Here is a 56121-nt window from a genome sequence, read left to right on the forward strand (position 1 = left end):
GGGGGGAGTCCGCCCTGCGGACGGGGGGCTGGCCCCCCTTGCGAGGGTCCGACACTTTCTATCTTGGAAAAAGGGTAAAATGGCGCGGTTGACGGGGCTCGAACCCGCGACCCCCGGCGTGACAGGCCGGTACTCTAACCAACTGAGCTACAACCGCGCATTTCAACGGCGGGCAGACGGACGAAGGGTCAATGGCGCGGTTGACGGGGCTCGAACCCGCGACCCCCGGCGTGACAGGCCGGTACTCTAACCAACTGAGCTACAACCGCCCTTGACCCGTCCGGCGTCTGCACCGAACGTGGCGCACTCCTATGCAAGCCCGCCCCCCCCGTCAAGCGGTCCGCGCAAGTTTCCAGCGCAAAATGTCACGGGCGGCATCCCGCGTCGGACGGGCGTGCGGATGGCCTTGGACCGCCCCGGGCAGGCCCGTCGGTGCGGGGCCCGCCACGCCGGCCTCAGGGCAGCGGAATATGCTCCGCGTCGTCGCCGGGGGGCAGCTGGAACCGGCCATGCGCCCAGTCGCCGCGCCGCCACGCTTCCTTGGCATCCTCGATCCGTTCCTTGCTGGAGGCGACGAAGTTCCACCAGATGTGGCGCGGCCCTTCCAGTGTGGCACCGCCCAGCAGCATGACGCGCGCGCCCTGCGCGCCTGCGGCCATGCTGATCCGGTCGCCGGGGCGGAACACCATCATGCGGCCTGCATCGAATGCCTGCCCCGCCACCGTCACCGATCCTTCCAGCACATAGGCGCCGCGATCCTCGGTGTCGTCCGGCAGCGGGATCGCCGCACCGGGGGCGAGGATAGCGTCCGCATAGAACATCTCGGATGTCGTCTCGACCGGCGCGCGGGCACCCCAGGCGTCGCCCAGAATCACGCGCACGGTCTTGCCCTCCCCCTCCAGCACCGGCAGGGCGTCTGCCCCGGCGTGTCGGAACGCCGCCGCGCCATCCTCTGCCCCCGCAGGCAGCGCGACCCAGGTCTGGATGCCATGCAGACGGTGGGGCGCGTCGCGCACCGGGCCGTCGGTGCGTTCGGAATGCGTGATGCCGTGGCCCGCGACCATCAGGTTCACGGCGCCCGGCGAAATCCACTGGTCGGTCCCCAGCGAATCGCGGTGATGCATCGTACCCTCGTGAAGGTAGGTCACGGTGGCCAGCCCGATGTGCGGATGCGGACGCACGTCGATGCCGGCCCCGGTCAGGAACTCCGCCGGGCCCATCTGGTCGAAGAAGATGAACGGCCCCACCATCTGCCGCTTGGGCGCGGGCAGCGCGCGGCGCACCTCGAACCCGCCCAGATCGCGGGCGCGGGGGACGATGACGGTCTCGATCGCGTCGATGCCGTCGCCGGTCGGGCAATGGGGGTCGAGGGCGGGGTTCCAGCTCATGGTCGCGTCTCCTGTTGGATATGCCTACAGATTAGGTCCGCGCCAGGCGACCGCCTAGCCCCGCGACCGCACCGGGGCTGTGCACCTCAGACAGCCAGTGGGTCGAAACGGTAGCCGGACCGCGCGATGTCGGCAGCGCAGAGCCGCGCGATCAGCGCTGCATCGGCATCGGCATAGAACCCGCGCCAGTCGCGGGGGCGCTCACTTGCGTTCGCACGCGGCAGATCGAACCGGAACCCGAGGTGCGCGAACACGCCGGCAAGGTCCGCCTCCGCCGCCTCCAGCCGGATGAAGTCGGTGGCCCGCACCACACCCGCCGCATCGGTGACATAGGCCGCATAGGGATGCGCCTGCAGCCCCGCCACCGTCTGCGGATGGTTCAGGAAGGCGCCGAACGGCAGCGCCTGCGCCAGCCGCACAGCCGGATGCGCGAACCGCTGGACCTGCAGCCAGTGGTAATAGCTGACCATCCGGTCCCACGGGTTGCGCACGAGGGTGAAGATCCGCCAGCCCGTCATGTCCACGACACCTGCCACATCGGTAAGGCGGCTGTGTTTCCACAACCGGCCGGGCGCCTCCAGCCGCTTCAGCCGCCCGCGCCGGGCGCGGGCTTTGGGCGTGTCGCCGATCAGGATGTCGTCGCGCATCGCCCGCGCCTCCAGCGCCAGCGCCATGGCGGTGCCGCCGGTCTTGGGAATGTGGACAAAGGCATAGCGCCGCCCCGGCGACAGGATCATGACACCCCCGCGTCAGACCGCAGCCAACCGCCTCGCACCACCCTGCACCCCATTGAACTGTCCCGCCCTCGCGCCCAGTGTGACGCGCACGGGCACGCAACGATAGGGGGCACGGACATGGGCTGGATGCAGGACGAAACCGGGCTGGACCGCGGCCCTGCCAACTACACGCCGCTGACGCCGCTGTCGCACCTGATCCGTGCGGCGGACGTCTTCGCCGACCGCCCGGCCCTCGCCTATGGTCCCGACGTGCTGACCTATGCGCAGTATCACGCCCGCGTCACCCGGTTGGCGGGGGCGCTGGCAGGCATCGGCGTGGCCCCCGGTGACGTGGTCGCCACCCTGCTGCCCAACGTGCCTGCGCAATCGGAGGCGTCCTTTGCCGTGCCCGCCTGCGGGGCCGTGATCAACACGATCAACACCCGGCTCGATGAGGACACCGTGGCCTACATCCTGTCCCACGGCGGGGCGCGCGTGCTGCTGGCCGACAGCCAGTTCGTGGCCCTGGCAGAGGCCGCCGTCGCCCTGATGGAGACGCCCCCGCCCCTGCTGATCGAGGTGGCGGATGCGGTGGCGGGGATCGCGACCAGCGGGCGGCATCGCACCTACGACGACCTCATGGCCGCTGGTCACACGGATTTCGCGTGGATCATGCCAACGGACGAGTGGGAGAGCCTCGCGCTCAACTACACCTCCGGCACGACGGGGCGGCCCAAGGGCGTGGTCTATCACCACCGGGGGGCGTATCTGGCGACCTTCGGCAACCAGATCGCGTGGCGCATGGTGCTGCATCCGGTGATGCTGCAGATCGTGCCGCTGTTCCATTGCAACAACTGGACGCACACGTGGATGATGCCGCTCCTGGGTGGCACCGCCGTATGCTGCCGCGACGTGACGGCGGCGGCGATCTATGCCGCCATCGCGGATCACGGCGTGACCCACTTCGGCGGGGCCCCCATCGTGTTAAACATGCTGGTGAACGCCCGTGACGCCGACCGCCGCCCCTTTGCCCACGTGGTCGAGGTCTTCACCGCAGGCGCACCACCTGCCGCCGCGACATTGGCCGCCATCGCCAAGCTGGGGTTCAACGTGACGCAAGTTTACGGTCTGACCGAAACCTTTGGCCCTGCGACGGAATGCATCTGGAACGCGGCGTGGGACACGCTGGAGGAGGATGCCCGCGCCGCGATCAAGGCGCGTCAGGGCGTGCTGATGCCGATGATGGACGACATCGTCGTGCTGGATGAGGCGATGCGCCCCGTCCCCCGCGACGGGGCCACGCAGGGCGAGATCGCGATGCGCGGCAACGCAGTGATGAAGGGCTACTACCGCAACCCGGAGGCCACGCAAAAAGCCTTTGCCGGTGGCTATTTCCATACCGAGGACCTCGCGGTGCAGCACCCCGACGGCTACATCCAGATCACCGACCGGGCCAAGGACATCATCATCTCGGGTGGCGAGAACATCTCGTCCGTCGAGGTGGAGGGCGCGCTGATGCACCACCCCGCGGTCAGCCTGTGTGCGGTGGTGGCGCAGCCCGACGCCAGATGGGGCGAGGTGCCCTGCGCCTTTGTCGAGCTGAAGGCGGGACAGAGCGTCACGGAAGCCGACCTGATCGCCTTCGTGCGCGCGCGGCTGGCGGGGTTCAAGTCGCCCAAGCGCGTCGTGTTCGGCGAGCTGCCCAAGACCTCGACCGGCAAGATCCAGAAGTTCGAATTGCGCAAGACGGCAGCGCTGCCCTCGTAACCGCGACCACTCTGCTCTAGGGTGCCAGAAAAGGACGCGTTGCAGGCCCCATGACCGCACTTCCGCAATATGACCGGCTGGAAAGCCTCGGGCTGTGGCGTCCCAGCCGTGGCGACCAGCGGCGCGAGGTCATCGTGTCCTTCGGCGATGCGACGCTGGTGGTGGCCGACGGCGCCGGGCGGCCCCTGTCGCACTGGTCGCTTCCGGCGGTCAAGCGGCTGAACCCGGACGAGCATCCGGCGATCTTCGCCCCCGATGTCGACGCCACCGAGACGCTGGAAATCGACGACACCGCGATGATCGAGGCGATCGGTCTGGTCCGCGACACGCTGATCCGCGCCGCCCCCCGGCGCGGTCGCCTGCGGCAGGCTCTGACGGCGCTGGTCCTGCTTGGTGTGCTGGGGCTGGGCGCCGCCGTCGGGCCTGACCTGCTGCGCAACCAGACGGTGGCCAGCATCGACGACCAGCGCAGGGCCGAGATCGGCGCGACCGTGCTCGGCTATCTGCAGGCCCGCACCGGTCCGGTGTGCCGCAGTGCCCCGGGCCGCAGCGCCCTGCAGCGGCTGCAGACGCGCCTGTTCGGGGTCGATGGTCTGGCGGGTCAGGTCGTCGTGCTGCCAGCCGCCCTGCCCGGCCCGCTGACCCTGCCCGGCGGGCTGATCGTCGTGGACCGCGCTGTGATGGCCCGCTACGACGATCCGTCGGTGATTGCGGGCGACATCGTGGCGGCGACCGCGCGCGGCACCGATCCGCTGGACGACCTGCTGCACCACGCGGGCCTCGCGGCGACAGTCACGCTCTTGTCGACGGGCGCGCTGCCGGACGGGGTCTTGCCGGATTATGCGGCCTTTCTGCTGACCACCGACCCTGCCCCGCCGACCGAGGATGCGCTGCTGGCGGCCTTTGCCGCCGCCCGCCTACCAAGCGCGCCCTATGCGGTGCTGCGCAGTGCGCGTGACCAGAACGGGGCCACGCTGATCACCAACGACCCGATGCAGGACCGCACGATCGAGCCGGTCCTGACCGATGCGGAGTGGTTGCAGTTGCAGGCGATCTGCGACGGCTGACTACGGTCAGCTGCGCAGATAGGCGTCCGAGAACCCCATCCCGCGCACGACGCCAAGCGCCGCGTTCAGATCACCCGGCGACCGGAACGGCCCGGCGGCAATGACCTTGACGCCGCCCGACTGCGCCGACGCCACCGGCAGACCGGCGGCTTGCAGGCGCGCGATCAGCCGCGCCGCATTCGCCGGATCGCCAAAGCTGCCGACCTGGACGTAACGGGGCCCGCTGGCCGCCGCAGGCGCCTGCACGGCGGCGGGCGCTGCGCTGCGGCTGCTGACGGTGGCCTGCACATGCGCCGGGGCTGCGACCACGACCTGCGCACGCGGCAGGCCGCGCTGCGGATTGATGCGGCCGTCGTCCCAGACGCGGGCATAACCGCGCGGCGGATGGGGGATGGCCGCATTGGGTGCGTTCGATGCGGGTACGGGGCCCGCGCCGAACAGCGGCTTGGCGGGGCGCGGTGCTGCGACGACGACGGGCGGCGGCACCACGGCCGTGACGCCCTGACCGCCCGCCCGGGCAAGGGGCGCATACAGGGTCGTGCCGGTGCCGGACGGCGATTCGATCTGCGGACCGCAACGCACGGCGACACCGGCAGGTGCCGCGGCACAGCCCGTCGCTGACGCGATGCGCGCCGGATACGCGACCTGCGCCACGGCAGAAACGCTGGCAGGGGCGCAGGCGATGGGACGACCGCTGGCCGCGTCGATCAGGCGCTGACCGGTCTGCGCCTGCCGCGCGCAGGCATCCGCCAGCGTCAGGCGCAGCGGCGCGGGGCCTGCGGTGCGCGCCATCGGACCGGCGGCGACCCGCTGTGCCGGGGCGGCGGCGGGGCCGCAGTCGATGGGCTGGCGGGTGCTGGCACTGACGAAACCGGGCTGCACGCCGAAACGGCCAAGGCAGGCTTCGGCGAGGGTCACGCGGCGTTGCGGCGCGGGTGCGGAAGTCGGGACCTGGGCCACGACGGGAACCAATATGGGCGCGGGCTGGCGCACGGCGGGCGAGCGGGCAGCCTGCATCGCAGGCTGGGCGCGTGGCACCGGCGGCAGCACCACGCGGGGGGCCGCGGCAACGCGGGCGGCGGCGGGTGCGTCAGGTGGCACAATCACGGTCACGTCGGGACGCGGTGCTGGCGCAGCCGCCTGCGCCGCGGCGATGCCGGTCGGCTGGAAGTTGCACAACTGTTCGCGCTGGCGGCTGACCCGCGGCACCCATGTCGTCCGTCCGGCCATGCCCGCCCGCACGAAGGCGCAGCCCTGACTGTCCACGTATTGCGTACCGGTGTAACTCGCGGGCGGGAACTCTGCCGGGATGCCCGCGCCCTGGGCCGCAGCCGGCTCTGTTCCGATCGACATGACGGCCACAAGGGCCGCGACGCTGACGAGGCCGGTGGCACGCGGCATGACGGTCATATATGCATCCCCACAATATGTTGTGGAACAGTCGCAAACAATGCCCAGCAAGTAAAGGCACCAACGCCGCAATGCCGCCTTATTTGGTGCCGAACATCCGGTCGCCCGCATCGCCCAGACCGGGGATGATATAACCCTGATCGTTCAGCCCGTCGTCGATGGCCGCCGTCACGATGGGTACATCCGGGTGGGCCGCCTTCATGCGCGCGATCCCCTCGGGGGCGGCCAGCAGGCACAGGAACCGGATGTTGGTGGCCCCCGCCTGTTTCAACAGGTCGATGGCCGCGACGGACGAATTGCCGGTGGCCAGCATCGGATCGACGGCGATGACCATGCGATCCTCCAGCGCCTGCGGCACCTTGAAGTAGTATTGCACCGGCTGCAGCGTGTCCTCGTCACGATACAGGCCGACAAACCCGACCCGCGCCGACGGCACCAGTTCGAGGATGCCGTCGAGAAGCCCGTTGCCTGCCCGCAGGATCGACACCAGCACCAGTTTCTTGCCGTCCAGAACCGGGGCGTCCATCTCCTGCATCGGGGTCTTGATGCGTTCGGTCGTCATGGCGAGGTTGCGCGTCACCTCGTAGGCCAGCAGCTGGCTGATCTCGCGCAGCAGTTGGCGGAAGGCCGCGGTGGACGTCTCCTCGCGGCGCATCAGGGTCAGCTTGTGCTGCACCAGCGGGTGGGTGACGTGCGTCAGATAGGGGGTCAGGTCGTCGTCGGTCATGCGGCAGGCTCCAGTCGTTTCAGGATCGCGTCGCGGGTGGCATCGTCGCAGAACGCCGCCTTGGCCGCCGCGATGTTGGTGTCACGGAAATCGGCCTCCTGCCAGCCGAAGGTGCGCTGCAGCCCTTCGTATTCGGCGGTCATGGTGGTGTGAAAGAACGGCGGATCGTCCGTGGACACGGTCACGGGCACGCCCGCGTCGCGCAGTTTCTGGATCGGGTGATCGTCCCAGCCCGTGACCGCCTTCAGCACCACGTTGGAGCCGGGGCACACCTCCAGCGTGATGTTGCGGTCGGCCAGTTCCTGCACCAACGCCGCATCCTCGATCGCGCGGATGCCGTGGCCGAGGCGTTCGACGCCCAGCGCCAGCGTCTCTCGGATGCGCTGGGCGTCGCCCCATTCGCCGGCATGCGCCGTCAGCCGCAGGCCCGCCTCGCGCGCAAGGTCGAAGCTGTATGCGAAATCGCCGGGCCGCCCTTCGAGCTCGGCCCCCGCCATGCCGAAGCCCGTCAGGAACCCGCCGCTGGTTTCCGCCGCCACGCGGGCGGCCTTGCGGCAAGCCTCTGCCCCGTGGTGGCGCACCGCGGTGGCGATGCCACGCAGCACGATGCCGTCGTCGCGTTCCGCGTCCTGTGCCGCCTGTGCGATGGCCGCGAGGTAGTCGCGCCACGCATGCAAATCGCCGCCGCCGCAAAAGTCAGGCGACAGAAAGGTCTCCGAATAGATCACGCCGTGAAACGCGCTTTCCGCCAGCACGGCGCGGGTCAGGCGATAGAACTCCTCGGGCCCTGTCAGCACGGTGCAAGCGGCATCGTATTGCGACAGGAAATGCGCGAAGTCGCGGAATTCGTAACCGCCGTCAGCGTCGAAGATGCCGTCGAGCTTGATCTTCTTTTCAGCCGCAAGCCCGCGGATGAATTCGGGCGGGGCCGCCCCTTCGAGGTGAAGGTGAAGTTCGACTTTGGGGATGTCGCGCAGGCTCATGAAGAGGTCTTTCTCAGAGGAAGCTTCGGCCGGGGCCGGTGTGGGGAATGTCCAGATGTGCCGCCACGCTGGCGGCGACATCGACGAAGTCGATCAGGCCCAGTTCGCGCGCACCGATGCCGTGCACCAGCACGGGGACCCGTTCGCGGGTGTGGTCGGTGCCGGACCAGCTGGGGTCGTTGCCGTGATCGGCGGTGACGATCAGCAGATCCCCCTCGCCCAGTCGCGGCAGCAGGTCGGTCAGCGCCGCGTCGAACCAGTTCAGGTGCCCGGCATACCCCGCCACGTCGCGGCGATGGCCGTAGAGGCTGTCGAACTCCACGAAGTTGGCGAAGGTGAGCGAGCCGTCCTCTGCCGAGGCGATCAGGTCCGACAGGTGGTCCATCAGGACGCGATCCTCGCCCTTGCGGACCTCGTCGATGCCGGTGCCCGAAAAGATGTCGCCGATCTTGCCCACCGCATAGACGCGGCGGCCTGCGGCCTGCGCATCCTCCATCACGGTGGGGGCCGGGGCCGCGATGGCGTAATCCTTGCGGTTGGCGGTGCGTTTGTAATGGCCTGCCTCGCCCAGGAAGGGGCGCGCGATGACTCGGCCCACCTTCATCGCGTGCAGATGCGGCGCGAGCCGCTGGCACAGGTCCAGCAGACGGTCCAGACCGTAATGCTCCTCGTGCGCCGCGATCTGCAGGACCGAGTCGGCGGATGTATAGACGATGGGCCAGCCGGTGCGGATGTGTTCGGCGGCGTGCTGGTCGATGATCGCGGTGCCGCTGGCGTGGCAGTTGCCGAGGATGCCGTCACTGCCCGCGAGGTCGCAGATCACAGCCGTCAGGTCGTCGGGAAACGCGGGGTGCGCGTCCGGGAAGTAGGTCCAGTCCCACGGCACCGGCACGCCCGCCAGTTCCCAATGGCCCGACGGCGTGTCCTTGCCACGGCTGACCTCGGTCGCCGCGCCCCATGCGCCGATGGGCGACAGGTCCAGACCGGATGCGTCCTCACCGCTCGCCAGACGGACGGCGGACCCGAGGCCGAGGCGGTCGAGTGTCGGCACCACCAGATCGCCCGCAGCGGCGATATGGGCGACCGTGTTGGCGCCGGTGTCGGGGCGGTCGCCATTGAAATACTCGGCGGCATCGGGTGCGCCGCCGATGCCGACCGAGTCGATGACGATCAGGAATGCGCGTGTCATGTCAGGTGATCCTGTCGATTATCAATGCGGGAACGGGCACCGGCCCGCCGAGTGTGATGGCGGCCAGCACCGCGGTGCGCGCCGCCTCTGCCGCCTGCGGCGTGCGGGCATGGACGATGGCCAGCGGGTCGCCCACGGCCACGGGCGTGCCCAGTTCGGGGATCGCGGTCAGGCCCACGGCCGGGTCGATGCGGTCGCCCTCGCGCGCGCGACCGCCGCCAAGGCCGACGACCGCCAATCCCAGCGCCTCACCGTCGATGGCGGCGATGTGGCCCGCGGTGCTGGCAACCACAGGCAGCATGACGGGCGCCTGCGGCAGATGGGTGCGCCAGTCCAGATGCATGTCGGGCGGCCCGCCCAGCGCCGCGATCATGCGCGCGAAGCGGTTCAGCGCCGACCCGTCTGCCAACGTGCGCACCAAGGCGGCGCGGGCCTTGGCCTCCGGCCAGCCGGCCAACCCAAGTGCGATGCACCCCAGTTCCACCGCCAGCGCCACCAGTCGCGGTGCGGCGTCGGACTGGCCGGACAGGACCTCCATGCAGACCGCGACCTCGACCGCGTTGCCCAGCGCCGGGGCCAGCGGCTGGTTCATGTCCGACAGCACCGCGACCGTGGGGCAGCCCGCCCCCTTGGCCGTGTCTACCAGCGCGCGGGCGAGCGCGGTCGCCGCCTCTCGCGATTTCATGAATGCGCCGCTGCCGACCTTCACGTCCAGCACAAGGGCGTCCAGCCCCGCCGCCAGCTTCTTCGACAGGATCGACGCGGTGATTAGATCGACGGAGTCGACCGTCGCCGTCACGTCGCGCACCGCGTAGAGCCTGCGGTCGGCGGGCGCGATGCGGCCCGTGGCCCCCACGATGGCGCAGCCCACGTCCGCCACGATGGCGCGCAGACGCGCCTCGCTCACGTCCGTGGCGACGCCGGGGATCGCCTCCAGCTTGTCGAGCGTGCCGCCCGTGTGGCCCAGACCGCGGCCCGAGATCATCGGGACCGCCACGCCGCAGGCGGCCAGCATGGGCGCGAGGATCAGCGATACGCAGTCGCCGACACCCCCCGTGGAATGCTTGTCCAGCACGGGCGTGCCCACGTCCCAGCGCAGCACGTCACCGCTGTCGCGCATGGCGGTGGTCAGGGCGACGCGGTGCGCCTCGTCCAGCCCCTGCAGGCAGACGGCCATGGCGAACGCACCCGCCTGCGCGTCGCTGACCGACCCGTCGGCAAGGCCGTTGGCAAAGGCGGTGATCCGGTCTGTCCCGGGGGCGCGGCCCTGACGGATCGCGGCGATGGTAGCGCGGGCATCCATGGCTCAGACCCGGCTCATGTAGTCCTGATCGAAGGCACCGGGCAAAAGGTCCGCCACCGTCGTCGTCAGGCTGCGCCCGTCCAGCGTCGTCAGCGTGACGACCACGTCGCCCGCACTGAACTCTGCCAGTTTCTGGCGGCAGCCGCCGCAGGGGCTGACGGGTTTCGGGCTGTCGGCGATGACGGCGACGGCGGCCACATCCCGCACGCCTGCGGCGCACATGGCGGCGATGGCGCCCGCTTCGGCACAGGTGCCTTCGGGATAGGCCACGTTCTCCACGTTGCAGCCGACGAAGGTCTGTCCATCCGCCGTGCGGATCGCGGCCCCCACCTTGAAGCCCGAATAGGGCGCATGCGCATTCTCGCGCACGGCGCGGGCGGCGGCGATCAGGGCCTCGGTCTGGGGGGTGTGGGGTGTCATGGCGGGCTCTCCGGTGAATTGCAGGACTTTGGAGCCATGGGGCAGCGGTTGCAACCCCGTGAGGCGGAACCGGGCCGCATGACTTGGCGTTGGTCCACATAGAAAAGGAGTTCGTCCATGATCCCTCCCCTCGCCGTGCCGACCGCCCTGCCCGATGATACCGGACCGCAGGACGACCCGATGACCGGCGATCAGGCCGATCTGCTGCGCGCCCTTTGCGAGGATGCGGGCGAGCCGTTCAATGCTGGACTGTCGCAGGCCGAGGCGCTGGCCCGGATCGAAGATCTGACGCGTCATCTGAACACCGACCTCAACCTCTAGCGTCCGCGCCTGACAGCTGCATGCATACGTCCCGTATCGCCACATCCACAGGGGGAACCGATCATGACGACCGGACCGACGATGCTTGAAGACCACCACATGATGAACGGCGAACAGGCCGCGATCCTGCAGGAGTTGTGTTCGGCGACTGGCCACCCGTTCGAAGATCAGATGACCGCAGACAGTGCCGACGCGCTGATCGCCGAGCTTTCGGCGCTGACCGCCGACCGGGACGCCGACCCAACCACATAGGCCTACGAGCCACGATGTTCGGGTGAAACCGCCAGGTTTTCGCGCACCATGTGCAACGTGGGCCAGCGGTCACTGATTGATCAGATATGCAAAGCCGAGGCTTTGCGCAGCGGCATATGCATTAAGTCGTGTGGATCCTATCGTCGCCAAGACGCCACCGCCCACCTCGCTTTGAAACCTGGCAATCGCGACGTGCGCCATGCGAGGCCGCTATAACGTGAAGTGGTCGATCTGCCGCGCTGTCAGTCCGACGGCATCGGCCTACCGCCGAGCTGGTGCCCCCGTCATCCCGGAAAGATGGTCCGCATTTCTGCATCGTAACGCGCCCATGTCATCGTCGCGTGATTGCCAGCATAGCCATGATAGTAGCTGCGCCCGTTGGACGTCGGCAGTCCGGCCCAGATCTTGGCCAGATTGTTCATGAACGCGACCCGGTCGATCCGCCCTGCGGTCAGGTCTGCGAACCCCGCCTCGGCCAGCAGCACATCGGCCAGCGCATCCTGCACTTGCGGCGTGAATTGCGCACGCGGATCGATCCCGGTGATGTCGACCAGACGCCGCAGGGTCGGCGGGATGAACTGATAACGTCCGATCGCATGCGGCTGGCCCGGCGTGGCGTCGATCCATGCATAGATCTCTGCGATGGTCAACGCGGTCGGCGGGCGGCCCGGTTTGACCCGTGCGCCGTACTGGACGGCGTCGTAACCGGCGGGTCCCGCCTCTGCCGCAGCGATCAGATGGCGCACGCGGTCGGCCGTGTCGCCACCCCCGGGCAGCACCGGCATGGACCGCCCGGAATTGCCGTCGGTGCCGACCGTCCTGTCCCGTGGCGGCAGGGGTGCAAAGAAACTGCGTCCCGTCGCGCCGGCGAACAGGCTGGCCGACCGGACCGTCGCCCCGTCCGTCTGCACGCCGGTTTGCATTACGGCCGGTATGCCGACGCCGACAGCCGATTCATCTGGCGTCGTCAGGGCCGGCAGGATCGGCATCCGCCCCGCCAGCGACAAGGCATCAGCGGGCGCATCTTCCGGCACGGCGATGATCAGGCCCAGCAGAAAGGTGGCAAGCGAGAAGCGTCGGAACGGTGTCATGCGGCCCCTTTCATCCGGTCATGCCGCAGGATTGATGCAAATGGATAAAGATTTGGTTCCTTCTCCACCGCCGCAGCGGGTCCGAGGGGAACAATCCCGCCTGTCGGAACATTGGGTGAACACAATCAAAAGGACATCCCATGACCGACGACCGCAAGCAGCAACCCGAAGACCTCAGCCACCCCAAGACCGACGCCCCCGGCAATGCGGACAAGCCTGTCGACGACTGGGTAACCGGAGACGAGGCGATGACCGGCGCGCAGGCCAGCTACTTGCAGACCCTGTCCGAGGAGGCCAAGGAGCCCTTCGACGCCAACCTGACCAAGGCCGAGGCGTCCAAGCGGATCGACGCCCTGCAGGCCAAGACTGGACGCGGCGCCTGATTGTGGTCTAGCCGCATTGTGCCGGATCGTTTAGGGGTGAACCAGTTTCACCACAGGACGGTCCGGCCCATGAGCGACGACACCCCTTCCGACAGCCTGCGCAAGGCCGCGCTGGAATATCATCAGTTTCCGCGCCCCGGCAAACTGGAGATCCGCGCGACCAAGCCGCTGGCCAACGGTCGCGATCTGGCGCGCGCCTATTCGCCCGGGGTTGCCGAAGCCTGTCTGGAGATCAAACGCGACCCTGGTACCGCCCGCGACTACACCACGCGCGGCAACCTCGTCGGTGTCGTCACCAACGGCACGGCGGTGCTGGGGCTTGGCAACATCGGGGCGCTTGCGTCCAAGCCGGTGATGGAAGGCAAGGCGGTCCTGTTCAAGAAGTTCGCCAACATCGACTGCTTCGACATCGAACTGAACGAGCCGGACCCGGTGAAGCTGGCCGAGATCGTCTGCGCGCTGGAACCAACCTTCGGCGCGATCAACCTCGAGGACATCAAGGCCCCCGACTGTTTCGTGGTCGAGGAGATCTGCCGTCAACGCATGAACATCCCCGTGTTCCACGACGACCAGCACGGCACCGCCATCGTCGTGGGCGCCGGCATCACCAACGCGCTGAAGATTGCGCGCAAGAATTTCGCCGACGTGAAGGTCGTGTCCACGGGCGGCGGTGCGGCCGGCATCGCCTGTCTGAACATGCTGCTGAAACTCGGCGTGCGGCGCGAGAACGTGTTCCTCTGCGACCTCGCAGGCCTCGTCTACAACGGCCGCACCGCAGACATGACCGATCAGAAAGCGGCGTATGCGCAAGGCGACGCGCCCCGCACGCTGGATGACGTGATCGCGGGGGCGGACGTGTTCCTTGGCCTGTCGGGCCCCGGCGTGCTGACGCCCGCCATGGTAGGCAGGATGGCCGACGTGCCGATCATCTTCGCGCTGGCCAACCCCAGCCCGGAGATCGACCCGGCCGCCGCCCGCGCCGTCAACCCGCGGGCGATCATCGCTACGGGGCGGTCGGACTTTCCCAATCAGGTCAACAACGTGCTGTGCTTTCCGTTCATCTTTCGCGGTGCGCTGGATGCGGGGGCGACCACCATCAACGACGAGATGAAGATCGCCTGCATCGAAGGCATCGCGGCCATGGCCCGCGCGACCACAAGCGCCGAGGCGGCGGCGGCCTATCAGGGCGAGCAACTGACCTTTGGTCCCGAGTACCTGATCCCGAAACCATTCGATCCGCGCCTGATGGGCGTCGTGGCCTCCGCCGTGGCCCGCGCCGCGGGCGAAACCGGCGTCGCCACCCGCCCCATCGCCGACATGGACGCCTACAAGCGGCAGCTGGACGCGAGCGTGTTTAAATCAGCGCTGATCATGCGCCCGGTGTTCGCCGCCGCCCGTGCCGTGTCGCGCCGCATCGTGTTCGCCGAAGGCGAGGACGAGCGTGTGCTGCGCACCGCACAGGCGATCATGGAAGACACGACAGAAGTGCCGATCCTGATCGGTCGCCCCGACGTGATCGTCGCGCGCTGCGAACGCGCGGGCCTCGACATCCGGCCAGACACGCATTTCGAGGTGGTGAACCCCGAGAGCGACTCCCGCTACCGCGACTACTGGGGCACGTATCACGAGATCATGGCCCGCAAGGGCGTGACCCCGGACCTCGCCCGTGCCGTCATGCGCACCAATACCACCGCGATCGGTGCGGTCATGGTGCAGCGCAACGAGGCGGATTCGCTGATCTGCGGCACCTTCGGGCAGTATCTGTGGCACCTGAACTACATCCAGCAGATCCTCGGCACGGCGGCCATGCAGCCTGTCGCCGCCCTGTCATTGATGATCCTGGAAAGCGACACGCTGTTCATCGCCGACACGCAGGTGCACGAGGAACCGACGCCGCAGCAGATCGCCGACACGGTGATCGGGGCCGCGCGTCACATCCGCCGCTTCGGCGTGGAGCCGCGCATCGCGCTATGCTCGCACAGCCAGTTCGGCAACTTGGACAGCAACTCGGGCCGCCGGATGCGCGCCGCCATGGACATCCTGCACGGCACGCCAAGGGATTTCGCGTTCGAGGGCGAAATGCACATCGACAGCGCCCTCGACGTGGACCTGCGGGCGCGGATCTTTCCGGGGGCGCATCTGGACGGGCCTGCGAACTGCCTCGTGTTCGCCAACGCCGACGCGGCGTCCGGCGTGCGCAACATCCTCAAGATGAAGGGCAACGCGCTGGAGGTCGGTCCGATCTTGATGGGGATGGGCAACCGCGCGCATATCGTGACGCCGTCGATCACGGCGCGCGGATTGCTGAACATGTCCGCCATCGCGGGCACGCCGGTGGCGCATTACGGATGACCGGGCCGAGGCCCGACATCGGGATGACCGGGCCGAGGCCCGACATCGGGATGACCGGGCCGGGGCCCGACATCGGGATGACCGGACCGTCGCCCGACATCGGGATGACCGGACCGTCGCCCGACATCGGGATGACCGGGCCGGGGTCCGACATCGGGATGAAGCCGGCGAGCCCTGCCCCCGTGCCCGTCATCGCCTGCTTCAAATGGGGCGCGGGCTATCCGGCGGCTGACACCAACGTCCTGTTCCGGGCGCTGCGCGACCTGATGGGCGTGCCGCACCGCTTCGTCTGCGTGACCGACGACGGCACCGGGCTGGACGACGGCATCGAGGTTCTGCCCCTGCCCGCCTTCGCCCTGCCCCACGGCCATTGGACCCCCGGCATGTGGCCGAAGCTTGCGATCTTCGCCCCCGGCCTGTTCGCGGACGGCACCCCTGTGTTGTTGATGGACGTGGACGTGATGGTGCTGCGCGACCTCGCCCCCCTCGTCGACCGGGTGCGGGCGCAGCCGGGACTGCACATCATCCGCGACTGGCCCAACCTGACAGAGCGTGTCACGCCGTGGCGCGCCAAGGGGCCGCGTCTGTCGAACAGCTCCGTCGTAGGGTTCACGGCGGGGACGCAGGGCCAGATCTGGGACGCGTTCCACACCGCCGGATGGGACACGCTTGCCCCGCAGGTCAATGATCAGGACTTCATCCACCACCACGCGCAAGACCGGCTGCATTGGCCCGACGGCTGGGTGCTCAGCTTCAAGAAATCCGTGGTCTGGCATGTGCCGCTGAACTATCTGGCCGCCCCCGCCCGTCCGCGCGAGGCCTTCGTCGTGGCCTTTCACGGCAAACCAGACATGGCCGACCTGCTGCAGGCACCGGGCGTGCGCTGGGGCACGAAGGAACGCTTCGGCCGTGCCCCGGTGCCGTGGGTCATGGACTACCAGCGGCGCTACGGGGATGCGCCCCCCGCTTAACACCTGCAGTGCACTCTGCTAGGAGCGCACCGAACTCTGGTCCAAAGGCCGCGCCACATGTCCCCCATCCCCGCCATCGTCTGCCTGAAATGGGGCAAGGGCTATCCGGTCCGCGACACCAACATCCTCTTCCGCGCACTGACGGACCTGATGACGCAGCCGTTCCGCTTCGTCTGCCTGACCGACGACCCCGCAGGTCTCGACGCAGGGATCGACGCGGTGGCGCTGCCCGCGTTCGCGCTGTCGCGCGACCACTGGACACCGGGCATGTGGCCAAAGCTGAGCGTCTTTGCCCCGGGCCTGTTCGCGCCCGGCACGCCGGTGCTGCTGATGGACGTGGACGTGGTGGTGGCCCGCGACCTGTCCCCCCTGATCGACCGCATCCGTCAGGTGCCGGGTCTGCACATCATCCACGACTGGCACGACACGCACGAACGCTGGTTCCCCCGCCTGTTCCCCCGCGTGCGCGGATCGAACAGTTCCGTCGTGGGGTTCGTCGCGGGCACCCAGGCCCAGATCTGGGACCGCTTCCATACGCAGGACTTCGACACCCTGCGCAGCCACGGCAACGACCAGACCTTCATCCACCACAATGCCACCGACCGCCACTTCTGGCCGACAGGCTGGGTCCTCAGCTTCAAGAAATCGCTGGCGTGGCACATGCCGGTGAACTTCGTCCGCGCCGTGCCCGGTCCGGGCGACGCCTTCGTCGTGGCCTTCCACGGCGTACCCAACCCCCATGACCTCGCGCAACCCAAGGGCACCCGCTGGGGCACGCCGGAAAAGTTCGGCTACAGCCCCGTGCCCTGGGTCGCCGCCTATCTGGCGCGCTACGGCCGCGACTGAAGCGGGGCCGGTCCTCCCTTCTTCTGGTTGGAAATATCCCGGAGGTCTGGAGGCAGCGCCTCCAGCCGGCCCCCGGGGGCCGGTCGCGTCCTGTCACCCCCCTGATTTGTCAACGAATTGACAATCCGTCCGGTCCAGCGCCACCGCCACTTGCCGCCCCCCCGCGCCCTGCCTATCCATATCTCACACGTTTGGGAGGACGAGGGATGAGCTACGCTGAGGTCTATGCACGCTGGCAGGCCGACCCGGAGGCATTCTGGATGGCGCAGGCCGACCGGATCGATTGGATCAAACCGCCCACCCGCGCCCTCGACGACAGCAACGCCCCCTTCTACCGCTGGTTCGCCGACGGCGTGCTGAACGCCTGCCACAACGCGGTGGACCGGCATGTGGCGGGGGGTCGGGCCGATCAGGTGGCGATCATCACCGACAGCGCGATCACCGGCACCGTCATCCGCATGACCTTTGCAGAGCTTCAAGCTGCGACCGCCAGCCTTGCCGGTGCGCTGCGGGACAAGGGCATCGGGATGGGCGACCGGGTCATCATCTACATGCCCATGGTGGCCGAGGCGATCGTGGCGATGCTGGCCTGTGCGCGCATCGGTGCGGTGCATTCGGTGGTGTTCGGCGGCTTCGCCGCGCACGAACTGGCGGTGCGCATCGACGATGCCACGCCAAAGGCGATCATCGGCGCCTCCTGCGGGCTGGAGCCGGGGCGCACCGTCGCCTACAAACCGCTGATCGACGCCGCCGTCGCACAGGCGCGGCACAAGATCGACTTCACCATCATCCTGCAGCGCGATCAGTTGACCTGCGACCTGACCCCGGGGTTCGACCACGACTGGCACGCGGTGCAGCAGGGTGTCGTCCCCGCCGACTGCGTCCCCGTCGCGGGCGATCATCCGGCCTATGTCCTCTATACCTCCGGCACCACGGGTGCGCCGAAAGGCGTGGTGCGGCACACCGGCGGGCATCTGGTCGCGCTCTACTGGACGATGAAGAACATCTACAACGTCGACCCCGGCGACGTGTTCTGGGCCGCGTCCGACGTGGGCTGGGTCGTGGGGCACAGCTACATCTGCTATGGCCCGCTGATCCACGGCAACACCACCATCGTGTTCGAAGGCAAGCCGGTTGGCACCCCTGACGCCAGCACCTACTGGCGCGTCATTCAGGACCACAAGGTGCGCAGCCTGTTCACCGCGCCCACGGCATTCCGCGCGATCAAGCGCGACGATCCCACGGGTGCGCTGATCGCGGGCTACGACATCAGCAGCCTGCGCGCGCTCTACCTTGCGGGGGAACGCGCCGACCCGGACACGGTGATCTGGGCGCAGACCGTGATGAAGGTGCCGGTCTACGACCACTGGTGGCAGACCGAATCGGGCTTTCCGATGGTCGCCAACCCGGCGGGTCTGCAGGCGCTGCCCGTCAAGATCGGCAGCCCCAGCGTGCCGATGCCGGGCTACGACATCCGCATCCTCGACGAGGCGGGGGTCGAGATGCCGCGCGGCGAGTTGGGGGCCATCGCGATCAAGCTGCCCTTGCCGCCGGGCACCCTGCCGACCCTGTGGAACGCCGAGGACCGCTTCCAGACGGCCTACCTCACCACCTTCCCAGGCTATTACGAGACGGGCGATGCGGGTCTGATGGACACGGACGGCTACCTCTATGTCATGGCGCGCACCGACGACGTGATCAACGTGGCGGGCCATCGTCTGTCCACCGGTGCTATGGAGGAGATCCTCGCCAATCACCCGGACGTGGCCGAATGCGCCGTGATCGGCGTGGCGGACGACCTGAAGGGTCAGTTGCCGATGGGCTTCGTATGCACCAACAAGGGCACCACCCGCCCGGAGGCGGAGATCGTGGCGGACTGCATCCGCATGGTGCGCGACGCCATCGGCCCCGTCGCGGCGTTCAAGTTGGTCGCCGTGGTGGACCGCCTGCCCAAGACCCGGTCCGGCAAGATCCTGCGTCGCACCATGGTCAGCGTGTGCGACGGGGCTGAGGTCAAGGTGCCAGCCACCATCGACGATCCCGCGATCCTCGACGAGATCCGTGTCGCCGTCAGGTCGCTGGGGTATGGCGGGGTCGCGTGACCCGCGTCTTCGACCACGTCACCCTCGGCATCCATGACAAGGTCTGTGCGCAGCGGCTCTACGATGCGGTGATGTCCGCACTGGATATATCGCTGCTCTGGCGGCCCGAGACGATGCTGACCTACGGCCCGCCGGACGGGGATGTGTTCGGCCCGCAATGCGACGGGGACGGTCCACGTCACGGCAGACATGACGCGTTTCTGGCAGCCGACTGCGCTGCGGTCGACCGTTTCCACGCGGCGGCTGTGGCAAACGGTGGCCGGGACGATGTCCCGCCGGGGCTGAGGACCGGGTACCATCCGCACTATTAAGCCGCCTTCGTCCGCGATCCCGATGGCAACCTGATCGAGGCGGTGTGTCATGCATTGCAAGCCTAGCACACTCCCACGAAAAACCCCGCCTGCTGTCGCAGACGGGGCATTCGCGTCGTCATGTCGTGATGATCAGATCTTGTCGCCCAGCGCGCCCTTGACGGTGCCGGTCGCGTTCTGAACGTCGCCCTTGGTCTTCTGCGCTTGACCTTCTGCTTCCAGACGGTCGTTGTCCGTGGCCTTGCCGACGGCCTCCTTGGCGGACCCTGCCACTTTGTTGGCGGCTGCTTTGGCCTTGTCTGCGAATTCACCCATGATGATCTCCATTGATAAGCAGGCATGTCGGCGTCGGTCATCGTCGCCAGTGCCTATGGATTTCAAACACCGACGCGCAAGAATAGTTCCCGACGCGCACCGCGCATCGGTCAGGCGAACTGTTCCTGAAACAGGCGCTCTTCCAGCCCATGCCCCGGATCGAACAGGATCCGGTGCCGCACGGTCGGGTCGGACCGGATCTCCACGCTGACCACGTCGCGCACGGCCTTGCCATCCGCGTCGGCCATCACGGGCCGCTTTTCGGGGTTCAGCACGTCGATGCGCACCACCGCCTTCTTGGGCAGCAGCGCGCCGCGCCAGCGCCGTGGCCGGAACGCCGCCATCGCGGTCAGCGCCAGCACGTCGGACCCGATCGGCAGGATCGGCCCGTGCGCGGAATAGTTGTAGGCCGTCGATCCCGCCGGCGTCGCCACCAGCGCCCCGTCGCAGACCAGTTCCGGCATCCGCAGCACGCCGTCCACGGTGATGCGCAGCTTGGCCGCCTGCGGACCCGCACGCAGCAGGGATACCTCGTTGATCGCCAGCGCCGTGTGCATGGACCCATCGGCGGACAGCGCGGTCATGCTGAGCGGGTTGATGATCTCTTCCTCGGCCGCCTGCAGGCGGTGGATCAGCCGGTCGGCGGCGTATTCGTTCATCATGAAGCCGACGGTGCCGCGGTTCATGCCATAGACCGGCACGTCCAGCGTCTCGGTCGCGTGCAGGGTCTGCAGCATGAACCCGTCGCCCCCCAGCGCCACGACGAACTGCGCCGCCTCCGGCGCCACCTGACCGTGCAGCGCCACGAGCTCGGCCAGGGCCGCCTGTGCCATGGGCACGGGGCTGGCCAGAAAGGCGATCCTCAGACGGGGCATGGCGGTGTACTGCGCAACATGCCCCGATCAGTCCACGATGTAGGACAGGAAGGCAAGCGCACCGCACCGCCCTGCATTTGCCCCAGGGTCATTTTGCCGCTTTTGACACGGCCCCGTTTCGCGTAGAAGGCGCGCAGAATGCGCAACCCTGCCCCGGAAGGACACGCCATGAACGCCCCCACCCGCGACGACGGCTTCTTCACCGAAACGCTCGCCACCCGCGACCCAGAGCTGGCCGCCGCGATGACCGCCGAACTCGGTCGCCAGCGCAAGGAGATCGAGCTGATCGCCTCCGAGAACATCGTGAGCGCCGCGGTGATGGAGGCGCAGGGCGGCGTCATGACGAACAAGTACGCCGAAGGCTATCCGGGCAAACGCTATTACGGCGGCTGCCAGCACGTGGACGTGGCCGAAAACCTCGCCATCGACCGTGCGAAACAGCTGTTCGGCTGCGGCTTTGCCAATGTGCAGCCGAACTCCGGCTCTCAGGCCAACCAGGGCGTGTTCCAGGCGCTGCTCGCTCCCGGCGACACCATCCTCGGCATGAGCCTTGATGCAGGCGGCCACCTGACCCACGGGGCCAAGCCGAACCAGTCGGGCAAGTGGTTCAACGCCATCCAGTACGGCGTGCGCCAGCAGGATCTGGAACTGGACTACGATCAGGTCGCGGCCCTCGCGACCGAACATAGCCCCAAGATGATCATCGCCGGTGGCTCCGCCATTCCCCGCATCATCGACTTCGCCCGCATGCGCGAAATCGCGGACAGCGTCGGTGCCTACCTGCTGGTGGACATGGCCCACTTCGCGGGCCTCGTGGCGGCGGGTCACTACCCCTCGCCCTTCCCGCACGCCCATGTCGCCACCACGACGACGCACAAGACCCTGCGCGGCCCGCGCGGCGGCATGATCCTGACCAACGACGATGCGATCGCCAAGAAGGTCAACTCGGCCATCTTCCCGGGCATCCAGGGCGGCCCGCTGATGCATGTCATCGCAGCCAAGGCGGTCGCCTTCGGTGAAGCACTCCGCCCCGAGTTCAAGGATTACCAGCGTCAGGTCATCAAGAACGCGCAGGCGCTGGCGGACGAGTTGATGAAGGGTGGCCTCGACATCGTGACGGGCGGCACCGACACGCACCTGATGTTGGTCGACCTGCGCCCCAAGAGCGTCAAGGGCAACGCCACCGAAGAGGCGCTCGGCCGCGCCCACATCACCTGCAACAAGAACGGCATCCCCTTCGATCCGGAGAAGCCGACGATCACCTCCGGCGTGCGCCTCGGCACACCTGCGGGCACGACACGCGGCTTCACGGAAACCGAGTTCCGCCAGATCGGGCGCTGGATCGTTCAGGTCGTCGATGGCCTCGCAGCCAACGGCAGCGACGGCAATGCCGAGGTCGAGGCCGAAGTCCGCGCACAGGTCGAAGCGCTCTGCGACGCCTTTCCGATATATCCCGGACTGTGATCCCGCAGCCGTGCCCGGCAGCCGCTGCGCTGCCGGGCACGCTTCGAAAAATAACCCGCCGCCGCTCAGCGTGGCACGTGTGACGCGCATCACAGCATCACCCCGATACCTTCACCTGCCACCGACGACATCGCCAAAGGTACGCCGCCGCCCCGCTGCTGCACGACGATCCGACGCCGCATAGCCGCGCCGTCCTCTTCTTCTGGTCAAAAATATCCCGGGGGTGTGGGGGCTGGCCCCCACGACCACCTCAGCCCAGGCGCAACGCTCAGATCCGGCCCTGTGCCCGCAGCGCCCAGACGACGCCACCGAACGCGACGATCGCCACAGCCGCGACACCGGCCAGCCAGCGCAACACATGCGTCTTGCGCACCTCCCATGGGTCGACCGTCGTCAGATGCGCCACGATCCGGTCCCCAGCCAATCCCACCGCCCGGCCATCCACCTGCCGCATCAGCCGAGGGTGCCCGCGCGCCACGTCCGCCGCCACGACCAGCGCCAAATCACGCATCAGACTGCGCGACAGCCGCCGCCCCACGCGGCCTGCCTGCGCCTCCAGCGTCGCACCCTTCAGCCCCAGCCGCGCGGTCAGCAGCGCGTGGATCCGTTCGGTCTTGCGGGTCAGGGGATCTGCGGCCATGACTGTGCCTAGCGCCAAGGGTGGTCCGGCAGCAAGGCCCCGCCCCAGCGCACCACATGGCGGCGAGGGGGTTGCGACATGCTGAATACGGTCCTGCACGGCACCCCCACCGCCGCCCCGCCGCTGCTGATCGCGCATGGGCTGTTCGGCTCAGCCCGCAACTGGGGCGTAATCGCGAAGCGTCTGTCGGACACGCGGCAGGTCATCGCCGTCGATATGCGCAACCATGGGGCCAGTCCCTGGACCGACAGCCACACCTATGCCGACATGGCCGCCGATCTGGCGGAGGTCATCGCGGCCCACGGCGGGCAAGCGGATGTGCTCGGCCATTCCATGGGTGGCAAGGCGGCGATGATGCTGGCCCTCATGCAGCCTGCGCTGGTACACCGCCTGATCGTCGCCGACATCGCGCCGGTGGCCTACAGCCACACCCAGAACGGTCCGCTGAACGCCATGCGTGACCCCGACCTGTCCCGCGTCACCACCCGGCGAGAGGCCCAGGCGATGATGGACCTCGACGACGCCACAGCCACGTTTCTGCTGCAAAGCCTCGATCTGGCGGCCCGTCGCTTCACGCTGAACCTCGACACGCTGTCGCGCGACATGGACGCCATCGTCGGCTGGCCCGCGGTGACGGGCCGCTTCGATGGTCCCACCCTGTTTCTGCGCGGCGACCAGTCCGACTACGTGCCCGACAGCGCAATCCAGACGATCGAGGCCCTGTTTCCCGCCGCCCGGATCTGCACCATCCCCGACGCGGGCCACTGGCTGCACGCGGCGCAACCCCGCCTGACAGAGGCTGCCGTGCGCGCCTTCCTCAGCGCAGCCTAAGAGGTCACCGTATGAAGAAAACAGGCCTCCTCCATGCCGACCTGTCAGGCGTCATCGCGCGCATGGGGCACGGCGACATGCTGGTGATCGGCGATGCGGGCCTGCCGGTGCCGCCCGGTATCCCCTGCATCGACCTTGCCCTGACGCACGGCATCCCGTCCTTTGCACAGGTGCTGGCCGCCGTCCTGACCGAGTTGCAGGTCGAACGCTGCACCATGGCGCAGGAGGCGTCTGCGGGTCTCCACGCCCTTGCGCCGCTGCCGCCTGCCCTCATGTCGCACGACGCGTTCAAGGTGCTGACCCGCGACGCCCGGGCCGTGGTCCGCACCGGCGAGGTGACGCCCTACGCCAACATCGTCCTGCACGCGGGCGTCACGTTCTAGCACCTTGCCTCAGGTCCGGGCACCGCGCCATCGCGCATGACCGGACCCGACGGGTGACAGGTCCGCTTCTCAGCCCGCCCATCGCCTCGCGCGGACCCGTCACTAACCTCCGTGCTAGGCGACCACCATCCGCCACCGGGTCACATGGCCTTCCCAGCGCTGCAACAGACCATATTCGATGGTCAGCATCACGATGATGAACGATAGCGCATAGGCCATGACGCTGGCCACGTCGAACAGCTGGAAATAAAGATGGATCTGATAGCCGATCCCGTCGGGACGGCCCAGAAACTCGACCACCAGCACCAGCTTCCAGATGATCGCCAGCCCGTTGCGCGCGGCCCCCGCCAGATAGGGGGCGAGCTGCGGCAGCACCACATGCCGCACCCGCGCGCCCCACGACAACCGATAGACACGCGCCATGTCGGCCAGTGGCCGGTCCAGCGTCCGCGCACCCTCGCGCAGGGCGACAGCGACGGTCGCCATCTTGTTGAAGGCCACCGCCGTGATCGCGGCGGTCTCGTTCAGCCCGATCCACAGATAGCAGAGCACGATCACGATCAGGGCAGGCAGGTTCAGCGCCACAACCAGCCAGGGATCGATCCATCGGTTCACCCTCGGCATCGTGCCCAGCAGCACACCCAGCACCGCGCCCAGGCCCATCGCCAAACCGAAGGCCGCTACCACCCGCGTCAGCGTGGCCCCTAGATGCGCCAGCAACGGCCCTGCCGTCACCTCTGACCACAGGATTGCGGCGACCGCCGCGGGCCCCGGAAACGTGCGGGGTGTGGCAACCCACGCGGCCACACCCCACCACACCACCACCAGCGCCATCAGGGACATCACCGTCACGGCCCTGTCGCGCACCACCGTCGTGATCATCGCGACGATGGGTCAGGGGCTTGTCCGCTGCCCCTCACGCCGCGTGCATGACCGCGCGCTTCGCCATCACGCCACACAGATGCGCGCGATAGGCCTTGTCGCCATGCAGATCCGCGATCATGTGATCCGGGTCCATCGCCAACCCGTCGAGGGCGGATGCCTCGAACCGCGCCGACAGTGCCGCCTCCGCCTCGGCCCAGCGGAACACGCCGGTCTCGGACGCGCCGGTGATCGCCACCCGCACGCCGTCCGCGAACTTCGCCACAAAGACCGCCACCAGCGGAAAGCGCGACGCGGGCTGGATGAACTTCTCGTAAGCCGCGACCTGCGGCACCGGGAATTTCACCTCCGTCACGATCTCGCCGTCCTCCAGCGCGGTCGCGAACATTCCCTGGAAATAGTCGTCGGCCGCGATCTCGCGCCGGTCGGTGCAGATCGTGGCCCCGGACCCGAGCGCCGCTGCCGGATAGCAGGCGGACGGGTCGTTGTTCGCAAGGCTTCCACCGATGGTGCCACGGGTCCGCACCGCCGGATCGCCGATGCGCGCCGCCAGATGCGCCAGCGCCGGATAGGCAACCGCCTCTGCCGCGACGGTGCCATGGGTCGTCGCCCCCTTGATGCAGATGCGCCCCTCGGCGTCGGTGCTGACGCCCTTCAGCTCCGGTATGCTGTGCAGGCTGATCAGCTTGCCGGGATCAGCCAGCCGCGCCTTCAGCGTCGGGATCAGCGTCTGGCCGCCGGACAGCGGTTGCCCGCCCGCGGCCATGGCCTTGACCGCCGCGTCCAGTGTCGTGGGTCGTTCGAGGTCGAATGCATACATGACGTGTCGTCCTTGTCCTGTGACCAGCCCGGCAGTCCCCTGCTTCTTCTGGTCAAAAATATCCCGGGGTCCGGGGCAGCGCCCCGGAACACCCTCACCCCATTTTACTGCATCGCCGCCCAGACGCGGGACGGCGTCAGCGGCATGTCGATATGCGCGACCGCCTTGCCGGACCCCGACGCGATCGCGTCGATCACCGCATTCACGACGCTGGGCGGCGATCCGATGGCACCGGCCTCGCCGCAGCCCTTCACGCCGAGGGGGTTGTGCGTGCACGGCGTCTGGCAGGAATGGTCGACCGTGTAAAACGGCACGTCCAGTGCGCGCGGCATCGCGTAGTCCATATAGGACGCGCTCAGCAGCTGGCCGTCCGCGTCATAGACGCAGCCTTCCAGCATGGCCTGACCGATGCCCTGCGCGATCCCGCCATGCACCTGACCCGTGACGATCATCGGGTTGATGATGTTGCCGAAATCGTCCGCCGCGCTGAACCGGTCGATCTTCACATGACCCGTCTCCGGGTCCAGCTCGACCTCGCAGGCATAGGCACCGCTGGGATAGGTGAAGTTGGCCGGATCGTAGAAGGCCGTCTCCTCCAGCCCCGGTTCGATGTCGGTCAGCGGATAGTTGTGCGGCACGTAGGCTGCGAGCGTCACGTCGCCCCAGGCCACGGACTTGTCGGTGCCCGCCACGCTGAACCGGCCGTCCTTCAGCTCGATGTCGCCGTCGGAGGCTTCCAGCAGGTGGGCCGCGATCTTCTTGGCCTTGTTGATGACCTTCTCGGCGGCGCGGACCATGGCCGATCCGCAGACCGCAAGGCTGCGCGAGCCGTAGGTGCCCATGCCGAACGGGATCTTCGAGGTGTCGCCATGCACGATCGTGATCTGATCCTCGGGTATGCCGATCATCTCGGAGATCACCTGTGGAAAGGACGTCTCGTGGCCCTGCCCGTGGCTGTGCGCGCCGACCATGACGCTGATGCTGCCGGTGGCGTTCACCCGCACCGTCGCCGCGTCATAGAGACCCGCCCGCGCCCCAAGCTGCCCTACCAGGTTCGATGGCGCGATGCCGCAGGCTTCGATGTAGCAGTTGATGCCCAGACCGCGCAGCTTGCCGTTCCGCTCGCTCTCGGCGCGACGCGCCTTGAAGCCCGCGAAATCGGCGATCTCCTCCAGCTTGTCCATCGTCGCATGGTAGTCTCCGGTGTCGTATTCCACCGCCACGGGCGTGGCATAGGGGAACTCGGTGATGAAGTTCTGCCGCCGCAGCGCGATCGGATCGACGCCAAGCTCGCGCGCGGCCATGTCGATGACCCGCTCCAGCTGATAGGTGGCCTCGGGCCGGCCCGCGCCGCGATAGGCATCGACGGGCACGGTGTTGGTGAACACCGCCTTCACGTTCACATAGACATGCGGCGTCTTGTAGTTGCCGGCCATCAGCGTGCCGTGCAGCCACGTCGGGACCGAGGATGCGAAGGTGCTGAGGTAGGCACCCATGTTGGCGTAGGTCTCGGTGCGCACGGCGACGAAGTTGTTGTCCGCATCCAGCGCCAGTTCGATCTTGGTCACATGATCACGGCCATGCGCGTCGGACATGAACGCTTCCGACCGGGTGCTGGTCCACTTGACGGGGCGGTTCAGCGCCTTGGCCGCGAAGGTGCAGAACGCCTCTTCCGCATAGTGGAAGATCTTGGTGCCGAAGCCGCCGCCCACGTCGGGGGCCACGACCCGCAGCTTGTGCTCCGGGATGCCCAGCACGAAAGCGCCCATCAGCAGACGGATCACATGCGGGTTCTGCGACGTGGTGTGCAGCGTGTGCATGTCGTCGGAGCGGTTGTATTCGCCCACCGCCACGCGTGGCTCCATCGGGTTGGCGACCAGACGGTTGTTCACCAGCTCCAGCGTCGTGACATGCGCCGCACCCTTGATCGCCGCATCGACGGCATCGCGGTTGTCCTCGACGAAACCCCAGTCATAGCAAAGGTTTGAGGTCAGTTCCTCATGCACCTTGACCGAGCTGTCCGATACCGCCGCCTTCATGTCGATCACGGCGGGCAGCGTCTCGTAGTCCAGCACGATCGCTTCGGCGGCGTCGCGGGCCTGCGCCAGCGTGTCGGCCACGACGGCGCAGATCGGCTCGCCCACGTGGCGGATCTTGCCGTGCGCCAGCACCGGGTGGCGCGGTTCCTGCATCGGCTGGCCGAAGCGGTCGGTGATCAGCCAGCCGCAGGGAATGCCGCCCACCGCCTCGAAATCCGCGCCGGTGAACACGCGGTGCACGCCGGGCATCGCTTCGGCAGCCGCCGTGTCGACGCCGTTCAGTTTCGCATGGGCCATGTCGGCGCGCAGGAAGTGCACGTGAAGCTGACCGAAGATGTTGATGTCATCCGTGTAGTTCCCTGAGCCTGTCAGAAACCGCACGTCCTCGCGCCGTTTGCTGCTGGCACCGATTCCACTGTCCTTGGGCATGTATCGCTCCTCCCAGAGTATGCAGGTCCGGCGCGTGTCGCAGCCCCCTGCTTCTTCTCGTTAAAAATATCCTGTGGGGCGGTGCAGCCGGGGGGCTGGCCCCCCCTGTGCCCTCACCCCCGCAGCACCTACTCTGCGGCCAGCGCAGGCATTTCCTGCCCGGACGCTGCCATGATCGCCTTGACGATGTTGTGGTAGCCCGTGCAACGGCAGATGTTGCCTTCCAGATGCTCGCGCACCTCGTGCTCGGTGGGCTTGGGGTTGGCCTTCAGCAGGCTGGCGGCCGCCATCACCATACCAGGGGTGCAGAACCCGCACTGCAGACCGTGGTGGTCCTGGAACGCCTGCTGGATCGCGCTCAGCGTGCCGTCGTTGGCGGCGACGCCTTCGATGGTGGCGACCTGCGCGCCGTCCGCCTCGGCGGCGAACATGCTGCAGGCCTTCACCTGCATCCCGTCCACATGCACCGTGCAGGCGCCGCACTGGGACGTGTCGCAGCCCACATGGGTGCCCGTCAGGTGCAGCCCTTCGCGCAGGAACTCGACCAGAAGGGTCCGCCCCTCGACCTCGCCGGATACATTACGACCATTTACCGTCATCGATACGCGCACGTGAAAGTCCTCCCGAAACCTCATGCTTGCCATCAGTCTAAGCATGCGATCCACAACCTGGGAAGCACGCAATTTCGCTGCACCTGCACGGTCGACGATGCTGCAGCGCATCAAAGCAGATCAGTCTGATGCGGCGGCGTCGATCCGGCGTGGACGCGGACGGCTCGGGATTTCCTTCAGCAGGCCACCCACACCCATTGCCGCGATGTCGCGCGGCGTGACGCCCATACCGCAGATCAGCCGTTCCAGCACCCAATCGGCGCCGTTCAGCGCGGGCGAACGCGCGCAACCCGGCAGGCCGATCACGGGCCGCCCGGCGTGCCGACCCAGGAACAGCAGGTTCCCCGGATCGACCGGCATCCCGAAATGATCGACCGTGCCGCCTGCCAGCCGCACCGCCATCGGGGCCGTATCGGCAATGTCAGACGTGGCCGTGGCGGTCAGGATGCAGACCAGCGGCGCATCGGTCGATTCCAGCGCCTGCGCAATGGCTTGCGCGTCGTGGTTCACGCAGCTGCGACCGGCAAAGGCCACACCCAGCCGGTCCAGACGCGCGATCAGCGACCGCATCCCCTTGTCGCCCAGATCGCGGCCCGCCTGCGTCTCGATCAGGGCCACGCGGTCGATGACCGGCATCGTCAGGCCAAGGGCGCCCGCACCCGCGCGACACGCGGCGTCCAGATCCGTGCGCGCCACCGCATAGGCGATGATCTTGACCGTCGCCACCAGCCCGCCCGCCTCCATCCGCTGCAGCGGCGGCACGGTCGCCAGCGTGATCATCGGATGCACCGCGTTCACCGCATGAACCGCGCTTACGTCGAGCGTGACGAGGCCGGGTCCGTCCGCAATCACGTTGACGCGACCCGTCGCCGCGACGCTGCGCCGCAGGCCGGTGGCGGGGCCGGTCAGGGCCGCCGCAATGGTCGCGGCGGCGGTATCCTCGTCCACGTCGCCCGCCTCCAGCCGCGCGATGGTGACGTGGGCCACGCCCGCCGCCGCCAGACGGTGCAGGTCGTCGGCCGTCAGCACATGCCCCTTGGGCAGCGCCAGCGTGTCGGCACCGAGCTGGTGCGCCAGCACGCCGCCCAGCGCCTCGGCCAGCGGCACGGGGCCGAATTTCATGCGGGACGCCGCAAGGTAGCGATCACCTGCGCCATGATGCTGACCGCGATCTCCGCCGGGGCCCGGCCCCCCAGATCGAGGCCCACGGGCGCGTGGATGCGCGCGATGTCGTCCGCACCGAAGCCGTCGGCGGTCAGCCTGTCCACCCGTTTCGCATGGGTGCGTTTCGAGCCGAGGCAGCCAAGGTAGAAGGCCCCGCTGCGCAACGTGGCCGCAATCGCCGGATCGTCGAGTTTCGGATCGTGGGTCAGCGTGACCACGGCGGTGCGGCTGTCCGGGGCGAGGGCGGCCATCGCCGCGTCCGGCCAATCCTCCAGGATCGTCTCGCCCGGGAACCGGTCGGCAGAGCCGAAGGCGCCGCGCGGATCGATGAGCACCGGATCGAACCCGCAGGCCCGCGCCATCGGCAGCAGCGCCTGCGCGATATGCACGGCACCGACGACGATCATCCGCAGCGGCGGGTTGTGGATGGCGACGAAAGTGCGCGCATCGTCCTCGACCCCGCTGCGGTCCAGCCGGAACCGTTCGGGGTAGGCTGCGGGGTCCGCCAGCGTGGGCGGGCCGCCGTCCAGATCGGTGACATAGGCGATGGGTTGACGGGCGGTGATGGCGTCCACCAACGCCGTCAGCAGCGGGATGGGCATAGCCCCGCCCACGGGTTCGACCAGCACCCGGATGCGCCCGCCACAGGCCAGACCGACCGCAAATGCCGCGTCGTCGCTGACGCCGTAGTCCAGCAGCCGCGCCGTGCCCTGGGGGATCGCGTCCAGCGCCTCGAGGATCACCGCGCCTTCGACGCAGCCACCGGACACCGACCCCTCCATCCGCCCGGTGTCGTCGATGATCAGCAGCGATCCCACGCCGCGCGGGGCAGAGCCCCATGTCTCGACCACGGTGGCAATGGCGACACCGCGTCCCGCCCGGTGCCAGTCGCGTGCGGTCTGCAGCAGATGATCGGTCATCGCATGTGTCCTTTGTCGTGATTGGCGCGGGTGAACCCGAACGGATGCGCGCCCGCATCGCCGTCATCCGCCATGGCGGCCAGCATCCGCGCCTTCTCGCCGGTATCCTCGGGCCGCGACAGCGCATCCGCAAGCCCCGCGAGCGAGGCGATGGAATGGCCCGCGCGAAAGCTGGTCACATGCGGCAGCATGGCGGCGATGCCGCGCGCCTTGGGCGCGAACCCGTCCCAGCGCAGCAGCGGGTTCAGCCAGACCAGCTGCCGCGCGCTCAGCCGCAGGCGCTGCATCTCTGCCCCCAGATCGGCGGCGGGATCGCGGTCGAGGCCGTCGGTGATCAGCAGCACCACCGCGCCCTGCCCCATGACCCGCCGCGACCAGTCGCGGTTGAAGGCATGCAGACAAGCCCCGATCCGCGTGCCGCCTTCCCAGTCCTGCGCCTGCGCCCCCGCACTGGCCAGCGCCGCATCCACGTCGCGGGTCGCCAGATGCCGGGTGATGTTGGTCAGCCGCGTGCCGAAGGTGAACGCATGGACCTGCGCCCAGCCCTGTCCGCGCCGGTTCGACACGCCATGCACGAAATGCAGCACCGCCCGCGAATACTGCGCCATCGAGCCCGAGATGTCGCACAGCACCACGAGGTTGGGATAGCGCAGGCGACGACGCTTGGTCGCCATGCCCACGATCTCGCCACCCGTGCGCAGGGCGGCGCGCTGCGTGCCGCGCCAGTCGGGGATGCGGCCCGGCAGGGCCTGCGTGCGGCGCGACGACAGCGGTTTCACCGGCAGCGTCATGGTCGCCAGGATGCGCCGCGCCGCCTGCATCTCGGCCAGGCTCATCTGCTCGAAGTCGAGGCTGCGCAGCCGCTCTTCGGTGCTGATCGTGCGGCTGGCATCGATGTCGAGGATCATCTCCTCCTCGGGCTGCTCCGGCGCGCCGGGTGTCTCGCGCTCCTGTCCGTCCAGCAACGCTTCGGCGGCACGCTTCTCGGCGGGTTGGGCCACGCGTTCCTCGGCCACGCCGCGCACCATCGGCTGCATGAACGACATCATCTGTTCGAGAAAGCGCGGGTCGCGCCAGTAGAGGCGGAAGAGTTGCGCAAAGACCGTCTGCTCCTCGCGCTTGGACACGAAGCAGGCGTGCAGCGTCCAATAGAAGTCCTGCCGGTCGGTAAAGCCCGCGACGCCCACGGCGCGGATCGCATCGACGACGCGGCCCGGTCCCACGGGCAGACCCGCCCGCCGCAGGGCGCGGGCGAAATGCGCGATGTTGCTGGCAAGGCGCGGATTGTCCGGCAGTTCGAGATCGGCAAGCTCTACCATGTCGGCTGCCATCCCGCCACGCGCTGCCGACGTGGGTCCCGCAAGGCCCGAAGCGATCGCGGCCCGCGGCGGATCATGCGGGGATCGCGGCGCGCGCCTCGTCGAGGATCTGTTTCGCCTTCGACCCTTCGATCTTGCGGATGTCGTCCTGATATTTCAGCAGCGCGCCCAGCGTGTCGGCGATCACCGCCGGCGACAGGTCGATGACGTCCAGCGCCAGCAGGCATTTCGCCCAGTCGATGGTTTCGGCGACACCCGGCGTCTTGAACAGATCCTCGGTGCGCAGGCGCTGGACAAAGGCCACCACCTCGCGGCTGAGGGTTTCGGCGGCTTCGGGCGCGCGGGCGTGCAGGATGTCGAGTTCGCGGTCGAAGTCCGGGTAATCGACCCAGTGATACAGGCACCGCCGCTTCAGCGCGTCATGCACCTCGCGCGTGCGGTTCGAGGTCAGGATCACGATGGGCGGCGTCGGCGCCTTGATGGTGCCGCGCTCGGGGATCGTGACCTGAAAGTCGGACAGCGCCTCCAGCAGGAACGCCTCGAACGGGGCGTCGGTGCGGTCGATCTCGTCGATCAGCAGGACAGGTGCGCCGCCCGGCTGCGGGCGCAGGGCCTGCAGCAGCGGGCGTTCGATCAGGAAATCGTCGGCGAACAGATCGGCGCGCAGGCTGGCGGCATCGGTGCCACCAGCCGCCTCGGCGCTGCGGATGGCGATCATCTGGGCGGCGAAGTTCCATTCGTAGACCGCCGAGGACGCATCCAGCCCTTCATAACACTGCAGGCGGATCAGGCGGCGGCCCAGGGCTGCGGACAGCGCCTTGGCGATCTCGGTCTTACCGGTGCCTGCCTCACCTTCGAGGAACAGGGGCCGCCCCAGGCGCAGGGCCAGGAACACCACCGTCGCCAGGGGACGCGGGCAGACATAGCCTTCGGCGGCCAATGCCGTCTGCACGTCGTCGATGCTGTCGAATGCCATGGTGCCGTTCCCCCGCCGCCCCGTGATCCCCACCCGCCAACCTGCACCGTGTCGCGGTGCAGTCAAGTCATGCGCGCACGTCCCTGCGGTCTGCGGGATCGGTTGCCGCACGCGGCCGCACGCCCTACCTTGCGACCCACAGGATGCGGCACGGGACAGCGCACCGCAAATCCGGCGCACGCCTTGCCCATTTTCGCCGCAATGACGGGGCAAGACTTGTCGCGACGCCGCCATCGTCAGACCAGGAGAGCCTTATGACCGACCATGCCCTGCCGATCGCCGCCAACCTGCGGGGGCTGGATCACGACGCCTGGCTGGCCGCCCTCGAGGATGTGGTCGAAGCGCACGGCACCTTCACGCCGCTGGGTCGCGACCACGCGGCCACATTTCTGGACGCAGGCCCCAAGCTGCTGGTGACGTTCGAGAATGCGGCAGAGGTGCGCGCGCTGCCGGACGCGCTGCCGCGGGGGTTCGCCTATGCCCGTCAGGACGGCTGGTCGCATCTGGGGATCATCAGCCACACCGAAAGCTGGTTTCGCGACGTGGCGATCTATCGCCACATCGACCGGCTGATCGACGACGGATTCTTCGAAGACTTCGAGGATGTACTGTTCTACGGCGCGCAGGCGGGTGGTTACGGCGCCGCCGCCTACAGCGTGGCGGCACCCGGTGCCCGCGTGCTGGCGCTGGCCCCGCAGGCGACGCTGGAGGCGCGGATCGCTGCCTGGGACCAGCGATTCGTCACCCACCGCCGCGTCAGCTTCGCCGACCGCTACGGCTATGCCCCCGACATGATCGACGCGGCCCGTCAGGTCTGGATCGCCTACAACCCGCAACAGCGCCTCGACGCGATGCATGCGGCGCTGTTCACCCGCGCCAATGTCCAGATGCTGCGCGCGCGCGGCTTGAACGGACGTTTGGATACCGTGCTGGACACGCTGGGCGCACTTGAACCGACGATCCGCGCCGCGATGGCAGGGACATTGACGCCAGAGCTTTTCACGGAACTGACGTCGGGTCGCAAGACCTTTGCGGGCTACCGCCGTCTGCTGGTCCGCCGGGCCCGCGAAACCGGCCATGTGGCGCTGGCCGCCGGCCTGTGCCGCCGGTTTCTGTCAGAGGGGCGCGACCCCTATTGGGCGCGGCAACTGGACGAGATGGGGATGCCCGCCGATCCCGATCCGGCGACGCCACACTGACACGGGACAGGCAAGCGCAGCGCGGCTTTCACGGCGGAACTGACGCCGCGGCATCTGGTCAGCACCACGGTTTCCGGTATAGACGCGGATCATGGCCGAACACACATCCCTGACCCTGCGCCGTCCCGACGACTGGCACCTGCACCTGCGCGACGGGGCGATGTTGCGGGCCGTGCTGCCGGAAACAGCACGACACTTTGCCCGTGCCATCGTGATGCCGAACCTCGTGCCGCCCGTCGTCACCGGGGCCGACGCGGCAGCGTACCGCGACCGCATCATGGCCGCGCTGCCGGCGGGGGCCGATTTCACGCCGCTGATGACGCTCTATCTGACCGAGGACACCGATCCCGACGACGTGGCCGCGGCCCATGCCGCAGGCATCGTCACGGCGGTAAAGCTCTATCCCGCCGGGGCCACGACCAATTCCGCCAGCGGTGTGCGGGATTTCGACCGGGTGCGCCCGGTGCTGGACCGCATGGCCGAGATCGGTCTGCCCCTGTGCATCCACGGCGAGGTGACGGATCACGCCGTCGACATCTTCGACCGCGAAGCGGTGTTCATCGACCGCATCCTGACCCCGCTGCGCCGCCGCAATCCCGACCTGAGGGTCGTGATGGAGCATGTGACGACAGAGGATGCCGTCGATTACGTTCGCGACGCTGGCCGCAACCTCGCCGCCACCATCACGACGCATCACCTGATCATCAACCGCAACCACATCCTTGCCGGTGGCATACGGCCGCATTTCTATTGCCTGCCCGTGGCCAAGCGCGAAACCCACCGCGTGGCCCTCGTGCAGGCGGCGATTTCCGGCGACAAGCGATTCTTCCTCGGCACCGACTCGGCCCCCCACACGGATGCGGCCAAGCTGCAGCCCTGCGGCTGTGCGGGCGTGTTCAGCGCGACCAACACCCTGTCGTGCCTGGCAGAGGTGTTCGAGGCCGCCGACGCCCTGCCCCGGCTGGAGGCGTTCACATCACTGAACGGACCGGCGTTCTACGGCCTGCCCGCGAACACTGCGACGATCACCCTGACCAAGGGCGCGCCCCTCGTCACGCCCGCCACGATCGCCACCGACGACGGCCCCGTCACCGTGTTCGACCCCGGCTTCCCGCTGCACTGGCATGTCGCCTGACCCCACCCTGATCGAAAGACCCGCGCCATGATCCCCACCAGCTATCCCACCAAGGACGAGATCGCCCGCCTGACCGCAGGCATGCTGCTGGAGATCGGCGCGGTGGATTTCAACACCGCGACGCCGTTCACCCATGCCAGCGGCAAGCAGGCACCGACTTACGTCGATTGCCGCAAGCTGATCTCCTATCCCCGCATCCGGGCGACGCTGATGGATTTCCTGACCGTCACGGTGATGCGCGAGGCGGGGTTCGAGGCATTCGACAACGTCGCCGGCGGCGAGACGGCGGGCATCCCCTTTGCCGCACTCGTGGCCGAACGGATGGCGCTGCCGATGACCTATGTGCGCAAGAAGCCCAAGGGCTACGGCCGCAACGCCTGCATCGAAGGTGTCATGACCCCCGGCCAGCGCGTCCTGCTGGTCGAGGATCTGACGACCGACGGCGGATCGAAACTGTCCTTCGTCGATGCGATCCGCGACACCGGGGCGACCTGTGCGGCGACCGCCGTGATCTTCTACTACGGCATCTTCGAACGCGTCGAGCAGCGCCTGTCGGACCACGGCGTGCAACTGCTGCACCTATGCACGTGGTGGGACGTGATCGCGGTCGCCCGCACCCGCGGCAGCTTCGACGCGGCGACGCTGGAAGGGGTCGAGGCCTACTTGCGCAATCCGGCCGGCTGGACCCCCAGCATCACGGTCTGACTGCCCGCCCGGCGTCCAATCCCCGGCGGGCGGTTTCCTGCCGATGCAGGTGCCTGCCGTTGGCGCGCCGCACGGGGCCGCGCCCCCGATCTTGTGTCAACCGACCTGTCGCAGTTATCCACAGATCAATGCCATTGGGTCGCCCGCCCCGCTGGTCTAGAACCACGGGACGCGCGCCCACCGGGGCGCTGCCGGGCACTGCAGCGGGAATGAACGTCAGATGAACGAGATCAGCCTTTTCAACGCCACGGGGACCGACGCGGCGCTGGCCGACACGATGCCCCACTCGATCGAGGCGGAACAGCAGCTGCTGGGCGCGATCCTGACCAACAACGACATCTTCGACCGCATCGCCAGCATCCTCGGCCCGCAGCATTTCTATGACCCCGTGCACGCCCGTATCTTCGACTGCGCGGCGGCACGGCTGTCCAAGAACGCACTGGCCAGCCCCGTCACGCTGAAATCCTATATGGAGGACGACGAGGGGTTGGCCGAACTCGGCGGCGGCGCCTACCTCGTGCGGCTGGCGGCCAGCGCCACGTCGGCCTTCGCCGCGCGCGACTATGCGCAGATGATCTACGATCTGGCGATCCGGCGGCAGCTGATCCAGGTCGGCCAGACCATCGCCGCAAAGGCGAGCAAGGTCGATGTGGCGTCGGAACCCAAGGACCAGATCGTGGAGGCGGAACAGGCGCTCTATGCGCTGGCCGAAAGCGGGACCGCCGATAGTGGCTTCCAGTCGTTCCTGCGCGCCGTCACGGATGCGGTGAACATGGCAAACGCCGCCTATCAGCGCGACGGCGGGCTGGCTGGCGTGTCCACCGGGCTGATCGACCTCGACAAGAAACTGGGCGGGCTGCACAAGTCCGACCTGCTGATCCTTGCCGGGCGCCCGTCGATGGGTAAGACGTCGCTGGCCACCAACATCGCCTACAACATCGCCAAGGCCTACAAGAAGGGCATCCTGCACGACGGCACCGAGGGCGCGGTGAACGGCGGCGTCGTGGGCTTCTACAGCCTTGAGATGTCGGCCGAACAACTCGCCGCCCGCATCCTGTCAGAGGCGGCCGAGGTGCCGTCCGAACAGATCCGCCGCGGCGACATGACCGAGGTGGAGTTCCGACGCTTCGTCGATGCGGCCAAGCAGCTGGAATCCTGCCCGCTGTTCATCGACGACACGCCCGCCCTGCCGATCTCGCAGCTCGCCGCCCGTGCGCGGCGGCTGAAGCGGACCCACGGCCTCGACGTGCTGGTGGTGGACTATCTGCAGCTGGTGCGCGGCACCGGGCGGAGCGAGAACCGCGTGAACGAGATCTCCGAGATCACGATGGGGCTCAAGGCCATCGCCAAGGAGTTGCAGATCCCCGTGATCGCCCTGTCGCAGCTGTCGCGTCAGGTCGAAAACCGCGAGGACAAGCGCCCGCAGCTGTCGGACCTGCGCGAATCCGGCTCGATCGAGCAGGATGCCGACGTGGTGATGTTCGTGTTCCGCGAGGAATACTACAAGGAACGCGAGAAGCCGGGCGATCACGAGATGGACAAGATCGCGATCTGGCAGGAAGAGATGGAGCGCCTGCGCGGCAAGGCCGAGGTCGTGATCGGCAAGCAGCGCCACGGCCCCATCGGCACCGTGGAACTCAGCTTCGAGGGCCGCTTCACCCGCTTCGGCAATCTGGTGAAGCCCTGGCAGCAGGACGGCAACGGTGGGGGCGATGTCGGATTTTGACATCCGGGTGGTCACCCCCGCCGACATCCCCGATCTGGTCACAATGTCCGGCGCGTTGGGCGCGTTTCACGGCGAGGACACCCGCGCCGACGCCGCGGCCCTGACCCGCGACCTGTTCGCCACACCGCCATGGCGTCACGGTCTGATCGCGCGTCACGGCCTGGCCCCCATCCGCTATGCCCGGAACCTTGGCACCCCACAGGTGCAGCATGCGCGGCGGGGCCTTGATCTGCACCACACGTTCGTCGCGGCGGATTGGCGTGGCCGGGGGGTGGGACGCGCCCTCCTCTCGGCGGTCGAGGCTACGGCCCGCCGCCTCTCCTGCCAGTATGTCAGTATCGGCACAGACCCTGACAATACGGGCGCGCGATCGGCCTCTGAGGCCATGGGCTACATCCGCCGCGCCCCCGGCCCGCGGTTCACAAAACGCCTCGACTGATCGCCCCTCCTTCTTCTGGTCGAAAATATCCTGCGGAGGTGTGGAGGTGCAAAACCTCCACGCGGCCCGGCACGGGCCGCCCCTGCCAAGCCCCCCACGCCCCTGTCATTTGCAACCGCCCCGCAAGCGCCTATCTTCACCCGAGTTGCCGAAAGGGCCCCGATGACCGACGCCACCCGCCAGGACCAGACCGCCTCCCGCACCGAAACCCGCAACATCCGCAACGCGCGCGATCTGGAGGATCACCTCGCCTGGCTCGACACCGTGACGGGCACGGCGCTGGGGGTGCTGTCTGTCGCCTCCGGCATCTACACCTATCTCGGCGTCTCGTCGCTGCTGGACGGCGAAGGGGCGCTGCCGGTGATCGCGGCTCTGGCCTATTCGGTGGCCGTGTCGGTCGCGATCTTCGTGTTCTGGTCCTACATGCTGCGCCTCGTGCCTGCGGTGCAGACCGCAGTGGCGCGGGTCGGGCTGACGCTCGCGATGGCGGTGGGCAGCCTTGCCATCGTCGCCATGTCATCTTGGCTGAACGCCGCCGCGCTGGCGGGCGGGGCGGCGGTGGAACAGCATCTGGCGGTGACCGTGCAACAGTATCAGGACGCGCTGGAACGCGCAGACGAGATCACGCAGTCCGCCCAGGGCCTGTCGCGCGACGTGGCCCGCGTGCGCCAGTCGTTTCAGGACCTCGGCGCCCAAGAGGCGACGGGGCAGCTGTCGGGCTTTGCGGGGCAAGGCGCGGTGTTCCGCCTGCTGCAGCAAAAGGCGGACGAGCTGGCAGCGCTGGAGACGCAGATCACCGCACAGGCGCCGCTGGTCGAACAGGCCTTTACCGACGGCAACGCGTCGCTGTCACGGATGCGCGCCCTGACGGTCGAGGCGGGCGCGGTCGAGGACCGTTCCGTCCTGTTCAGCGAAGAGGCGGTGCGTCTTGCCAACGTCATCACGCAGCTGCGCCAGCTGTCGGTCGCCCCGCTGGTGGACCGGGCGGCGGCGGATCTGGCCGATGCGGTGGTGCTGCCCAGCCTGGACGGCACCGACGACACCACGCGGGCGGGCCAGCAGGCCACAATCGATTCGGTGCTGACGGTGCTGGCGCAGCGGGCGACCAGCCTGCAAGCGGCGGCACAGGACGTGCTGGCGATGACGCCGCCCGCCGACATCAGCTATACCCCGATCTCGTCCGCCGACGCGGTGATCCGCTACGCGGGCAACTTCATCCCCAGCTGGGCCGGAGCCATCGCCATCGATCTGCTGCCCGCCGTGCTGGTGCTGATCCTTGCGGTGACCAAGGCCGCGATCCGCGCCAGCCGCGACGGCACCGCGACCGAGGATACGATGACGCTGGCCGAACTGCGCGGCGCGCTCCGCGCCATGCGCGAGATGGAGGCGGCGATGGACCGCACGGACGCCACGCTGGCGGCGGCGGCGGCGACGGCGGACCGCAGGGACCCGTCGGCCGATAAGCCGTTCACGTCGTGACGGCGCAAGACGCGGACACCGACGGAGCGTCGCCGACGCTGGTCGGCGTGGACCCTACGCGCCCGGCGGCACCCGCCCCGTCACGCTGGCCCGCGCCGCGGATGCTGCGCTGGACCTTCGGCCTGCAACTGGGCTTCGCCGCCGTGCTGATCGGCCTCGACGGGTTGCGGGTGCTGCCGCAACTGGCGTTCCCGTCGACGGCCCCCGCCCTGACCGAACCGCTGGCCCCCGGCGACCAGACGCGCCGCTATGACCCGGACCGCATCGCGCCACGCCCCGCCGCCCCCGGCACGCGCCCCATTCCCGACACCACCGACATGCCGACGCGGCTCGACTTCGTCGATACGGTCTGGAACGGTGAACCCACCATCACCCTGACGGGTCAGATCGCCACCGGCGACGCCGACCGCTTTACCGAATTCCTGGGCACCGTCGATCCAGCGCCTGTGCAGGCCTTCCTGAACTCTCCCGGCGGGTCGGTGCAGGACGCGCTGGCGATGGGCACAGCGATCCGCGCCGCAGGGATCACCACCGCGCTGTCGGACACCGACGTCTGCCTGTCCGCCTGCCCCTATCTGCTGGCGGCGGGCACCACCCGCACCGTCGCCGACGGCGGTCTCGTTGGCGTGCATCAGCACTATTTCGGCGAGAATACCGCCCTGCCCACCTTTCTGGCCGTCGAAGACATCCAGCGCGGGCAGGGCGAGGTCATGACCTATCTCTCGGACATGGACATCGACCCGCTGGTAATGCGCCACGCGTTGACGACACCCCCCGACGAGATCTATCTGCTGACCGCGTCCGAGATGGAGACCTACCGTCTCACGACGCCCGACACCGACACGGCCACTGGGCCCGATGCCGACCCGGAGATCGACCAAACCGAGCCTGCGGCGGACTGACCCGCCCATCATCTTGCGACAAATAGGCCCCCGCGGCGCGCTGGACTTGGCTTGCCAAGGTCAATCGCACCGCACGGCGTCTTGCCGCCCTGCCCGCCGCCTGTCAGAACAAGGCGCATGAGCACCGGACACCTGACCATCGACCTTGCGGCCCTGGCCCACAACTGGCGCAGCCTGAACGCCCTGACCGCCTGCGACACCGCGGCGGTGATCAAGGCCGATGCCTATGGCCTTGGCGCCGGGCGCGTGGCCAAGACGCTGGCGAAGCAGGGTGTGCGCACCTTCTACATCGCGATGGTCGAAGAGGCCGCCGCGATCCGCGAGGCCATCGGCGACACGGCCCAGATCCGCGTGCTGTCGGGCCACATGCGGGGCGATACCGACACCATCGCCGCCCTGCATCTGACGCCGATCCTGAACAGCGTGGACCAGATCCAGCGCCATTTCGAGGCGCTGCCGGACGCCCCCTTCGGCCTGCAACTGGACACCGGCATGAACCGGCTGGGGCTGGAATGGGACGACTGGGCGGCGGTGGCCGAGGCGGCCCTGCGCCGCAAGCCCGTCGTGGTCATGTCGCATCTGGCCTGCGCGGACGAGCCGGACCACCCGATGAACCCCTACCAGCTCGACATCTTTCACCAGATGACGGACGGCATCACCACGCCGCGCAGTCTGGCGGCGACCGGTGGCATCCTGCTGGGGCCCGCGTATCATTTCGACGAATGCCGCGCGGGGATCGGCCTCTATGGCGGGCACCCGTTCGTTGACGCACGGCCTGTCGTGCGCCTCGACCTGCCGGTGATCCAGATCCGCGACCTGACCGCCGGAGAGGTCGTGGGCTATGGCAACGCGTGGCAGGCGGACCGACCGACGCGGTTGGCAACAGTCGCGGCTGGCTATGCGGACGGGTTGCACCGCGCGTTGGCGCGGGGGCTGCACCTGTGGCACGGCCACACGCCCTGCCCGGTGGTGGGCCGCATCTCGATGGACGCGATCACCGTGGACGTGACCGATCTGCCGGAGGATCCGGCGTCGCTGGCGATCATCTGCGAGGATCAGCCCGTGGACCGTCTGGCGCAGGTCGCGGGCACCATCGGGTACGAAATGCTGACCAGCCTCGGCACCCGATACTCTCGGCGCTACGCGGGCTGAGGCCACGCCGGAGGTCGGGCGATTCGCCCCCTGTGATCCGATGTGCGGCGCAGTGACCCAACGGGTCGCCATATTTTTGCCACAGCCGTGAAAATTGCATGAAGGGGCGGTCTGCAGGATTGTCCCGCGGCCGCAGACAATCAAACGACCAAATGCGACCCAATCGTTGATACGTGGCGGCATACCGGCTTCGTCACCAGATCATGCACAATCGATCGTCGTATCGACAGGATCACTGCCCCTAAATACGAAACAACGGCAAGAGTGGTCCCGCAGCAGGGTGGTAGACGGGTGCCGTACGTCGGCTAAGGTCCGCTCATGACTGCACCCCTCTGCCAAGGGACTTCGACATGACACTTTCCGGCCGGGACGTGATGCGCGTGCTGCACACGACATCCCTGATCTTCGTCGCGGCTGCGGGCATCGCGGCAGTGGCCTATACGGCCCTGTGTCTGGCGGGTGTCGTGCCGTGGCTGCAGATCGCAGGCACCTTCGGCAACGTGCCCGCCGGTCCCGTCGTGCAGGGCGCCCTGACCGCGCTGCTGGTGGGCATGATGACGTTCCTGCCGACCGCCGCGCGGATGCTGGCGCTGGAAACCAGCCACCGCAATTTCCACATCAACATGGATGACGTGGCGCGCGCCTATGCGTCCGTGCACGCCGCCGACCGGGCGGGCGTCTTTACCTTAAGTTCGGAGTTCGACGCGGTGCGCGAACGGCTGGCCTATCTGCGCGACCACCCGGACCTGCCGGGGCTGGAGAACGGCGTGATGGAGGTCGCGGCCCAGATGAGCGTGCAGAGCCGCCATCTGGCCGAAGTCTATTCCAACGACCGCATCGCCCGCGCCAAGGCGTTCCTGCGCCAGCGGCAGGAGGCGGCGGAAGATCAGCAGGCCCGCATCGTTGACGCACGGCACATCTGCGAACAGATCCGCACGTGGTCCGATCAGGTCGAGATCGAGGAGGCCCGCGTCGCCAGCCAGCTCGCGTATCTCGACGGCAAGCTGCAATCGACCCTGCCCCTGCTTGGCTATGCGCTGGAGCATGACGAGATGCTGGATGCCGCCGTGATCGCAAACCAACGCACGGCGAACGGCACCAACATCGTGCCGCTGACGCAGAAACCGGGCGCGGAGTGACGATGCCAAACGCCGCCACGCCCCGCGCCATCGTCTGGCTGAACCTGTCGCTGCTGGTGCTGTTCCCGCTGTCGTGGGTGGCACCATTGCTGCGCGCGGGCCTGCTGCCCCTGTTCGGGCTGTCGGACATCAGCGTGGTGTCGGGGGTGGCGGGCCTGTGGGGGACGTCGCCGTTCCTTGCGCTGCTGGTGGTGCTGCTGGCGATGGTGGCACCCCTGCTGAAGACCGTGGGCCTCGCGCTCATCCACCGGGGCCGCATCACCGCCCGCACCCTCCCGTTGCTGGCGTGGGTGGGAAAGCTCGCCATGGCGGACGTATTCCTGCTGGCGCTCTATGTCGTCATCATCAAGGGCATGGGCGTGGGCCGGGTCGAAACGGGGTGGGGCATCTATCTGTTCACCGCTTGCGTCGCGGCCTCGATCCTCGTGTCCGCCACGACCAAAGGGACAAAGCCGCACGCCTGATCCCGGTTGCGGGCCGCAGCGTTTCGGTCCAAAAGGTGAACATGGCCAAGGATCTGAACTTCACCTGTACCGAATGCGGCGCCGCGACCAGCAAGTGGTCGGGCAAGTGCGAGGCCTGCGGGGCCTGGAACACGATCCAGCAGGACACCGGCCTGTCCACGGCGGGACCGAAGAAGACCTCCATCGGTGGTCGTCGCGGCAAGACGCTGACGCTGACCGACCTTGCCACGCAAGAGGCAGCCCCGCCCCGCACGCTGGCGGGGGTGGAGGAGCTGGACCGCGTGCTCGGCGGCGGTCTGGTCAAGGCGTCGGCCCTGCTGGTCGGCGGCGACCCGGGGATCGGCAAATCCACCCTGCTGCTGCAGGCCGCCGCAAGGTTCGCCCGCAACGGGTTGAAGGTCATCTACATCTCGGGCGAGGAATCGAACGCGCAGGTACAGATGCGCGCGCAGCGGCTGGGGCTGGAGGCGAGCCCCGTCATGCTGGCGTCCGACACCAACCTGCGCGACATTCTGACCACGCTGGAGCATGAGAAGCCCGACCTGACGATCATCGATTCGATCCAGACCATGTGGGCCGACCATGTGGACTCTGCGCCGGGATCGGTCAGTCAGGTCCGCACCTGCGCCCACGAGCTGACGGCCTTTGCCAAGACCCACGAGATGAGCGTCATCATGGTCGGCCACGTGACCAAGGAGGGCACCATCGCCGGCCCCCGCGTGGTCGAGCACATGGTGGATACGGTCCTTTATTTCGAGGGCGAGCGCGGGCACCAGTTCCGCATCCTGCGCAGCGTGAAGAACCGTTTCGGGCCCGCCGACGAGATCGGCGTGTTCGAGATGACCGGCAAGGGGCTGGCCGAGGTACGCAACCCGTCCGCCCTGTTCCTGTCCGAACGCGGCGAGCCTGCGCCGGGGTCGGTCGTGTTCGCGGGCATCGAGGGCACCCGGCCCGTGCTGTGCGAGATACAGGCCCTCGTCGCGCCCAGCCCGCACAGCCAGCCGCGCCGGTCGGTCGTGGGCTGGGACGGCGGGCGGCTTGCGATGATCATGGCGGTGCTGGAATCGCGCTGCGGCGTGCCGTTCACCGGGCTGGACGTCTATCTGAACGTCGCGGGCGGGTTGCGGATCAGCGAACCCGCCGCCGATCTGGCGGTCGCCGCCGCACTCGTGAGTGCGCGGGAGGATGCCGCCCTGCCGAAGGAGGCGGTGATTTTCGGGGAAATCAGCCTGTCCGGTGCGCTGCGTCCCGTCATCCAGACGGAAAACCGATTGAAAGAGGCGCAGAAACTTGGTTTTACCACGGCGATCATGCCGCGTGCGCCGAAAGGCACCGGGGCATCCGGCCTGATCCTGCAGGAATGCATCGATCTGGCCGGTTTCGTTGAACAGGTCTTTGGCGCGCGCCAGGGCTGACCTTGGGGGACAAGACCAGTGGACGGTTTCACCATCATCGACGGCGTTGTCGCCGGTCTTATCGTCATTTCCGCCCTGCTGGCCTACAGCCGCGGTCTGGTGCGCGAGGTCATGGCGATCGCGGGCTGGGTCGGGGCCACGGTCCTCGCCTTCATCTTCGCGCCGCAGGTGCAGCCGCTGGTGCAGCAGATCCCCGGCCTGTCGGGGTTCATCGGCGACAGCTGCGAATTGAGCATCATCGCGGCCTTTGCCGCCGTGTTCGCCGTGGCGCTGGTGGTCGTGTCGATCTTCACGCCGCTCTTCTCATCCGTCGTGCAGCGTTCGGCGCTGAATGGTCTTGATCAGGGGGCCGGGTTCCTGTTCGGCGTCGGCCGCGGCATCCTGTTGGTGGCGGTCGGGTTCTTTGTCTATCAGACGGTGCTGACCACGCAGGACATCGCGATGGTCAACGACAGCCGGTCCGCGCGGGTGTTTGGCCAGCTGACCAGCCGGATCGCGGAACGCGACCCGGCTGCCACGCTGGGCTGGATCACCACGCAGTATCAGGAACTGGTCGGCCAGTGCGGCACGCCCACCTGACCTGACAGGTCGGACGCGCCCTCAGAGCGGTCCCGTCACTCTGCCGCCGTCGTGGGAAACCCGACGGCTGGCGCCGTGACGACGGGAGGTTCGGCCGCCTCCTCTTCTTCATCGTCCTTCTCGGCCGGTGCCTCGTCCGCAGAGCCGAGGAAGTTGCCGATGATCTGCATGCTGTCGATGTTGTCGGCCACGACCTTAAACACCACGAGGAACGGCACCGCGACGAGCGCACCCGCAATGCCCCACAGCCAGCCCCACAGGACCACGGTCAGGAACACGGCGACGGTGTTCAGCTCCAGCCGCCGCCCCAGCAGCGTCGGCGTGACGAAGTTCCCCTCGATCGAGGTCAGCGTCATGTAGGCCGCGGGCGCGACCAGCGCGTAATAGAGGTTGTCGAACGTCACGATCGACAGCGCCGCCACCAGTGCCACGCCGGTCAGCGCGCCGATATATGGCAGAAAATTCAACAGGAACGCCGCCATGCCCCAGATGTAGGGATAGGGCAGCCCGACGACATACATCGCGATGCCGACGCAGACGCCGAGGCTGGCATTGATCAGCGTGATGGTGAGCAGATACCGCGATACACGGCGTTCGATGTCGTAGACGATCGACAGCGCGCGCTTCTTGCCGGTCATGGTCTGGAACGACTGCACCAGTTTCACGTAGAACATGTTTCCCGAGGCCAGCAGGAACGACGCAAGGACCAGTGCGACGGCCAGCGTGGCACCGGCGCTGCTGACCACGCCCATGGCGCTGTCGATCAGGGTCGGCTGCTGCACGACGACCTGCTGGACCGCAGGGTCGCCCGGTGCGATGCTGGCCACCTCGGCCCCCGCCTGACGGACGCTTTCGAAGCGGCTGAACACCTCCGACAGCTTGGATTGCACCTCGCCGCCGATGTCGCCAGCCGATGCCATCCACGTGCTGACGGTGCCCGCCGAGAAATAGATCGCCAGACCGATGATCATGGCCGTCACACCGATCAGGCCGACGGCGGATACCCAGTGCGGTATGCCGATCCGCGCCATACCGCGCGACAGCGGCGACAGCGTCAGGGCCATCAGAAAGCCGAGCATGACAGGCAACAGCAGGTCCTTGGCCACGAAGCAGGTCGCGAAGACGGCGATCAGTGTCAGAAGGTTCAGGCTGCGACGGATCGCTTCCAGATGGGTGGCACGTTTCACGTAGGGCCTCGCTGTGGGCAATATGCGCGGCGGAAATTGCCGGAGAACACTCGTCATGCAAACTGTTCCCTAACGCGGCATTGGGGCGCAGGTTCCGGCAGCCTTTTGCCGAACCGTGCGGACAAGGCGGCGATCCGCCGCCGGGACCGGAAACGGATCGTCCGCGGCGGCCTGCATGCGGGCACGTATCAGTGTCGTGACACTGCCCGGCAGACGGGTTAATGACCGCGCAGAGTGACCGGATCAGGAGCTGCCAAAGTGCCGCATGACGCCCTCCGCCCCCTTGATGCACCCGGTGGCGCACCGCTGTTGCCGCAGCATCCGTTCGACGCCGACGGCGACAAGCTGCGCGAGGAGTGCGGCGTCTTCGGCGTGATCGGCGTCACCGAGGCCAGCAACTTCGTGGCCCTCGGCCTGCATGCGCTGCAGCATCGCGGGCAAGAGGCGGGCGGCATCGTCACCCACGACCCCGAGAACGGCTTCAACCAGGCCCGTCGGATGGGGCTGGTGCGCGACAACTTCACCAGTGCGGACATGATGGCGCAACTGCCCGGTGGCCTCGGCATCGGTCACGTCCGCTATTCTACCGCAGGGTCTAAGGGGCAGACCGCGATCCGCGACGTGCAGCCGTTCTTCGGCGAGTTTTCGATGGGCGGGGCCGCCATCGCCCACAACGGCAATATCACCAATGCCGTGGCCCTGCGGCGCGAGCTGATCGAGCGCGGCTCGATCTTTCAATCCTCCAGCGACAGCGAATGCATCATCCACCTGATGGCGCGGTCGATGGGACGGTCGATTCCCGACCGCATGGAAGAGGCGCTGCGCAAGGTCGAGGGGGCGTTTTCCGTCGTCGCCATGACCGACAGCGCGCTGATCGGCTGCCGCGACCCGCTGGGCGTGCGCCCGCTGGTACTGGGCAAACTGGGCGACAGCTGGGTGCTCGCGTCCGAGACCTGCGCGCTCGACATCGTCGGTGCCGACTTCATCCGCGAAATCGCAGCGGGTGAGATGGTGGTCATCACCGCCACCTCCGGCGTGCAGAGCCACTTTCCGTTCCGCACCGCGAAACCTCGCTTCTGCATCTTCGAGCACGTGTATTTCAGCCGCCCGGACAGCATCCTCGGCGGTCGGTCGGTGTACGAGACGCGCGAGGCGATCGGGCGCGAACTGGCCAAGGAAGCGCCCGTGGACGCCGACCTCGTCTGCCCGGTGCCGGACAGCGGCACGCCGGCGGCCATCGGATTTTCGCTGCAATCGGGGATCCCCTATGCGATGGGGATCATCCGCAACCAGTACATGGGCCGCACCTTCATCGAACCGAGCGAGCAGATCCGCAACATGGGCGTTCGCCTGAAACTGAACGTGAACCGCGCGCTGATCCGCGGCAAACGCGTGATCCTCGTGGATGACAGCGTCGTGCGCGGCACCACCAGCCAGAAGATCAAGGAAATGATCCTCGAGGCCGGTGCGGCAGAGGTGCATTTCCGGATCGCCAGCCCGCCGACGCAATGGCCCTGCTTTTACGGCGTGGACACGCCGGAGCGGGACAAGCTGCTGGCCGCGACGATGACAGAGGACGAGATGCGCGACCATCTGGGCGTCGATTCGCTGAAGTTCATTTCGCTCGACGGCTTGTACCGTGCTGTCGGTCAGGCGCAGGGCCGCGACAACGCGTCACCGCAATACTGCGATGCGTGTTTCTCAGGCGACTATCCGGTGGCTCCGTCCGACATGATCGACCGCGGATTCGTGACCAAGACCGCCGCCGAATAGCAGGCGGTGCCTGTGGCGGGCGTCGCATGGGGGGCCAGCCCCCCCGGCTGCGCCGTCCCCCCGGGATATTTTAGACCAGAAGAAGGCCATGACGCTGCGGCATGGGCGGCAGGCCGCCATATCCGGTGTCCGTCGTCGGCAGGTTCGCGCAGGTCCGGGCCACGCGGCGGACCTCGACTGTTCATGGCATGCAGGGCGGGTCATAGCGCGTCATTCCGATGCGAGAGAGACCGCCGATGACGACCGGACAAGACGTGGGCGCGATCGCCCAGAGTGCTGCCAAGCTGCCGATGGATGCGATCACGCTGATCGGATTGTTCACTGGACCTCAGGGCGACAGCGCCCTGATCCGCAAGCCCGATGGCCGCGTCGTGCACCTTGCACGCGGCGAGACGACCGACCGCCTGACGCTGCTGGACGTGACCGATCAGGTGGCGGCGGTGCGCGACGGGCGCGGTACGGTGTTCAGTCTGGCGATGCCGCCGCAGACCTGAGGGCTGCGGACACCGTCCGATCCTGCTGGACAGGGCCACGGTACTGCGGCAAAGACGCGGCCATGACAGATCAGATCGCCCTCATCACCGGTGCATCGCGCGGCCTTGGCGCCGCCATTGCGACAGCCCTTGCCGGACGCTATCACATTGTGGCCGTCGCCCGCACCATAGGCGCGCTGGAGGAGCTGGACGACGCGATCCAAGCACGCGGCGGACAGGCGACCCTTGCGCCGATGGACATCACCACGGACGCTGCGATGCAGCAGTTGTGCCGCGGCATCCATGATCGCTGGGGACATCTGGACCTGTGGGTCCACACCGCGATCCATGCGGCCCCCCTGTCGCCTGCTGCACATATCGCCCCCAAGGACTTCGCATCGTCGCTGGACGTGAACGTGACGGCGGTACAGCGGCTAATCGGCTATGTGGCCCCCCTGCTGGGGTCGCAGGGCCGCGCGGTGTTCTGCGACGACACGGTTGCGGGCACCAAGTTCCACGGCACCTATGGGGCGACCAAGGCGGCACAGCTCGCCCTCGTGCGCAGCTGGCAGGCCGAGACGGCGCAGACCGGGCCGCAGGTCATGCTGATCGACCCCGCGCCGATGCCCACCGCCCTGCGCGCCCGGTTTCACCCGGGCGAGGACCGCAACAGGCTGGCGCATCCCGCGACCGAGGCCGCGCGTCTGCTGGACGCGATCACCGGCTGATTCCCCGGCGCCACAGGTGTCCTGAAACGCCGCACGGCAGCGGTCGCGCCTTGCGGTGGGGCACCCCGCCTTCTACCCTGACGGCAATCGACAAAATGGGGCCCGCATGCGCATTCTGATCACCAACGACGACGGCATCAACGCGCCGGGACTGGTCGTGCTGGATGCCATCGCCCGCGAACTGGCAGGCCCGGAGGGCGAGGTCTGGACGGTCGCCCCCGCCTTCGAGCAATCGGGCGTGGGCCACTGCATCAGCTATACCCACCCCACCATGATCTCGGAGTTCGGGCCCCGCCGGTTTGCGGCGGAAGGGACGCCGGCGGACTGCGTGCTGGCAGCACTCTATGACGTGATGCAAGACGCACCCCCGGACCTGATCCTGTCCGGCGTGAACAGGGGCAACAATGCCGCCGAGAACGTCGTCTATTCCGGCACCATCGGGGCCGCGATGGAGGGCGCGCTGCAAGGCTACCGCGCCATCGCGCTGTCGCAATACTATGGCCCGCGGAACGTAAAGCTGGCCGATCCGTTCGAGGCCGCGTCGGCAACGGGCGTGGCCCTGATCCGCCGCCTTCTGCACGACGATTTCTGGCAGGACAGCGACGGGCCGGGCCACGGCTATCGTCCGTTCTACAACATCAACTTTCCCGCGGTGCCGGCGGCAGAGGTGCAGGGCGTGCGCATGACACGACAGGGCCTGCGCGACGGCATCTTTCACAGCGTCGAGGCGCAGGTGTCGCCCACGGGCCGGCGGTTCATGTGGGTGCGTGGCGGCAACCAGCAGGTCGACACGGGCCCGGGCACCGATGCGTCGGCGAACCTCGCGGGCTACGTGTCGGTCACGCCGCTGCGGGCGGACCTGACGGCGCATGACATGCTGGACCGCCTGCAGGGGCGGCTGGACGACACGGCACCCACCCCGTGACCGACCCGCAGACCCAGATGCAGTTCCTCTATGCCTTGCGCAGCAAGGGCGTGACCGACGCCCGCGTGCTGACCGCGATGGAGCGGATCGACCGCGCCGCGTTCCTGCGCGGCATCTTCGCCGCCCGCGCCTACGAGGACACGCCGCTGCCCATCGCCTGCGGGCAGACGATCAGCCAGCCGTCCATCGTCGGGCTGATGACGCAGGCGCTGGACATCGACCCGCGCCACAAGGTCCTCGAGATCGGGACCGGATCGGGCTATCAGGCGGCGATCCTGAGCCAGCTGGCACGCAGGGTCTATACCATCGACCGCTTCAAGCGGCTGGTGACGGAGGCGCAGGCGGTGTTCGACAGCCTGTCCATCGTCAACATCACGGCGATCACCGCGGACGGCAGCTTCGGTCTGGCGGAACAGGCCCCCTTCGACCGCATCCTGCTGACCGCCGCCGCCGAGGACCCGCCGGGCCCCCTGCTGGCGCAACTGCGTGTCGGCGGCATCATGGTGTTGCCTGTGGGGCAGTCGGACACGGTGCAAAGCCTGATCCGTGTGACCCGGCTGGAAAAGGGCTTCGACTACGAGGAATTGCGCCCAGTGCGGTTTGTGCCCTTGATCGAGGGGATCGGTCAGGACTAGAACCGACCCGACATCACCGGGCACGGCGCCCGGCCTCTGCCCCATCGCGCGGCACAGCCATGACAGGACCAGAGCCATGACAGCGACCACATCCCCCAGCCTGCGCCGCTTTGCGTTGACGGCCTCGGCGCTGGCGCTGCTGGCGGCTTGCGAAGGCGGCATGCCCGACCTCGACCTGCGCGATCAGGCGGGTGGGTTCGACACCTCGCCTGCCGTGGCCGATCTGCCGGACCGGCCGCAGCCGGATGCGCGCGGCGTCATCTCGTATCCCGGCTATCAGGTGGTCGTGGCGCAGCGCGGCGACACGATGGCCAGCATCGCAAGCCGGCTGAACCTGTCGGCGGCGGAACTGGCCAGCTTCAACGGTGTCGCCATCGATACGCCCCTGCGGCAGGACGAAGTGGTCGCCCTGCCCGGCCGCGTGGCAGAGCCGTCGGCGTCGACCGGTGCCGTGCTGCCCGCGACGGGCACGATCGACGTCAGCGCCATCGCGACCACGGCCCTTGACCGGGCATCCAGCACCGCACCGGTGCAGGGCGGCCTGGCCCCCCTGCCATCCGCCGGCGGTGTCGAGCCGATCCGCCATCAGGTCGCACCCGGCGAAAGCGCGTTCTCGATCAGCAGGCTCTACAACGTGCCGGTCGAGACGCTGAGCGCGTGGAACGGACTGACCGGGGACCTCGCGGTGCGCGAAGGGCAGTTCCTGCTGATCCCGCAGGGCGGTGTAGCCAACCCGGCCGGTGGGCCGACGACGGCGCCGGGCACCGGCAGCGGATCGCCGATCCCGCCGTCCGCCGCAGCCCCCCTGCCCGCCGTCGATCCTGCCACGCCCCTGCCGGAGGCTGCGACACCGCCGGCCCCGTCGCTGGAGGAAGCGGCACCCGAAACCGAAACCATCGCCGCACCGGCGGCACCCGCTGCACCCGCGGCGGCGCCCGCCAGCGATGGGCGGTTCCTGCGCCCGGTCGCGGGCAGCGTGATCCGCGACTATGCGCCGGGCCGCAACGAAGGCATCGATATCGGCGCCACCGCAGGCGCCACCGTGCAGGCCGCCGACGCGGGCACCGTGGCCGCCGTCACGACGGACACCAACGGCACGGCGATCGTCGTCGTCCGCCATGCAGACAGCCTGCTCACGGTCTATACCAACCTCGAGGATCTGAGCGTGGCCAAGGGCGACTCTGTGTCGCGCGGCGGCACGCTGGGAAAGGTCAAGGCTGGCGATCCGAGCTTCGTCCACTTCGAGGTGCGCCGCGGGCTGGAATCAGTCGATCCCAACGATTTCCTTTAGGACCGGCTGCGCCGGTGCCTTCGGCGATAGTACTTGTCAAAAAGCGATGCCACAGGTCCGGCCCACGATGCTGGTCCCGTGGGTCCGTCGGTCGCGGGCGACGGGCGCTGATCCGGCCTGCGGGGCATGGGGGCCGGCACGACAAATGCGGCGTGACGGGATCAGTCCAGACGCACGCCCCGCCGCGCGGCGAGGTCGGTGAAATACTGCCACGCGACACGGCCTGACCGGCTGCCGCGGGTCGCCTGCCATTCGATCGCTTCGGCCCGCAGGGTGGCATCGTCGACGACCACGCCGTGGGCATCGCAGTAGCCGCGGATCATCGCCAGATACTGGTCCTGATCGCAGGGATGGAATCCCAGCCACAGCCCGAAGCGGTCGGACAGGCTGACCTTTTCATCCACCGCCTCGCCGGGGCTGATGGCGGTCGCGCGTTCGTTCTCGATCATGTCGCGGGGCATCAGGTGACGGCGGTTCGAGGTCGCGTAGAGGATGACGTTGGTGGGCCGCCCCTCGATGCCGCCGTCGAGGACGGCCTTCAGCGATTTGTAATGGTTGTCGTCGTGACTGAACGACAGGTCGTCGCAGAACAGGACGAAGCGCTGGGACGCACCCCGCAGCAGGTCCAGCAGACGGCCGATGGTGGGCAGATCCTCGCGCTGGATCTCGACGATGCGCAGATCGGGGTTGGTTGCATGAACTGCGGCGTGGATCGCCTTGACGAGGCTTGATTTTCCCATGCCGCGCGCGCCCCAGAGCAGGGCGTTGTTGGCGGGCAAACCGGAGGCGAAGCGTTGGGTGTTGGCCATCAGCGTGTCGCGGGACCGGTCGATGCCCACCAGCAGGCCGACATCGACGCGGGCCACCCTTTGCACCGGCGACAGCCGGTCCGGGTCCGCGTGCCAGACGAAGGCGCTGGCGGCGTCGAAGTCGGGCGCGGTGGCCGGTCCCGGTCGCAGCCGCTCGAGGGAGGCGGCGATCCGATCGAGGGCGTCGGTGGTCATGGCTTTGGCGTATCCTCGGGGCTCAGCTTGTTGCCGTAGATATCCTCGTCCTCGGCCACGGCGCCGCTGGCCCGCAATTCGGCCAGCCGTGTCCGTTCGATGCGGGCCACGAGGAAGATCGACACTTCGTAAAGGCCATAGACGACCGTGAAAAGAATGAGCTGGCTCACCACGTCCGGCGGGGTCGCGACCGCTGCCAGCAAAAGGATGCCGACGATGGCGTATTTGCGCGTGTTGCGCAGGCCCGCAGCCGACACCAGCCCCGCCTTGCCCATCAGCGTCAGCAGCACCGGCAGCTGGAAGCACAGACCGAACGCCACGATGAACTTGATCGTCAGGTTGAGATAGGCCTTGGCAGACCCCTGGAACACCAGACCCGCCGCCTGTGCCGTCGTCTCGGCCCCGTCGGTCATGACGCCGCCCTGCTGGAAGTTCAGAAAGAACGCGAAGGCCAGCGGCGTGATGACGTAATAGGCGAAGGCCGCGCCCAGAAAGAACATGAACGGCGAAGCGAGCAGGAACGGCAGGAACGCCCCTTGTTCGGACTTGTAGAGACCCGGCGCCACGAAGCGCCACAGCTGGTAGCTGATGAAGGGAAACGACAGACACAGACCGCCGACGAGCGAGATCTGGATGGCGACGAAGAACCCCTCCTCCAGCGCGATGAATATCAGGCCGCACGCCTGCCCATCCGCATCCAGTGCGGCGCACAGGGGCCGCGTCAGAAAGTCGAAGATCGGATTCCAGACGGTGAAGCAGATCACCATGCCAACGACGAATGCGAACAGCGCCTTGATCAGACGCGAGCGCAGTTCGATCAGATGTTCCATCAGGGGGGCGGCGCTGTTGTCCAACTCGTCCTGCACGCTCATGCATCACCTTCCGGGGTATCGGACGGGACCGTTGCCGGGGCCCGGACCTTGGCGGCTTTCGGCGCCTTGGGGGGCTTGGGCAGCTTCGGCAACACGTCGGGCCCGCCGACTTTAGGCGTCTTCGCCTTGGCGACCTTGGGTTTCTTGACCTTGGCGGGCGGCGACACCGCTTCGGCGATCGGTGGCAGCCCGGTCGGCGCGGGCATCGCCTGCGCCGGCGCTGCGGATGGCACGGCCGTCGGCGGCAACAGGTCGCCTGCCACGTCCTGCGCGTCGAAGGGCTCCGGCTCTTCCGACATCTCGGCCGCATCGGCGGCAGCAATCTCGCGGGCGCGGCGTTCCTCGGCGGCGTGCGCCGTGGCGGCCCCCAGTGCGTCCTTTGAGGCCTGCCGTTCGGCAGACAGCTTGGCCGTTTCCGTGCCGGGCTTGTAGGTCATCTCGGCGGACTCGCGCAGCTTGTCCACGCCGAATTTCGCTGGATTTGCAGCAGCCTGTATCGACTTGCTGATGTCGCGCACACCGCTGTCGTCGGCGGCCTGTTCCATCGCGCGCTGGAATTCGTGCGCCATGCCACGGGCCTTGCTGCTCATGCGGCCCAGCTCGCGGAACATGTTCGGAAGATCTTTCGGCCCGATCACGATCAGGGCCACGATCCCGATCAGGATCACTTCGCTCCAGCCAAGGCCGAACATAGACGTTACCTCAGGCGGGGATCAGACGTTGTCTTTTTTCGCATCCGGCGTCACGTCGCGGGCATCGGCAAAGCTGTCGTCGAGCTCTTTCTTGCCATCGTCCACGCCCCGCTTGAAGGCGGTGATACCCTTGCCGACTTCGCCCATCAGGGACGAGATCTTGCCACGTCCGAACAGGACCAGCACCACGACGGCGATCAGAAGAAGGCCCGGAAGGCCGATGTTGTTCAGCATGTCACGTTTCCCCTTGCGGAGCCCGGTCACAGGACCGGGCGGTTTTAACCTGTCCGGCATACCCCTGTCGGGGCACGTTGGAAAGCGGCAAGTGGTCAACTGCGCGTGGGGCGCGCCTACCAGCCTGCCGCCTTGCGCAGCATGTTCAGGGCCACGAGGATCAGGAAGACCCCGAACACCCGCCTGAGCCGTATCGCATCCGTGCGGTGCGCCAGACGTGCCCCATACGGGGCCGTCAGCAGCGTCATCGCGATGACGAGGCCGAAGGCCACCATGTTCACCGACCCCACCGTGAATGGCGGGGCCACGGCGACCGGTTGGAACAGCAGCACCAGCACCGATGGCACGGCGATCAGCACGCCGAACCCCGCCGCCGTCGCCACCGCCCGGTGGATCGGCGTGTTGTAGAGCGTCATGACCGGCACCCCGAACGACCCGCCGCCGATGCCCATCAGCACCGACAGGAATCCCACCAGCGGCGACAGCGCCGCCCGCGCCCAGCCCCGCGGCATCGCCTGCGCCACGCGCCAGTCGTTGCGCCCGAACGTCATGTAAAGGCCGACACAGATCGCCAGCCCGCCGAAGATCAGTTGCAGCGACAGCGTGCGCAGGCTGGAGACGAGGACCACGCCGATCAGCGCACCGATCACGATGCCCGGCGCCCAGGTGCGCAGGATGGCCCAGTCCACCGCCCCCTTGCGCTGGT

At 68.0% G+C, this 56121-nt stretch carries 57 protein-coding genes and 2 tRNA genes (1 of these 59 only partly in view); 31 read left to right on the top strand and 28 right to left on the bottom strand.

The window, feature by feature from the left end:
• Positions 1–80 precede the first annotated feature (80 nt).
• From BMX16_RS01350 to BMX16_RS01365, 4 genes are all read right to left on the bottom strand, one after another.
• A tRNA-Asp gene (locus BMX16_RS01350) sits at positions 81–157 on the bottom strand.
• Between the two features lie 35 nt (positions 158–192).
• A tRNA-Asp gene (locus BMX16_RS01355) sits at positions 193–269 on the bottom strand.
• Between the two features lie 186 nt (positions 270–455).
• Entirely contained in the window at positions 456–1388 is a 933-nt protein-coding gene (locus tag BMX16_RS01360) for a pirin family protein (RefSeq protein WP_089897898.1), read from the bottom strand.
• Between the two features lie 86 nt (positions 1389–1474).
• On the bottom strand, positions 1475–2125 hold the full coding sequence (locus BMX16_RS01365; RefSeq protein WP_089897900.1) for a sulfotransferase family 2 domain-containing protein: 651 nt from the start codon (positions 2123–2125) through the stop codon (positions 1475–1477).
• Positions 2126–2242: 117 nt separating this feature from the next.
• Here BMX16_RS01365 and BMX16_RS01370 point away from each other — a divergent pair, with 117 nt between their 5' ends.
• Positions 2243–3871 (top strand): AMP-binding protein, encoded by a 1629-nt coding sequence (locus tag BMX16_RS01370; RefSeq protein WP_089897902.1) that lies wholly within the window; start codon positions 2243–2245, stop codon positions 3869–3871.
• A gap of 50 nt (positions 3872–3921) precedes the next feature.
• Positions 3922–4938 (top strand): hypothetical protein, encoded by a 1017-nt coding sequence (locus BMX16_RS01375; protein ID WP_245731202.1) that lies wholly within the window; start codon positions 3922–3924, stop codon positions 4936–4938.
• Positions 4939–4944: 6 nt separating this feature from the next.
• Here the strand turns inward: BMX16_RS01375 and BMX16_RS01380 are convergent, their stop codons facing one another.
• From BMX16_RS01380 to BMX16_RS01405, 6 genes are all read right to left on the bottom strand, one after another.
• Positions 4945–6339, bottom strand: a complete 1395-nt coding sequence (locus tag BMX16_RS01380; RefSeq protein ID WP_143057977.1) for an SPOR domain-containing protein — start codon at positions 6337–6339, stop codon at positions 4945–4947.
• Between the two features lie 88 nt (positions 6340–6427).
• Positions 6428–7075, bottom strand: coding sequence for a uracil phosphoribosyltransferase (gene upp, locus BMX16_RS01385; RefSeq protein ID WP_425433989.1), 648 nt, complete (start codon positions 7073–7075; stop codon positions 6428–6430).
• Positions 7072–8058 carry an adenosine deaminase gene (locus BMX16_RS01390; RefSeq protein ID WP_089897905.1) on the bottom strand — a complete coding sequence of 329 codons (987 nt, stop codon included), beginning with the start codon at positions 8056–8058 and terminating at the stop codon, positions 7072–7074. The genes upp and BMX16_RS01390 overlap by 4 nt, the downstream gene beginning before the upstream one ends.
• A 13-nt stretch (positions 8059–8071) precedes the next feature.
• Positions 8072–9247: a phosphopentomutase gene (locus tag BMX16_RS01395; RefSeq protein ID WP_089897907.1), complete on the bottom strand. Its 1176-nt coding sequence runs from the start codon at positions 9245–9247 to the stop codon at positions 8072–8074.
• Position 9248: 1 nt separating this feature from the next.
• Positions 9249–10550, bottom strand: coding sequence for a thymidine phosphorylase (locus BMX16_RS01400; protein WP_089897908.1), 1302 nt, complete (start codon positions 10548–10550; stop codon positions 9249–9251).
• 3 nt (positions 10551–10553) lie between these two features.
• Positions 10554–10970, bottom strand: a complete 417-nt coding sequence (locus BMX16_RS01405; RefSeq protein ID WP_089897910.1) for a cytidine deaminase — start codon at positions 10968–10970, stop codon at positions 10554–10556.
• A gap of 117 nt (positions 10971–11087) precedes the next feature.
• Here BMX16_RS01405 and BMX16_RS01410 point away from each other — a divergent pair, with 117 nt between their 5' ends.
• Positions 11088–11291, top strand: a complete 204-nt coding sequence (locus BMX16_RS01410; RefSeq protein ID WP_089897912.1) for a DUF3072 domain-containing protein — start codon at positions 11088–11090, stop codon at positions 11289–11291.
• 63 nt (positions 11292–11354) lie between these two features.
• The gene (locus tag BMX16_RS01415; RefSeq protein ID WP_089897913.1) at positions 11355–11543 is read left to right on the top strand and encodes a hypothetical protein; all 189 of its coding nucleotides are present in this window, start codon (positions 11355–11357) and stop codon (positions 11541–11543) included.
• A 284-nt stretch (positions 11544–11827) separates the two neighbouring features.
• Here BMX16_RS01415 and BMX16_RS01420 read toward each other — a convergent pair whose 3' ends face one another.
• Positions 11828–12634: a lysozyme family protein gene (locus BMX16_RS01420; RefSeq protein ID WP_089897915.1), complete on the bottom strand. Its 807-nt coding sequence runs from the start codon at positions 12632–12634 to the stop codon at positions 11828–11830.
• 140 nt (positions 12635–12774) lie between these two features.
• Here BMX16_RS01420 and BMX16_RS01425 point away from each other — a divergent pair, with 140 nt between their 5' ends.
• From BMX16_RS01425 to BMX16_RS01450, 6 genes are all read left to right on the top strand, one after another.
• Positions 12775–13017 carry a DUF3072 domain-containing protein gene (locus tag BMX16_RS01425; protein WP_089897917.1) on the top strand — a complete coding sequence of 81 codons (243 nt, stop codon included), beginning with the start codon at positions 12775–12777 and terminating at the stop codon, positions 13015–13017.
• Between the two features lie 69 nt (positions 13018–13086).
• Positions 13087–15369 carry an NADP-dependent malic enzyme gene (locus tag BMX16_RS01430; protein WP_089897919.1) on the top strand — a complete coding sequence of 761 codons (2283 nt, stop codon included), beginning with the start codon at positions 13087–13089 and terminating at the stop codon, positions 15367–15369.
• The gene (locus tag BMX16_RS01435; protein WP_245731203.1) at positions 15366–16340 is read left to right on the top strand and encodes a hypothetical protein; all 975 of its coding nucleotides are present in this window, start codon (positions 15366–15368) and stop codon (positions 16338–16340) included. The genes BMX16_RS01430 and BMX16_RS01435 overlap by 4 nt, the downstream gene beginning before the upstream one ends.
• A gap of 57 nt (positions 16341–16397) precedes the next feature.
• Entirely contained in the window at positions 16398–17186 is a 789-nt protein-coding gene (locus BMX16_RS01440; RefSeq protein ID WP_089897921.1) for a hypothetical protein, read from the top strand.
• A gap of 206 nt (positions 17187–17392) precedes the next feature.
• The gene (locus BMX16_RS01445; RefSeq protein ID WP_089897923.1) at positions 17393–19288 is read left to right on the top strand and encodes an AMP-binding protein; all 1896 of its coding nucleotides are present in this window, start codon (positions 17393–17395) and stop codon (positions 19286–19288) included.
• The gene (locus BMX16_RS01450) at positions 19285–19599 is read left to right on the top strand and encodes a VOC family protein (RefSeq protein ID WP_089897925.1); all 315 of its coding nucleotides are present in this window, start codon (positions 19285–19287) and stop codon (positions 19597–19599) included. The genes BMX16_RS01445 and BMX16_RS01450 overlap by 4 nt, the downstream gene beginning before the upstream one ends.
• A gap of 132 nt (positions 19600–19731) precedes the next feature.
• Here the strand turns inward: BMX16_RS01450 and BMX16_RS01455 are convergent, their stop codons facing one another.
• Both BMX16_RS01455 and BMX16_RS01460 read right to left on the bottom strand, forming a co-directional pair.
• On the bottom strand, positions 19732–19926 hold the full coding sequence (locus BMX16_RS01455) for a CsbD family protein (RefSeq protein ID WP_245731204.1): 195 nt from the start codon (positions 19924–19926) through the stop codon (positions 19732–19734).
• A gap of 98 nt (positions 19927–20024) precedes the next feature.
• Entirely contained in the window at positions 20025–20789 is a 765-nt protein-coding gene (locus BMX16_RS01460; protein WP_089897927.1) for an NAD kinase, read from the bottom strand.
• Positions 20790–20957: 168 nt separating this feature from the next.
• Between BMX16_RS01460 and glyA the strand changes: the two genes are divergently transcribed.
• Positions 20958–22253 (top strand): serine hydroxymethyltransferase, encoded by a 1296-nt coding sequence (gene glyA, locus BMX16_RS01465; protein WP_089897929.1) that lies wholly within the window; start codon positions 20958–20960, stop codon positions 22251–22253.
• Between the two features lie 268 nt (positions 22254–22521).
• Here glyA and BMX16_RS01470 read toward each other — a convergent pair whose 3' ends face one another.
• Positions 22522–22893: a hypothetical protein gene (locus BMX16_RS01470; protein ID WP_089897932.1), complete on the bottom strand. Its 372-nt coding sequence runs from the start codon at positions 22891–22893 to the stop codon at positions 22522–22524.
• Between the two features lie 78 nt (positions 22894–22971).
• Between BMX16_RS01470 and BMX16_RS01475 the strand changes: the two genes are divergently transcribed.
• Positions 22972–23724, top strand: a complete 753-nt coding sequence (locus BMX16_RS01475) for an alpha/beta fold hydrolase (protein WP_089897934.1) — start codon at positions 22972–22974, stop codon at positions 23722–23724.
• Between the two features lie 11 nt (positions 23725–23735).
• On the top strand, positions 23736–24107 hold the full coding sequence (gene rbsD, locus BMX16_RS01480; protein WP_089897936.1) for a D-ribose pyranase: 372 nt from the start codon (positions 23736–23738) through the stop codon (positions 24105–24107).
• A 114-nt stretch (positions 24108–24221) separates the two neighbouring features.
• On the opposite strand, the gene BMX16_RS01485 is transcribed toward rbsD, so the two are convergent.
• From BMX16_RS01485 to BMX16_RS01520, 8 genes are all read right to left on the bottom strand, one after another.
• The gene (locus BMX16_RS01485; RefSeq protein WP_245731205.1) at positions 24222–24977 is read right to left on the bottom strand and encodes an ABC transporter permease; all 756 of its coding nucleotides are present in this window, start codon (positions 24975–24977) and stop codon (positions 24222–24224) included.
• A 46-nt stretch (positions 24978–25023) separates the two neighbouring features.
• Positions 25024–25809 carry an FAD binding domain-containing protein gene (locus BMX16_RS01490; RefSeq protein ID WP_089897940.1) on the bottom strand — a complete coding sequence of 262 codons (786 nt, stop codon included), beginning with the start codon at positions 25807–25809 and terminating at the stop codon, positions 25024–25026.
• Between the two features lie 104 nt (positions 25810–25913).
• Positions 25914–28277, bottom strand: coding sequence for a xanthine dehydrogenase family protein molybdopterin-binding subunit (locus BMX16_RS01495; RefSeq protein WP_089897942.1), 2364 nt, complete (start codon positions 28275–28277; stop codon positions 25914–25916).
• A gap of 128 nt (positions 28278–28405) precedes the next feature.
• Positions 28406–28876: a (2Fe-2S)-binding protein gene (locus BMX16_RS01500; RefSeq protein WP_177174545.1), complete on the bottom strand. Its 471-nt coding sequence runs from the start codon at positions 28874–28876 to the stop codon at positions 28406–28408.
• A gap of 132 nt (positions 28877–29008) precedes the next feature.
• Positions 29009–30010, bottom strand: a complete 1002-nt coding sequence (locus BMX16_RS01505; protein WP_089897946.1) for a molybdopterin-binding protein — start codon at positions 30008–30010, stop codon at positions 29009–29011.
• Positions 30007–30972: an XdhC family protein gene (locus BMX16_RS01510; protein WP_089897948.1), complete on the bottom strand. Its 966-nt coding sequence runs from the start codon at positions 30970–30972 to the stop codon at positions 30007–30009. Before BMX16_RS01510 ends, BMX16_RS01505 begins: the two co-directional genes overlap by 4 nt.
• Entirely contained in the window at positions 30969–32291 is a 1323-nt protein-coding gene (locus BMX16_RS01515; protein WP_089898322.1) for a vWA domain-containing protein, read from the bottom strand. Before BMX16_RS01515 ends, BMX16_RS01510 begins: the two co-directional genes overlap by 4 nt.
• 73 nt (positions 32292–32364) lie before the next feature.
• Positions 32365–33267 carry an AAA family ATPase gene (locus BMX16_RS01520; RefSeq protein ID WP_089898323.1) on the bottom strand — a complete coding sequence of 301 codons (903 nt, stop codon included), beginning with the start codon at positions 33265–33267 and terminating at the stop codon, positions 32365–32367.
• Positions 33268–33521: 254 nt separating this feature from the next.
• On the opposite strand from BMX16_RS01520, the gene BMX16_RS01525 reads away from it, so the two are divergent.
• The 12 genes from BMX16_RS01525 (at position 33522) to BMX16_RS01580 (ending at position 45601) form a co-directional block, all read left to right on the top strand.
• Entirely contained in the window at positions 33522–34466 is a 945-nt protein-coding gene (locus BMX16_RS01525) for a hypothetical protein (RefSeq protein ID WP_089897950.1), read from the top strand.
• Between the two features lie 91 nt (positions 34467–34557).
• Positions 34558–35601, top strand: a complete 1044-nt coding sequence (pyrC, locus tag BMX16_RS01530; RefSeq protein WP_089897952.1) for a dihydroorotase — start codon at positions 34558–34560, stop codon at positions 35599–35601.
• A 27-nt stretch (positions 35602–35628) separates the two neighbouring features.
• Positions 35629–36306 (top strand): orotate phosphoribosyltransferase, encoded by a 678-nt coding sequence (locus BMX16_RS01535; protein WP_089897954.1) that lies wholly within the window; start codon positions 35629–35631, stop codon positions 36304–36306.
• Between the two features lie 220 nt (positions 36307–36526).
• On the top strand, positions 36527–38032 hold the full coding sequence (locus BMX16_RS01540; protein WP_089897956.1) for a replicative DNA helicase: 1506 nt from the start codon (positions 36527–36529) through the stop codon (positions 38030–38032).
• On the top strand, positions 38019–38471 hold the full coding sequence (locus BMX16_RS01545; RefSeq protein ID WP_143057978.1) for a GNAT family N-acetyltransferase: 453 nt from the start codon (positions 38019–38021) through the stop codon (positions 38469–38471). The genes BMX16_RS01540 and BMX16_RS01545 overlap by 14 nt, the downstream gene beginning before the upstream one ends.
• A gap of 162 nt (positions 38472–38633) precedes the next feature.
• On the top strand, positions 38634–39950 hold the full coding sequence (locus BMX16_RS01550; protein ID WP_245731207.1) for a hypothetical protein: 1317 nt from the start codon (positions 38634–38636) through the stop codon (positions 39948–39950).
• A gap of 101 nt (positions 39951–40051) precedes the next feature.
• Complete coding sequence (locus tag BMX16_RS01555; protein WP_425433990.1) at positions 40052–40852, top strand: COG3904 family protein; 801 nt, start codon at positions 40052–40054, stop codon at positions 40850–40852.
• Between the two features lie 117 nt (positions 40853–40969).
• Positions 40970–42004 carry an alanine racemase gene (gene alr, locus BMX16_RS01560; RefSeq protein ID WP_089897959.1) on the top strand — a complete coding sequence of 345 codons (1035 nt, stop codon included), beginning with the start codon at positions 40970–40972 and terminating at the stop codon, positions 42002–42004.
• Between the two features lie 350 nt (positions 42005–42354).
• Positions 42355–43143 carry a DNA repair protein gene (locus BMX16_RS01565; protein WP_177174539.1) on the top strand — a complete coding sequence of 263 codons (789 nt, stop codon included), beginning with the start codon at positions 42355–42357 and terminating at the stop codon, positions 43141–43143.
• 2 nt (positions 43144–43145) lie between these two features.
• The gene (locus tag BMX16_RS01570) at positions 43146–43607 is read left to right on the top strand and encodes a paraquat-inducible protein A (RefSeq protein WP_089897961.1); all 462 of its coding nucleotides are present in this window, start codon (positions 43146–43148) and stop codon (positions 43605–43607) included.
• 41 nt (positions 43608–43648) lie between these two features.
• Positions 43649–45022, top strand: a complete 1374-nt coding sequence (gene radA, locus BMX16_RS01575) for a DNA repair protein RadA (protein ID WP_089897962.1) — start codon at positions 43649–43651, stop codon at positions 45020–45022.
• A gap of 18 nt (positions 45023–45040) precedes the next feature.
• Complete coding sequence (locus tag BMX16_RS01580; RefSeq protein WP_089897964.1) at positions 45041–45601, top strand: CvpA family protein; 561 nt, start codon at positions 45041–45043, stop codon at positions 45599–45601.
• A gap of 35 nt (positions 45602–45636) precedes the next feature.
• On the opposite strand, the gene BMX16_RS01585 is transcribed toward BMX16_RS01580, so the two are convergent.
• Positions 45637–46788 carry an AI-2E family transporter gene (locus tag BMX16_RS01585; RefSeq protein ID WP_245731208.1) on the bottom strand — a complete coding sequence of 384 codons (1152 nt, stop codon included), beginning with the start codon at positions 46786–46788 and terminating at the stop codon, positions 45637–45639.
• A gap of 306 nt (positions 46789–47094) precedes the next feature.
• Between BMX16_RS01585 and purF the strand changes: the two genes are divergently transcribed.
• The 6 genes from purF (at position 47095) to BMX16_RS01615 (ending at position 52613) form a co-directional block, all read left to right on the top strand.
• Positions 47095–48561 (top strand): amidophosphoribosyltransferase, encoded by a 1467-nt coding sequence (gene purF, locus BMX16_RS01590; RefSeq protein WP_089898326.1) that lies wholly within the window; start codon positions 47095–47097, stop codon positions 48559–48561.
• Between the two features lie 236 nt (positions 48562–48797).
• Positions 48798–49055, top strand: coding sequence for a hypothetical protein (locus tag BMX16_RS01595; RefSeq protein WP_089897968.1), 258 nt, complete (start codon positions 48798–48800; stop codon positions 49053–49055).
• 62 nt (positions 49056–49117) lie between these two features.
• Positions 49118–49762, top strand: coding sequence for an SDR family NAD(P)-dependent oxidoreductase (locus BMX16_RS01600; RefSeq protein WP_089897969.1), 645 nt, complete (start codon positions 49118–49120; stop codon positions 49760–49762).
• A gap of 106 nt (positions 49763–49868) precedes the next feature.
• The gene (surE, locus tag BMX16_RS01605) at positions 49869–50687 is read left to right on the top strand and encodes a 5'/3'-nucleotidase SurE (protein ID WP_089897971.1); all 819 of its coding nucleotides are present in this window, start codon (positions 49869–49871) and stop codon (positions 50685–50687) included.
• Positions 50688–50704: 17 nt separating this feature from the next.
• Positions 50705–51322, top strand: a complete 618-nt coding sequence (locus BMX16_RS01610) for a protein-L-isoaspartate(D-aspartate) O-methyltransferase (RefSeq protein WP_089898328.1) — start codon at positions 50705–50707, stop codon at positions 51320–51322.
• Between the two features lie 76 nt (positions 51323–51398).
• The gene (locus BMX16_RS01615) at positions 51399–52613 is read left to right on the top strand and encodes a peptidoglycan DD-metalloendopeptidase family protein (RefSeq protein ID WP_089897973.1); all 1215 of its coding nucleotides are present in this window, start codon (positions 51399–51401) and stop codon (positions 52611–52613) included.
• 161 nt (positions 52614–52774) lie between these two features.
• Here BMX16_RS01615 and BMX16_RS01620 read toward each other — a convergent pair whose 3' ends face one another.
• From BMX16_RS01620 to BMX16_RS01640, 5 genes are all read right to left on the bottom strand, one after another.
• Positions 52775–53617 carry an ATP-binding protein gene (locus tag BMX16_RS01620; protein ID WP_089897975.1) on the bottom strand — a complete coding sequence of 281 codons (843 nt, stop codon included), beginning with the start codon at positions 53615–53617 and terminating at the stop codon, positions 52775–52777.
• A complete protein-coding gene (gene tatC / locus BMX16_RS01625; RefSeq protein WP_089897977.1) occupies positions 53614–54489 on the bottom strand; it encodes a twin-arginine translocase subunit TatC in 876 nt (291 codons plus the stop codon). The genes BMX16_RS01620 and tatC overlap by 4 nt, the downstream gene beginning before the upstream one ends.
• Positions 54486–55181, bottom strand: a complete 696-nt coding sequence (gene tatB, locus BMX16_RS01630; RefSeq protein ID WP_089897979.1) for a Sec-independent protein translocase protein TatB — start codon at positions 55179–55181, stop codon at positions 54486–54488. The genes tatC and tatB overlap by 4 nt, the downstream gene beginning before the upstream one ends.
• 21 nt (positions 55182–55202) lie before the next feature.
• Positions 55203–55415, bottom strand: a complete 213-nt coding sequence (locus BMX16_RS01635) for a twin-arginine translocase TatA/TatE family subunit (RefSeq protein WP_072855685.1) — start codon at positions 55413–55415, stop codon at positions 55203–55205.
• Between the two features lie 116 nt (positions 55416–55531).
• Positions 55532–56121 carry the 3' portion of a sulfite exporter TauE/SafE family protein gene (locus BMX16_RS01640; protein ID WP_089897981.1) on the bottom strand. It continues 229 nt past the right edge of the window, so the window shows 590 of its 819 coding nt (coding positions 230–819); its start codon lies beyond the right edge, outside the window; its stop codon occupies positions 55532–55534.

Source organism: Loktanella fryxellensis (genome assembly GCF_900110065.1).
Classification (GTDB): domain Bacteria; phylum Pseudomonadota; class Alphaproteobacteria; order Rhodobacterales; family Rhodobacteraceae; genus Loktanella; species Loktanella fryxellensis.

Bases quoted from the DNA above. Each gene is read 5' to 3' on its own strand.
- BMX16_RS01360 (WP_089897898.1), bottom strand. From the start codon at position 1,388: ATGAGCTGGAACCCCGCCCTCGACCCCCATTGCCCGACCGGCGACGGC.
- BMX16_RS01365 (WP_089897900.1), bottom strand. From the start codon at position 2,125: ATGATCCTGTCGCCGGGGCGGCGCTATGCCTTTGTCCACATTCCCAAG.
- BMX16_RS01370 (WP_089897902.1), top strand. From the start codon at position 2,243: ATGGGCTGGATGCAGGACGAAACCGGGCTGGACCGCGGCCCTGCCAAC.
- BMX16_RS01375 (WP_245731202.1), top strand. From the start codon at position 3,922: ATGACCGCACTTCCGCAATATGACCGGCTGGAAAGCCTCGGGCTGTGG.
- BMX16_RS01380 (WP_143057977.1), bottom strand. From the start codon at position 6,339: ATGCCGCGTGCCACCGGCCTCGTCAGCGTCGCGGCCCTTGTGGCCGTC.
- upp (WP_425433989.1), bottom strand. From the start codon at position 7,075: ATGACCGACGACGACCTGACCCCCTATCTGACGCACGTCACCCACCCG.
- BMX16_RS01390 (WP_089897905.1), bottom strand. From the start codon at position 8,058: ATGAGCCTGCGCGACATCCCCAAAGTCGAACTTCACCTTCACCTCGAA.
- BMX16_RS01395 (WP_089897907.1), bottom strand. From the start codon at position 9,247: ATGACACGCGCATTCCTGATCGTCATCGACTCGGTCGGCATCGGCGGC.
- BMX16_RS01400 (WP_089897908.1), bottom strand. From the start codon at position 10,550: ATGGATGCCCGCGCTACCATCGCCGCGATCCGTCAGGGCCGCGCCCCC.
- BMX16_RS01405 (WP_089897910.1), bottom strand. From the start codon at position 10,970: ATGACACCCCACACCCCCCAGACCGAGGCCCTGATCGCCGCCGCCCGC.
- BMX16_RS01410 (WP_089897912.1), top strand. From the start codon at position 11,088: ATGATCCCTCCCCTCGCCGTGCCGACCGCCCTGCCCGATGATACCGGA.
- BMX16_RS01415 (WP_089897913.1), top strand. From the start codon at position 11,355: ATGACGACCGGACCGACGATGCTTGAAGACCACCACATGATGAACGGC.
- BMX16_RS01420 (WP_089897915.1), bottom strand. From the start codon at position 12,634: ATGACACCGTTCCGACGCTTCTCGCTTGCCACCTTTCTGCTGGGCCTG.
- BMX16_RS01425 (WP_089897917.1), top strand. From the start codon at position 12,775: ATGACCGACGACCGCAAGCAGCAACCCGAAGACCTCAGCCACCCCAAG.
- BMX16_RS01430 (WP_089897919.1), top strand. From the start codon at position 13,087: ATGAGCGACGACACCCCTTCCGACAGCCTGCGCAAGGCCGCGCTGGAA.
- BMX16_RS01435 (WP_245731203.1), top strand. From the start codon at position 15,366: ATGACCGGGCCGAGGCCCGACATCGGGATGACCGGGCCGAGGCCCGAC.
- BMX16_RS01440 (WP_089897921.1), top strand. From the start codon at position 16,398: ATGTCCCCCATCCCCGCCATCGTCTGCCTGAAATGGGGCAAGGGCTAT.
- BMX16_RS01445 (WP_089897923.1), top strand. From the start codon at position 17,393: ATGAGCTACGCTGAGGTCTATGCACGCTGGCAGGCCGACCCGGAGGCA.
- BMX16_RS01455 (WP_245731204.1), bottom strand. From the start codon at position 19,926: ATGGAGATCATCATGGGTGAATTCGCAGACAAGGCCAAAGCAGCCGCC.
- BMX16_RS01460 (WP_089897927.1), bottom strand. From the start codon at position 20,789: ATGCCCCGTCTGAGGATCGCCTTTCTGGCCAGCCCCGTGCCCATGGCA.
- glyA (WP_089897929.1), top strand. From the start codon at position 20,958: ATGAACGCCCCCACCCGCGACGACGGCTTCTTCACCGAAACGCTCGCC.
- BMX16_RS01470 (WP_089897932.1), bottom strand. From the start codon at position 22,893: ATGGCCGCAGATCCCCTGACCCGCAAGACCGAACGGATCCACGCGCTG.
- BMX16_RS01475 (WP_089897934.1), top strand. From the start codon at position 22,972: ATGCTGAATACGGTCCTGCACGGCACCCCCACCGCCGCCCCGCCGCTG.
- rbsD (WP_089897936.1), top strand. From the start codon at position 23,736: ATGAAGAAAACAGGCCTCCTCCATGCCGACCTGTCAGGCGTCATCGCG.
- BMX16_RS01490 (WP_089897940.1), bottom strand. From the start codon at position 25,809: ATGTATGCATTCGACCTCGAACGACCCACGACACTGGACGCGGCGGTC.
- BMX16_RS01495 (WP_089897942.1), bottom strand. From the start codon at position 28,277: ATGCCCAAGGACAGTGGAATCGGTGCCAGCAGCAAACGGCGCGAGGAC.
- BMX16_RS01500 (WP_177174545.1), bottom strand. From the start codon at position 28,876: ATGACGGTAAATGGTCGTAATGTATCCGGCGAGGTCGAGGGGCGGACC.
- BMX16_RS01505 (WP_089897946.1), bottom strand. From the start codon at position 30,010: ATGAAATTCGGCCCCGTGCCGCTGGCCGAGGCGCTGGGCGGCGTGCTG.
- BMX16_RS01510 (WP_089897948.1), bottom strand. From the start codon at position 30,972: ATGACCGATCATCTGCTGCAGACCGCACGCGACTGGCACCGGGCGGGA.
- BMX16_RS01515 (WP_089898322.1), bottom strand. From the start codon at position 32,291: ATGGTAGAGCTTGCCGATCTCGAACTGCCGGACAATCCGCGCCTTGCC.
- BMX16_RS01520 (WP_089898323.1), bottom strand. From the start codon at position 33,267: ATGGCATTCGACAGCATCGACGACGTGCAGACGGCATTGGCCGCCGAA.
- BMX16_RS01525 (WP_089897950.1), top strand. From the start codon at position 33,522: ATGACCGACCATGCCCTGCCGATCGCCGCCAACCTGCGGGGGCTGGAT.
- pyrC (WP_089897952.1), top strand. From the start codon at position 34,558: ATGGCCGAACACACATCCCTGACCCTGCGCCGTCCCGACGACTGGCAC.
- BMX16_RS01535 (WP_089897954.1), top strand. From the start codon at position 35,629: ATGATCCCCACCAGCTATCCCACCAAGGACGAGATCGCCCGCCTGACC.
- BMX16_RS01540 (WP_089897956.1), top strand. From the start codon at position 36,527: ATGAACGAGATCAGCCTTTTCAACGCCACGGGGACCGACGCGGCGCTG.
- BMX16_RS01545 (WP_143057978.1), top strand. From the start codon at position 38,019: ATGTCGGATTTTGACATCCGGGTGGTCACCCCCGCCGACATCCCCGAT.
- BMX16_RS01550 (WP_245731207.1), top strand. From the start codon at position 38,634: ATGACCGACGCCACCCGCCAGGACCAGACCGCCTCCCGCACCGAAACC.
- BMX16_RS01555 (WP_425433990.1), top strand. From the start codon at position 40,052: ATGCTGCGCTGGACCTTCGGCCTGCAACTGGGCTTCGCCGCCGTGCTG.
- alr (WP_089897959.1), top strand. From the start codon at position 40,970: ATGAGCACCGGACACCTGACCATCGACCTTGCGGCCCTGGCCCACAAC.
- BMX16_RS01565 (WP_177174539.1), top strand. From the start codon at position 42,355: ATGACACTTTCCGGCCGGGACGTGATGCGCGTGCTGCACACGACATCC.
- BMX16_RS01570 (WP_089897961.1), top strand. From the start codon at position 43,146: ATGCCAAACGCCGCCACGCCCCGCGCCATCGTCTGGCTGAACCTGTCG.
- radA (WP_089897962.1), top strand. From the start codon at position 43,649: ATGGCCAAGGATCTGAACTTCACCTGTACCGAATGCGGCGCCGCGACC.
- BMX16_RS01595 (WP_089897968.1), top strand. From the start codon at position 48,798: ATGACGACCGGACAAGACGTGGGCGCGATCGCCCAGAGTGCTGCCAAG.
- BMX16_RS01600 (WP_089897969.1), top strand. From the start codon at position 49,118: ATGACAGATCAGATCGCCCTCATCACCGGTGCATCGCGCGGCCTTGGC.
- surE (WP_089897971.1), top strand. From the start codon at position 49,869: ATGCGCATTCTGATCACCAACGACGACGGCATCAACGCGCCGGGACTG.
- BMX16_RS01610 (WP_089898328.1), top strand. From the start codon at position 50,705: ATGCAGTTCCTCTATGCCTTGCGCAGCAAGGGCGTGACCGACGCCCGC.
- BMX16_RS01615 (WP_089897973.1), top strand. From the start codon at position 51,399: ATGACAGCGACCACATCCCCCAGCCTGCGCCGCTTTGCGTTGACGGCC.
- BMX16_RS01620 (WP_089897975.1), bottom strand. From the start codon at position 53,617: ATGACCACCGACGCCCTCGATCGGATCGCCGCCTCCCTCGAGCGGCTG.
- tatC (WP_089897977.1), bottom strand. From the start codon at position 54,489: ATGAGCGTGCAGGACGAGTTGGACAACAGCGCCGCCCCCCTGATGGAA.
- tatB (WP_089897979.1), bottom strand. From the start codon at position 55,181: ATGTTCGGCCTTGGCTGGAGCGAAGTGATCCTGATCGGGATCGTGGCC.
- BMX16_RS01635 (WP_072855685.1), bottom strand. From the start codon at position 55,415: ATGCTGAACAACATCGGCCTTCCGGGCCTTCTTCTGATCGCCGTCGTG.